Genomic DNA, 57,314 nt, shown 5'->3' on the forward strand with positions numbered 1-57,314 from the left:
GGATATTTGAAGCTAACTTAGTTAGCTTTATTATCACTCTCAAAAGGTCTCCCAGACCTTTTGAGCTAATAAACTGTGCGGAGGTGGGATAGAAATTATCCAGTGGATGATTTCTACCTGAGCCTTAAAATAGGAGAGCGAGGAAAATCGAAATCGCCATTTCATGACGATTTACCGATTTTTGTCCCACTCTCTTTAATTGCCTCTTTCAGCAATACTTCTGCTATAATGAAAGCAAGAATCCAAAGGAGGCGTTACATGTCAAAATTATTATCACCTGCTCACGTTGCAGGTCTTTCACTGAAAAACCGAGTGGTCATGCCGCCCATGTGTATGTATGCAGTCGACAAAGAAGACGGAAAAGTCACTCCCTTTCACCATGCGCATTACGGTGCCCGTGCTATCGGGCAGGTCGGCTTGATTATTTTGGAAGCAACTGCAGTAGAACCTGACGGCCGCTTAACAGACAAGGATCTGGGAATATGGAGCGATGAACATATTACAGGGCTGAAAGCCTTGGTAGATGAGCTGCATGCTTTCGGGGCCAAAGTCGGTGTACAGTTGGGGCACGGCGGGCGAAAGTCAGCTGATGCCAAGGATAAGATCGCTCCCAGTCCTATTGCCTACAATCAGGACTACGGAGTTCCGCGCGAAATGACACTCACAGATATTGAACGGACTCAAAAATCTTTTGCTGCCGCAGCCGGGCGCGCCCATAAAGCCGGCTTTGATATGATTGAGCTGCACGGGGCTCATGGCTATCTCATTAATCAATTTTTAGAACCTCTGACCAACCACCGCAAGGACCGTTACGGCGGCAGTCTGGAAAATCGTTATCGCTTTGTTCAGGAAATGCTGCCTCACATTAAAGCTAATTTTAACGGTTCTATCTGGATTCGCCTGTCCTTGACTGCTTACGATGATAGCGGTATACAAAATACTATTGAAGACTGGCAAAATATCGGACGCTGGCTTGAACGTGACGGCATCGACTGTATTGATGTTTCAACAGGCGGGCTGCTCGACGTCCGCCCAAATATTCCCGTTTACGGCGGCTACCAGGCACCCTATACCAGCCGAATAAAGGAAGCTGTCTCCATTCCTGCTACTGCTGTCGGGCTGCTGAATTCTCCGGAATTAGATGAATACCTCTTGCAAACCCAGCAAGCTGACCTGATTGAAATTGGCCGCGGCCTCATTCGCAATGTTAATTGGCTGAGTGATGCTGCCAGCGTTTTGCACGATCACCAGTTTAAGGTTTACAACAATTCTTATCAACGCGGACAGGTAAAATAAATGCAAAAAGCACCAACAGTAAAATTTAAGCTGTTGGTGCTTTTTAAATGTCTTCTTGCTTATCGGCTAAGACTTCCGAATCCTTTTGTGTCCTTGCTTCAGGCGCCTTCATTGTTTTGCTGATAACGACAGCACTAATGATTTTCGCAAGGGAAAAGACCATCAAAAAAATGAGAAAAATTTTTTCCATAATAGCTCCTTCTTCTTTTCTTAGCATGTATCAAGAAATGGTTAGCTCCGTCTCTTCAGAAAATGGGATCATACCATCTGATTTTTTAAGCTTTTATCTAATTCTTTCTCTTTTTTGGCAGTCCGGGCAAAGGCCATACATCAAAAGCTGCGTCCGTGTAATGTCATAGCCGGTTTGCTCATGCGCCTCTTCCTCAATCGAAGAAAGATCGGCATCTGCAAAATCTGTAATCTTTCCGCAGGACTCACAGACAACATGCAGATGATCATCCCCCATAAAGTCAAAATAAGCCGTATTGTCATTGCTGAGTTTGAGCTCTGCAACAAAGCCTTCATCTATCAAGACTTTGAGATTGTTATAAACGGTCGCTAAACTCATGCTGGGATACTGAGGAAGAAGGTCGCGGTAAATCTGTTCTGCGCTCGGATGATGGTGAGCATTAATCATATAAACAATAACGGCCTTCCGGGTCTCTGTAATACGGATATGCTTTCTTTTAAGATGTGTCAGCACACGATTATATGCCGCCTGTTTTGGATCATTATCATGGATATGCAGTGCCATTCTTAATCCCAGCTCCTTTCTTTTTATCCTTTTCTATTATACACTATTTTCGCTTGAAAACGAAAAGGAAGGCTTAAACAGTAAAGTAATGACTTCAATTAAGCCAGTTTTAGCGAGCATAAATCCGGCAGTTTGTGGTTTTATCTGTAAAATCACAGTGACAAACAAAAACCCTGCACAAGTGCAGGGTTTTTAGACTGGCCTATAATTATTTTACAGCGTCTTTAAGAGCTTTACCAGCTTTGAATGCTGGAACTTTAGAAGCTTTAATTTCGATTTCTTCACCTGTTTGAGGGTTGCGACCTTTGCGTGCTGCACGTTCGCGAACTTCGAAGTTACCAAAACCAATAAGTTGCACTTTTTCACCTTTTGCAAGGTATTCAGATACTGCTGAAAATACAGCATCAACTGCTGCAGCTGAATCTTTCTTAGTCAATTCAGTAGCTTCAGCAACTTTTGCAATTAAATCTTGTTTGTTAGCCATTTAACAAATCCTCCAATAATTTTATAAGCCTTATAGGCTTTAACAGATTCTATCATACCTAAAAAACCTAGATAGGTCAAGTATTTAATGCCTTTTTAACGATTTTTCTTTAAAATATCAAAGTTTATTTCGTCAGTCGCCAAATTGATAGCAGTCGATTTCAAATAAAGGCCACTGTCATTGTCAATATTTTGCAGATTGATATTAACAACAGACTTCTTAGGGAGAATTTCAACAAAGCTCGGCAGCTTGTAGCTGGATCTGATATAGCTGAGTACTTCGGCTTCCGGTAAGGGCAGATTCCCGACTGACATTGAGGTGACTTTAAGCTGAATGGCTCCGCTTTTTAGATGGTAAGGTTCAAAGTAAATGTAGAGCGGCACTTCAGATCCCAGAAGCTTGTAACTTCCCTGAAATTCAATGTTCGTTGAGGTCAGGCGGACACTGTAGCCCATATTTTTTGACTGATAATCATTTAAATAGCTGGTCAGGGCTTGATTGAGTTCTTCTTTAGTCGTTGTAATCGTGCCGACCTTAACCGGATTTGTTATGGTCCGGCTGCTCTTAGGTGCGGCCGCAGAGCCTCCCATTACTCGGATGACAATCACTCCCCAAAAGGCGATATTAACAGCTAATAAAAGCAGAAACGCCCACTTCCAGCCGTTTCTTTTAGTTCCAATTCTTTTTTGTTTCACTGATTTTCTCCATTACTGCTTTTGACATAATCTGGTAACCGATATTATTGGGATGGAAACGATCGCTTTCAGACAGGACATTGTTGGTTACCTTTCCGGAATCACTGTCACTGCTTGGCGCTTCAACGGCCGTTTGACCGCCGTCAACACCCTTATAAAGCAATTCATTAATCGAGACAAAATAAACGTTCTTATATTCTGCGGTAACCTTTTGTGTTCCCTCATTCCACTTATCAATAATTTCCTGCATCTGCGTCAAATCAGGAAAATTTAAATAGTAAGGATTGTAGATGCCGACCACATAGATAGGCAGATCCTTATTATTCTGTCTGGCCAATTCAATAATTTCCCTCAGATGCTTTTGATAAAGCTGAGCCGGTTTTGTAAAAGAAGAAGCTTTCAAATTAGCCAAATCCTTGCGGATAACAGCCATAACATCGTTACCGCCGACTGTCAGCGTCATCAGATTAGCTCTGGTAAGACTTTTTTGAATTTTTTCTTCTTGGGACATCCGTGTCAGAATCTGCCGGCTGGTATTGCCTGAAACCCCGTAATTATTGCTGGCCACATCATAATGATAGCTTGTCTGCAGTTCTTGTGACAGCAGCGGAATAAAACCGCCCTGCTCTGTTGTGTCGCCAACACCTTCTGTCAGAGAATCACCGATGGCAACATAATTAAAGGTTGTTGATTTCTTTATAGACAGCTTTTGTCCCAAATGTTTAAAGCCAGACTCTCTTGCCGGAATTAAAAAGTAAAATAGAAGACTGAAAACAAGAAGGCTTGCAAGAAAAAAAGCAAGTCCTTTAGGAAGTTTTTTATTCATAGTGCACCATCACCGCAAAAGCTCCTTCACCCGTGTGAGTCTGTATGACTGAGCCTGTTTCAAAAACAGCAATTTCTTTTTCAACGTGGGCCTGCAATTTATCTCTGAGACCGTTGGCAAGTTCTGCAGTTCCCGCATAAGAAATACCAATCTCAGCGACTTTCCGATCCTTGATGTGAGCAATGAAACTATCCAGCCATTTATTGAAGGTCTTATTGCCCCGGCCTTTAGCGACCGGATTTAAGACATGGTCTTTGAGTTCCATGACAACTCTGATATTAAGCAAAGAACTGATAAGCCCTGTTACACGGCCAATCCGTCCGCCTTTGACAAGATTTTCCAATGTTGAGACGCCAATAAACAGCTCCGTTTTCTTTTTGACCTCTTCAATCTTGGCTAAAACCTCTTCCAGACTGCTGCCGTTCTTAGCTGCTCGAGCAGCAGCAACGACTTGGAATTTCATGGCCTGATCCGTAAAAGAAGAGTCCAAAACAGTGACATCTGCCCCGGCAATATTAGCTCCCTGGCGCGATGCTTCAACCGTTCCTGATAAGGCATGGGTAATGTGGATGGCAACAATATGCTCTGCACCTTCTTTAAGAAGATGTTCGTACGTTTCAGCAAATAATCCCACAGGCGGCTGGCTTGTTTTAGGAAGTGTCTTGCTGTTTTTAGCCAGAGCACGAAATTTGCCTTCCTCCTTAAGATCATTATCGGAATAAACCACACCATCAACCATAACCGTTAGGGGAACCACAGTAATATCCAATTCCTTGATCAATTCAGGTTCGATCGTAATAGACGAATCGGTGACAATTTTAATTTCGCTCATTTTTGATCCTGCTTCATTTAAGCTTTCTATTTTTATAGTATCGCCTTTATTATACCAGATAATAGCCTTTTAGGGGAAGTTTTACGGCACAAAAAGTCGGAAAGCACTCGCTATTTTTTAGGTGGTACAATTTCCCTGCCTGAGAGCTTTTTAGAACTGCTGATTATTTCCTTAACAATTCTTTAGCCTGCTCACGGGCAGCCGGTGTGACATTGTCTCCTGCCAGCATCTTGGCAATCTCTTCAACTCTTTCATCCGTACTCAGGAGACGGACAGTCGAAACGGTAGAGTCCTCACTGCTTTGTTTTTCAATGAAATACTGATAATCACTGATGGCAATGACCTGAGGCAGATGAGAAATGGCCAAGACTTGACCGTGCCGGCCAATTTTATAAATCTTTTGCGCTATGGCCTGCGCCACACGGCCTGATACACCGGTATCAACCTCATCAAAAACAATGCTGGTCTTGTCTTCACGGCGGGAAAAAGTTGATTTAATCGCCAGCATCAGTCGAGACAATTCTCCGCCGGAAGCCACTTTAACCAAAGGTTTGAAGCCTTCTCCCGGATTTGTTGAAATATAAAACTCGATAGCCTCATTTCCTTCACGGTTGAACTTGCCCTTAGTGAAAACCACTTTGAAATCAGCCTTATCCATGTAGAGGTCTTTTAATTCCTGCTTGATTTCTTTGGATAGGTGCTCTGCAATAGCATGGCGCTTTTGGCTTAACTCTGCTGCTGATGCTAGCAAAGACTGTTCTAAGGATTTTAATTCTTTTTCAATATCGTCAAAGGACAGATCATTTCCTGTTAAGTGATCGTATTCTTTGGCAATATTGGCAAAATAATCCAAAACATCATCTACTGAACCGCCATACTTGCGGGTAATCGTGTTAATCGTATCCAGCCGCGCTTCAATCTGAGCTAAAGCGCCGGCATCAAAGTCCAGACTGTCCAGAATATCTCCCAGACGCTTGCTGACATCTTCCAAAATATAGTAAGACTCGCTGAGATTATCCGACAGCTCTTTGTAATCAGCATCGTATTCTTCCAGGCTTTGCAGATCATTCATGGCTGAGCGGACATTGGCAAGACTGGAAAAGTCGTCATTATCCAGCAGGACATAAGCGTTGGTCAGAGTGTCCACAATGAGCTTGTGGTTCATCAGCTTATCCCGCTCTTTTTGCAGTTTGAGGTCTTCACCTGATTTGAGAGCGGCTGCTTCAATTTCAGCAATCTGATACTCCAGCATCTCAATTCGGGCTTGATGCTCTTTTTCATTTTTGCGCTTATCCAGAACACGCTTACGCAGACTTTTATAGCGGTCAAACAGCTCCTGATAGGTCTGCTTGGCTGTTTGAAAAGCCTCATCGCCCAAGGCATCTAAAAGCTGGATATGCTTTTGCGGACGCATGAGTTCTTCTTGATCGTGCTGACCGTGAATATCAACCAGATACTGCCCAACGGCGCGTAAAGTCGCAAGATTCACCATCTGGCCATTAACACGGCTGATACTGCGGCCGTTTTGCAAAATTTCCCGGCGAATAATCAATTCATCAGAACACTCTATACCATTATCCTGCAGCAGCTCCTCTAAAAACGGATTAGCATCAAGGGAGAAAAAGCCCTCGATTTCTGCCTTGGAACTGCCATGGCGAATAACATCGGTGCTGGCTCTGCTTCCCAGCATCATATTCATAGCATCAATGATAATGGATTTTCCCGCACCCGTTTCACCAGTCAAAACAGTCATGCCCTGCTCAAAGCTGAGTGAAATTTCTTTAATAATGGCAAAGTTTTTTATGGCAATTTCTAAAAGCATGCTCCCTCCTTTTTAGTTTATTCTTTCATCCAAGATTTAATTTCCCGGCGGATTCTGTCACTGTCCTTAGGACTTTTAGCCAGCAAAAGCAGACTGTCATCATCGGCAATCAAGCTGAAAATAAGCCCCTCAAACTCTTCCAGCAAAAAACGTTTAAGCAGGTAGCTGGTTCCCGGCACAACATCAATATGAAGAAAATTTTCCAAACCTGAAACCTCATCTGAGACAGCCCTAACCGAACTTTCAGTCGGCTTAGGTACCGATGTTTCTTTCCGAGTGTTTCCTTTAGATAGGCCATAGATATATCGGCCGTTTGCAGTCGGTACTTTGGAAATCCCCACTTCATTAATATCACGGGAGATGGTTGCCTGTGTTGCCTGCAGGCCTTCTTTTTTTAAAAGCCCGACTAATTCGTTTTGGGTTTCAATCTCATTTTCTAAAACAATCTTTTTAATTAATTCTAAACGTTCACGTTTTTTCATTCTTTTTAAATTCCTCGTGTGCTTGATCAACAACAGTCTGAATATCGGCAGCAGCCTCATTTTCAGGATGATTTGATTTTTCTAAATGGGCTAAAAATTCAATATTGCCGTGCCCGCCTTGAATCGGTGAAAAATCCAGGCCCTTAACTGTAAATCCGCAATCTGTCGCAAAAGCGCTCACATTTTCTAAGACACTTCTATGAACCTGCCGGTCCCTAACAATCCCGTGTTTGCCAATCAGCTCCCGGCCGGCTTCAAACTGAGGTTTAATCAGTGCAACAACCTGCCCTTTATCCTCTAAAATCTTAAACAGGGCCGGCAATATCAAAGACAGGGAAATAAAACTGACGTCAATAGACGCAAAAGCCGGCTGACCTTTTGTAAAATCCTTTGGTTCTGCATAGCGAAAATTATACTGTTCCATACTCAGCACGCGCTCATCCTGACGCAGCTTCCATACTAATTGATTGGTTCCGACATCAACCGCATAGACCAGCTTGGCACCATTTTGCAGCATAACGTCCGTAAAACCGCCTGTAGAAGCGCCTATATCAAGTGTTATCAGGCCGTCTACCGAAAGCGAAAAAACAGTCAAAGCCTTTTCCAGTTTAAACCCGCCGCGGCTGACATATTTGAGCTTGTCACCTTTTAATTTCAATTCAGTTGCTGCATCAATTTTTTCGCCGGGCTTGTCATAGCGCTGACCGTTTAAAACAGCCACGACTAAACCGGCCATAACTCCGCGCTTGGCCTGCTCTCTCGTCTCAAAGAGGCCTTGTTTGTAAGCTAAAACATCTACTCTTTCCTTAGGCATGAAGACGCAACCTTTCTATCATCATCTCAATCTGACTGCTGTCAAAGGAGCTTTGTGCAGCAAATGTTTGAAAAATAGCCTGCGCCTGATCGAGAGCATCGTTTAAAATGTCATATGACTTATCTAAGCCTAAAAGGCTGGGATAGGTTGATTTTTCAGCACTCAAATCTTTTTGCGGTGTTTTGCCTAATTGAGCAAAGTCAGCTGTCACATCCAAAATATCATCACGCACCTGAAAAGCTAAACCAATCAGCTCACCCGCACGGCGCAGGGCACTCAGATCTTTTTCGGACAAACCGGCAATCAGACCGGCTGCAACGAAAGGAAAAGTTAAAAGTTTTCCTGTCTTATTGGCATGAATCTTAGCCAAATCAGCCAAATCAAGCTGAGCATGTTCACCCTTAATATCCAGCATCTGACCGCCAACCATGCCATCGGTACCCGCAGCCTCAGACAGTTCAGCCGATAAGCTGACCTTAACCTTATCCGGCAAATCTGCTCTGGCTAAAAGACCAAAGGGATCCAGAAAAAGGCTGTCACCTGCCAAAATGGCTGTTGCCTCATCAAATTTTTTATGGTTGGTCAGCTGTCCCCGTCTATAGTCGTCATTGTCCATAGCAGGCAGATCATCATGAATGAGACTGCCCGTGTGAATCATCTCCAGACAGGCTGCTACTTGATAATGCGCATCCTGCAAACTTAGGCCGAACCCCTGCAAAAGTTCCAGAAACATCAAGGGTCTGATCCGCTTGCCGCCAGCATTAATGGAATATAAAATAGCATCAACAAGCTCTTTGGAAACCGTCTTTTGAGCATAATAGTCCTGCAGGGCTTGATCAATTTTTTGAATCTTCTTATTCACCATCAGTCCATTTCCGCTTCGCTGCCATCAGCCTGCATAACCTTAACCAAGGTTTTCTCTGCTGATTCCAGAGTTTTTTGCAGATCCTTAGAAAGCACCATTCCCTTTTGAAATTCAGCAATGGCTTCTTCGAGAGGAACATCACCGTTTTCGAGTTTTCCGACAATTTCTTCTAATTCCTGCAAATTTTCTTCAAATGTTTTCTTCTTGTTCGACATTTTCTACCTCCACTTGAACGTGTCCGTCTTTCATTGCCAGACTGAGACGGTCGCCTTTTTTAATCTCCTTGGCGGACTGAATGATATGACTGTCTTTTTGGACAATAGCATAGCCCCGTGCGACAATCCGCTTGGTATCCAAAGACAAAAGCGCATCCTGCGCCTTTTCAAAGCGAGCCAGTTTACTGTCATACTGACTGGTCATATGGCTCAAAAGCAAACGCTGTGTCTGTTTTAATTGCTCTTGATAACGATTTATCGTTCCCGACAGATCAACCGACTGCAATCGCTGTCTCAGGAGCCTTTCTTCCCGATCGTAATAATCGTAGGTTTGCTGGGTCTGTGTAAACAGTCTGGTTTTTAAATGGTCTAATTTTTGCACATAGGCATCATAGAGCCTTTCCGGCTGCCTAAAGATAACTGACTGCTGAAGTTTTCTGACTTTTTCATCTTTTTGCCGAATCAGCCGCATGACCGCCTGATAGGAACGCATCTGCCTTTCCTGAAGAAAGGCCAGCAAATCAGCCTTGGTCACCGGAGTAGCCAGTTCTGCTGCTGCTGTAGGAGTAGCTGCCCTGCGATCCGCTGCAAAATCAGCTAAGGTTGTATCCGTTTCATGCCCGACACTGGAGATGATGGGCAAATGAGAATCAAAGATAGCCTGAACCACGATTTCTTCATTAAAAGCCCAGAGATCTTCAATAGATCCGCCGCCGCGGCCCACAATCAGCAAGCCCAAATCCTTATGCTCATTTGCCAGCCGGATATTAGCCGCCACTTCTTGGCTGGCGCCTTCTCCTTGCACCTTGGTTGGAAAAAGCAAGATATTAACGCCTGGAAAACGACGTGAAACAGTGGTGATGATATCTCTGATAACAGCACCGCTGGGGCTGGTGACAACACCGATTTTTTTCACAAAGCGCGGCAGAGGCTTTTTATGGCGCTCATCAAAATAACCGGCCTCTGTCAGCTTTTTCTTGAGCTGCTCAAACTGAACAGCTAAGGCTCCGATGCCGTCCGGCTCTGCTTTTTCAATGATGATGGAATAGGAACCCGATGGTTCATAAAGCTGCACACGCCCAACGACATTGATTTTCATGCCCTCTTCCAGCTCAAAACCCAGCTTTTGATAAATACCGCTCCACATGGTTGCCTGAATAACAGCCTTTTCATCTTTCAGCGAAAAATACTGATGCTTCGGCCGTTTTCTAAAATTGGAAACCTGACCTGTCAGATAAACCCGCTCCAAATAAGGATCACGGTCAAATTTCAGCTTCAAATACTTGGTCAAAGATGACACCGATAAATACTCAGCCATGGAACCCCTTTCTTAAGATAACACACCCCGGAACTGCATCTGCTATCCAAACTGCATAGTAATACAATTATAGCAAAAAATAGAGAATTTAGCAGGCTTTAGACAGGAAAAAAGAGCTGTCAGAAAAACACTGTGACAGCTCTTTTGCCAGTAAGATTAATGAGTTTATCTTCAGTGTTGCTGCATTGTTGATTTTGAGCTTGAAAACACGGAAGAAAACGTTTACAATATAAAGTGGAAATGGATGGTTATATGGAAAAAGTTATTATTTTTGATATGGACGGTGTTATTGTTGACTCCGAGTACACCTTTTTTGAAACTAAAACACAGATACTGCGCGATGAAGGGATTGACACAGATGAATCGCATCAGTATCAGTACATGGGAACAACCTTTGAATTCATGTGGCAGCAAATGAAAGATGAGTTTAATCTGCCAAAATCAGTGGCTGAATATATAGCCGATATGAATGCACGCCGCGATGCTTTGATGGCACGGGACGGCGTACGGCCAATCAAGGGCGTGCAAACCCTAATCCACTGGCTGAAAGACCATGGCTATCGCTTAGCAGTAGCATCATCGTCACCCTTGAAAGAAATCAGGCGTGCATTAACAGAGCTTCAGCTGGCAGACTGTTTTGACTATATGGTAACCAGCGAAGAGGTGCCCCATTCAAAACCCGCTCCCGATGTTTTCTTATATGCTGCTCAGCTCTTAAAAGCCCAGCCGACTGACTGCATGGTCATAGAAGATACTAAAAACGGCACCCGGGCTGCTAAAGCTGCCGGTATGTACTGTTTCGGCTTTGCCAATCCGGATTATCCCCGCCAAGATTTAAGCGCAGCTGATCAGCTGATTACAGACTACAGTGATATTTACCAGTATTTAAAAGAATAGGCTGTGCTGATTTTCTACGATGGCAGACTACCCTTACTCAGTGCTTTCATCCACTTTGGCAGTTCTTGACTGATTCTTGTGGGTAAAACAACGTAAGCGGTCTGAGCCAGTGCTTCAGCAATAGCAGAGTGAAGATAGGCTGCTGCTGCAGCTGTTTCAAAAAGATCAGATTTAAACTGGGCGGCAAAACCTGCTATCATGCCCGCTAAGGTATCTCCCATACCGCCCGTTGCTTGGTAGGGGCCTCCTACACGCAGCTCTCCCATGCGATTTCCTTGATAAACTTTTGTTTGATGTGATTTAGCGACTAGCACTGTTCCTTTTGGAAAACGGGCTAGCGCTGTTTTTGTTTTAGCCTCAGTCTGTTCGGAAATAGCAAGATTTGACAGCCTCTCCCACTCTTTCTGATGAGGGGTGAGAATGATCTTATCGGTTTGCCAGACAGTTTCTTTTTCCTGAGCCAGTAGATTAAGGGCAGAACCGTCTATAATCAGAACCTGCTGCGAACTTATTTGCTGCTGAACGAGAGCGAGGCTTTTTTGCGCCAAGTCATCTTCAGCCAAACCCGGACCGATTAAAATAACATTGGCTGCTGCTATATGCTGCTGAAGTCGGGTAAAATCAGCCATATCAAAAGCCATAGCCTCAGGCAGATGACTGTGCAGGGCTGTGATATTGTCTTTATGGGTTGCGACCGTAACCAAGCCAGCTCCGCTATTGACACAAGCGAGAGCCGCCATGATGACAGCACCGCCGTAGGGATAGTTGCCGCCAATTAAAAGAACACGGCCAAAAGTCCCCTTGTGACTTTCAAGAGGACGCGGCTGAATAATTTTTTGAGCTAGTTTTTCATCAATTATCATTTTCCCACACTTCTAAGGGCAGCTTGATAGGTTTGTTCCAAAAGCATAGTGATGGTCATAGGACCCACACCTCCCGGAACCGGTGTAATCAGACTGGCAGCTTGGGCAACTTCCGAAAATTTAACGTCACCGACTAATTTCCCGTCATCGTCACGGTTCATTCCAACATCAATCACGACTGCTCCGTCTTTGACAAAATCTTTGGTTACAAAATTTCCCTGACCGATAGCAACGATCAGCACATCGGCTTGTTTTGCTACCTGAGGAAGGTGCCGCGTCCGTGAATGCGTTAAAGTAACTGTTGCATTTTTATCCAGTAATAACTGCGCCATCGGCTTTCCGACAATATTTGAGCGGCCAATAATAACTGCATGCTTGCCTTCAAGATCCACCTGATAAGCGCTCAGCATTTCCATGATGCCCGCCGGTGTGCATGGAACCATAACCGGTCTGCCGCTCCACAAATGGCCTGTATTCATAGGATGAAAGCCATCAACATCCTTATGCGGATCAATAGCCAGAATAATCTTTTTATCATTAATATGAGCAGGAAGGGGCAGCTGAACCAAAATACCGTGAATTGACGAATCTTGATTATAATTGTCAATCACATCAATTAATTCTTCTTCGCTGATGGCATCTGACAGGCGTACTGTCTCGCTTTTGAAGCCCGCTTTCTTAGCTGCGCGTTCTTTGTTGCGGACATAAACCTGACTGGCAGGATCATCTCCCACCAAAATCACTGCCAATCCCGGAACAAGATTGTATTTTTCCTGCATGCGCGCAACTTTCTCAGCCAGCTGCGTCTGCATCTGCTGTGCTAAGGCTTTACCGTCAATAATGTCTGTCATCTTTCTCTCCTGAAATAAAACTAAATCTATTATATCAAAAAAAGAGAGCCGCAGCCTCTCTTTTCTTATATTTAATTCTTATAAGCCGTTCAAAGGGTTACTTTTCCCGGCAAAAGATTCTGCTAGTCTGATTTTGCTGATTTCTTCATTTCCTCTTTGATAGGGCAGGCACAGCTGCAGTCTCCGCAAGAGCCTTTTTGTTTAAGATAATGGCGCATACCCAAAAAGGTACCGCCTGCAATCAGCAGGGCAATAATAATTGTCGACATCTATTTCCTCCTTTATTACTCGCGAATGAGGCCTAAATTGTCCAAGGTAATGACTTCTTCCTTAATATGACGCGGTTTTCTTGCAATGAAATAAAGCATGACTGCAAACACTGCAGCAGCTACGCCGGTCCAAAGGGAGAAAGGCTTGCCATAAAGAGCCACAAGCCCCACTTGATAAATAAGGAGACTGACCAGATAAGCAAGGCCTGTTTGAAAACCAATTGCCGCTAAGGTCCACTTGAGATTCCCCATTTCCCGCTTGATTGCTCCGATAGCCGCAAAGCATGGCGCACACAGCAAGTTAAAGGTTAAAAAAGAATAGGCAGCGAGAGCTGTGTAATCCCCTTGCAGACTGGCCCAGAGCGAGTGTGTGGTTTCTGTAGCATTGGGATTATGATAGAGAATACCAAAGGTCGCTACAACCGTTTCCTTAGCAGCAAGACCGGTAATAGCTGCTACTGCTGCTTTCCAGTTGCCAAAACCGAGCGGTGTGAAAATCCACGCCAGCAGGTGGCCAAGACCAGCCAAGATACTATTTTCTGTATCAACAGCCTGAAAGGCAAAATTATAAGAACTCATAAACCAGATTAAGACAGTTAAACTGAAAATAATGGTTCCAGCGCGCTTGACAAAACTCATGGCCTTGCCAAAGGCATAGCGCAGAACGGCATCAGCTTTTGGCAGGTGATAGCTTGGCAGCTCCATGATGAAAGGACTGGTATAGCCGCCGAGAAAACTTGTTTTCTTAAGCGCAATTCCCGATAAAATAATGGCAATCATCCCCATGAAATAAGCACTGGGAGCAATCCAAGGATTATGCGGGAAAAAGGCTCCTGCAATCAAGGCGATAATGGACAGCTTGGCTGAACATGGCATAAAGGTAGCAGTCATGATGGTGATACGCCGATCACGCTCATTTTCAATCGTCCGGCTGGCCATAATTCCAGGTACGCCGCAGCCTGTTGAAATCAGCATAGGAATAAACGATTTGCCCGAAAGACCGAAACGTCTGAAAATACGATCCATGACAAAGGCAATCCGGCTCATATAGCCGATATCTTCTAAGATTCCCAGACAGACAAAAAGAACAAAAATTTGCGGCAGAAAGCCGAGCACTGTTCCAACACCGGCTACGATACCATCAATAATCAGCGACTGCAGCCAGGCTTCTACCTTTAAACTCTCCAGAATCCCGGTTGCAAAATCAGGCACGTATTGACCAAAGAGCACATCATTGACCCAATCGGTGCCAATAGTTCCGACTGTCTGGATGGAGAGGTAGTAAACCAAAAACATGACGCCTGCAAAGATCGGCAGTGCCAAGATCCGATTGGTTACGACCTTGTCAATCTTGTCAGATACAGACATCTTAAAATCACTGTCCTGACTCTGTGCCATTTGGCTGACACGCTCAATAAAGGCATAACGCTGGTTGATCACAATCGATTCTGAGTCCTCTGTGAAGATTTCCTCTGTGATTTGAATAATGTCTTGAATTTCTTTCTTTTGAAAGGCTGATAAATCAAACTCTTCTTCAACCAAGCGATCGCGCTCAAACAGCTTTATAGCATAGAAGCGCCCAGAACGCTCTGGAACTGTCTGACCGAGGACTTCTGTAATCTGAGCAATGGCCGCCTCAAATTTAGCATCATAAGTTGGGTACTGAATGCTGTCAATACTGGTTTTAGTTGTTTGGCTGGCTTTTTTAAGAGCCTTGTCAATACCAGTATTTTTCAAAGCACTGGTAGCAACAACCGGAACTCCCATCTGATAAGCTAATTTTTCGACACTGATTAGTTTTCCCTGACTTTTTAAAACATCACTCATATTAAGAGCGATCGTCACAGGAATACCCGTCTCAATCAGCTGGGTTGTCAGATACAGATTTCTTTCCAAATTGGTCGCATCAACCACATTCAAAATAGAATCTGCCTGATTGCTGAGCAGGTAATCACGCGCCACCTTTTCTTCCGGACTGTAAGGAGACATGGAATAAATCCCCGGTAAATCCTGTACAGTGACAGCTTTTAGTTTTCTGACTTGTCCGCTTTTGCGTTCAACCGTTACGCCGGGCCAGTTTCCGACATGCTGACGGGTTCCTGTCAGCAAATTAAAAAGACTGGTCTTTCCGCTGTTGGGATTGCCAATCAAAGCAATTTCTGTCATCTTTCCTCCTATTCATCTATCTTGACAACGCTGATCATCTGCGCTTCAGATTTTCTCAGGGTCAATTCATAACCGCGCAGGCTAATCTCTATCGGATCTCCCAATGGAGCCACCTTGCGAAGATAAACCTTGGTATGGCGCGTCAGCCCCATATCCATCAAACGGCGTTTGGCCTCATTGACAGCAAAAATGTTATCAATACAGGCAAACTGTCCTACCGGCAGCTCTGATAAGGGAAGGGTCTCTATCGTTTCCTTATCCTCACTGACATCTATTTGAGCTAAAATGGAGTCATCAAAAGCAAGGCGGCTTGATTTTAACATGACAATAGCACTGGATTTTGTCTTTGAAATCAGCTCAACACGGCTGCCAACCTTTAAGCCCAGATTAGAAAGATGCCTTATGCTGGCTTCCGGCAGATTGATACTGACAATGTTATAAGGAACATTGAGACGTGCATCTTGTAGAATCAAATTTCTTGACCTCCATTAATATTCTTGATAAAATCAACAATTTTACTCATTCAGTATATCATAATTTGGCAATTTCTGACACCCCAAAACAGACCCGAAGGGCTGCAGTGACAGTAAAAAGAAGGTACTTTTATATGGTTTGCATCTGCTAAAAAAGCGAAAAAGTGCTGCTGCCAATTCTCATTTATCTGCCCCTTTGCCGCCTTTAGGGAAATGAAAAAAGCTGGAAGATGTACCTTCCAGCTCCTGCTTGATTTATAAGACTTTTCCCAAAAAATCCTTAGTTCTTTCTTCCTTAGTATTTTCAAAGACAGCCTCAGGCGATCCTTCTTCAACAATGACACCGTCATCCATAAAGATAACACGGTCTGCCACTTCACGTGCAAAGCCCATTTCATGCGTAACGATTGCCATGGTCATGCCCGATTTAGCCAAATCCTGCATAACGCCCAGCACTTCACCAACCATTTCCGGATCAAGGGCTGAAGTCGGTTCATCAAATAAAAGGACATCCGGATCCATAGCTAATCCGCGCGCGATAGCAATACGCTGCTGCTGCCCTCCTGAAAGACTTGAAGGGTAGGCATCAGCCTTGTCCCGCAAGCCGACCTTATCCAAGAGCTGATAGGCTTTCTCTTCGGCTTCAGCCTTGCTGAGTCCTCTCGTTTTAATCGGAGACAATGTGATATTACCAAGAACAGTCATATTAGGAAAGAGGTTAAACTGCTGAAAGACCATTCCCATCTTCTCACGCATTTTAAAAATATCATTTGCCTTATCTGTGATATCTACACCTTCAAAGGTGATGCGTCCTTTAGTCGGTATTTCCAAGAGATTCATGGTCCGCAAAAGAGTCGATTTCCCAGAACCCGACGGACCGATGATAACCAGAACTTCTCCTTGTTTGATATCAAGGTCAATCCCTTTAAGCACCTCATTTTTACCGAAATATTTATGCAGGTTTTTAATACTGATGAGTGTTTCTGACATTAGCTGTCTCCTTTACCAAAACGGGTTTCAAGTGATTTGACCAGTGCTGACATCAGTGTCGTCACCATCAAATAATAAAAGGCTCCAAACAAAAGCGGGGTCAAAGGCAGATAGGTTGCCGTTACAACTGACTGAGCACCGTTCCACAGCTCCATAACACCGATGGTCTGTAAGAGCGAGCTATCCTTGATAATAGTAATAAATTCATTTCCCAAAGCAGGCAGAATGTTTTTAAAGGCTTGCGGCAAAATGACATAACGCATAGCATTGACCGGTTTAATCCCCAGCGAATAAGCAGCTTCCAGCTGCCCCTTAGGCACCGCTTCGATACCGGCACGGACAATTTCTGAAATATAAGCACCGCTGTTTAGCGATAAGACGATAATCCCGGGCAAAAGCCGCGAAAAATCCAAATCCAAAACACCGAATTTAACAATAGGCATATTGGCAAAGTGCAGAATAACGAAAGAAATCATAATTTGAACGACCATAGGCGTTCCGCGGAAAATCCACACATAAAAGGAAACCAGCCAATTTAAAAATTTGATATTGCTGCGTTTAATCAGGGCTACCAGAACACCGATAATGGTCCCGAAAAATACCACACATGCTGAAATCATGATGGTAACAAGCACCCCATAATTAAAATAGGCCCAATATTTAGGTAAAAATGAAAAGTCCATAACTTACTCCTCTAAAATGATATGAAATATTATATTATAATTTGAATAAAAATACAAGTCATCTTTCGGAGCTTTTAACCGACATCAGCAGCTGTCAAACAGTCTGTAAAAAATCAAAAGCCTCCAAAAACAGAACCGAGCGCCTTTGTGCAAATCCCTGCTTCCTTGATTTATCAGGGAAAAACAAGTTTAGCCGGATTCATTTTAAGCAGTTTTTGCTTTTATCTGCATAACTGTTTTTACTGCGAAAGACATAAATTAAGAGGTTAGGACTCCTCCCAACCTCTCTTCATTATTTACACTAGTAGAGTAAATCGTAGATTTCCATAGCGATGAGATCAATACTGTCAAACGTATAAGTCTCACGCGCCGCAACATCCCGCAGGGTAAATACAGGACCGTTTTCCGGATCATTATTGAATGAAACTTCAGCAACAACAACGCCGTCACGCTCAAAATGACGTTTCAAATTACTGTCATCAGTCGTCATCAATTCTAAACGATTAATAATTCTCACTAAATGTGATTCCATGATATTCTCCTATTCGTTTTTTAACTCTTCTTATTTTAACACAAATAAGGCAAAAAAACAGTAAAATAGTCGATTTTAGATATTTTTTAGGGATTGGTAGATAATCGCTTTGATAGAATGAAGACGGTTTTCTGCTTCCTGAAAAATAACCGGACTGTATTTCTGGAAAACAGCATCTGTAATTTCAAGTTCTGCATAGCCATACTGTTCATAAATAGTCTGAGCTATTTCTGTATTGGTATCATGAAAGGCAGGCAGGCAGTGCAAGACAATAGCTTCAGCATTAGCTGTCTTATCAAGCAAGGCCTGATTTAGCTGATAATCCATCAGCAGATCGATTCTTTCTTTAAAATCAACTTCTTCCCCCATTGAGACCCAAACATCGGTATAAAGAATATCAGCACCCTTTACTGCCGCAGTGTCATCTGTAATGGTAATGTCTCCTCCTGTCTGGTGCTGCTGGGCCAGAGCAACAATCTCTGCCTTCGGCTGCAGGGCTTTGGGAGCAATGATCTTTACATTAATTCCTAAGATAGCCGCAGTCACCAGCAGGGAATTGGCAACATTGTTGCGGCCGTCTCCCAAATAGGCCAGTGTCAGGCCATCTAATTGACCAAAATGCTCTTTGACTGTCATAAAATCAGCTATCATCTGGGTTGGATGCCAGGTATCTGTCAAACCATTCCACACAGGAACCCCTGAAAATTCAGCCAGCATCTCCACATGTTCCTGCTTAAAGCCGCGGTACTCGATGCCATCAAACATGGAACCCAAGACCTTAGCCGTGTCAGCAACCGACTCTTTTTTTCCTAACTGTATCTCATTGCTGCCCAAATAGGTCACATTCATTCCCAAATCCTGACCGGCAACAGTGAAGGCACTTCTGGTTCGCGTTGAGGTTTTCTCAAAAATGAGAGCAATATTTAAACCTTCCAGATAGTTATGAGGAATTCTTTGCTTTTTTAATTTTTTAAACTGTAGAGAAAGGTCAATAAGAGCTTCCAGTTCTTCTTTCGTATAATCTATCTCTTTTAAAAATGATTTTGTGGCTGTCATTTGAATCTCCTTGTATTTTTATACTATATTTTTACATTTTTATTCATAATTGTCAAGTTTCTTTTGTAAATGCTTAAACTCAGCAAATGTTGCATGACAATCCCTTATCTAAACTTTATCAAAGGTTTAACTTTCAATCTTTTTACTTGATTTATGTTTAAATGGTGCTATAATTAACATATAAAGTTTGACCATTATTGACCAAACGTTTTAATAGTCAAAACTTGTATTCTACGACGAAAGAGGTAGCCATTATGCTCTGTCAAAATTGTAATTTAAATGAAGCGACTATCCACTTGTATACGAGTGTGAACGGTCAGCAAAAGCAGGTTGATCTCTGCCAAAATTGCTATCAAATTATGAAAACAGATCCTGAAAACAGCTTTTTAAATAATCTTTCCCATCAAAATTCGTCATCTATGAATCCTTTCTTTGATGATTTCTTTGGTGATTTGAATAATTTCCGAGCTTTCAATCAGGACCTGCCAAATTCACCGCAGACTCAGTCCGGCGGCAATAGCGGCAACGGGAACAACCGACGCCCCGGAGGCCCTCGTCAGCAGGGTCCTCAGCGGCCAAACGGTCTGCTTGAAGAATTTGGTATCAATTTAACGGATATTGCCCGCAAAGGCGAAATTGATCCTGTCATCGGCCGTGACGAAGAAATCACCCGAGTCATTGAAATTCTTAACCGCCGAACCAAAAATAATCCTGTTCTCATCGGAGAACCCGGTGTCGGTAAGACTGCTGTTGTTGAGGGACTTGCTCAAAAAATTGTTGACAATGATGTTCCTCAAAAATTGCAAGGCAAAAATGTCATTCGCCTTGATGTTGTCAGCCTGGTCCAAGGTACCGGTATCAGAGGGCAGTTCGAAGAACGCATGCAAAAATTAATGGAAGAAATCCGGCAGCGCAAAGATGTCATTCTCTTCATTGATGAAATCCATGAAATTGTCGGTGCCGGTTCTGCCGGTGATGGCAATATGGATGCCGGTAATATTTTGAAGCCTGCTTTGGCTCGCGGTGATCTCCAGCTTGTCGGTGCTACGACACTCAATGAATACCGAATTATTGAAAAAGATGCGGCTCTGGAACGTCGGATGCAGCCTGTCAAGGTTGATGAGCCTAGTGTTGAAGAAACAATCACTATCCTCAAGGGTATTCAGCCTAAATATGAAGACTATCACCATGTCAAATATACTGACGAGGCTATTGAAGCAGCTGCTACTCTGTCTAACCGCTATATTCAGGACCGCTTCCTGCCGGACAAGGCTATTGACCTTCTGGATGAATCCGGTTCTAAGATGAACCTGACCCTTAACTTTGTAGATCCGCAAGAAATTGATCACCGCTTGGCTGAAGCTGAAAATCTAAAGGCTCAGGCAACCCGTGATGAAGATTATGAAAAAGCAGCCTACTTCCGCGATCAGATCGCTAAATATAAAGAAATGCAGTCTGCTAAGATCGATGAACAAAACACACCAATCATCACAGAAAAAAATATTGAAGCCATCGTTGAGCAAAAGACAAACATTCCGGTTGGTGAACTCAAAGAAAAAGAACAGTCTCAATTAATCCATCTGGCGGATGATTTAAAACAGCACGTTATCGGACAGGATGCAGCTGTTGACAAGATTGCTAAGGCTATTCGCCGCAACCGCGTAGGATTGGGTACACCTAACCGGCCAATCGGCAGCTTCCTCTTTGTAGGACCTACCGGTGTCGGTAAGACCGAACTGTCTAAACAATTAGCTATTGAACTTTTTGGATCTGCGGACAGCATGATTCGCTTTGATATGAGTGAGTACATGGAAAAACACTCTGTCGCTAAACTGGTCGGAGCTCCTCCGGGATATGTGGGTTATGAAGAAGCCGGACAGCTGACAGAAAAAGTCCGCCGCAATCCTTACTCTCTCATCTTGCTTGATGAAGTTGAAAAAGCCCATCCGGATGTCATGCACATGTTCCTGCAAGTCTTGGATGACGGCCGCTTGACAGACGGACAAGGCCGCACGGTCAGCTTCAAGGATACTATCATCATCATGACTTCTAATGCCGGTACAGGAACAGCCGAAGCCAGTGTTGGTTTTGGTGCCAGCCGAGAAGGCCGGACAAATTCTGTTCTGGGTGAATTGGGCAACTTCTTCAGTCCTGAATTTATGAACCGCTTCGACGGTATCATTGAGTTCCAAGCACTGAGCAAGGATAACCTGCTTAAGATCGTTGACCTGATGCTGGATGATGTTAATAATCGTTTGTCAGTTAATGACATTCACCTTGATGTTACGGACAAGGTCAAGGAAAAACTGGTTGATCTTGGTTACGATCCAAAAATGGGTGCAAGACCGCTTCGCAGAACTATTCAAGATTACATTGAAGATGCTATTACCGACTTCTACCTTGAAAATCCTGATCAAAAGAACTTAAAAGCTGTCCTGACCAGCAAAGGAGCTATCAGTATCAAGGCTGCTAACAATAAAGTGGAAACAGTAGCCAATACTGCTTCAGAATCGGAATAACTTTCTAAGAGGCTGGGATAAGACAAACTCCCAGCCTTCTTTTTATAGGAAATTCTAAACTTCTGAAAAAGCCAATAGACTCTTTTTCAGCTGTACACTAGGCAAGAAAATCGTTTTTTAGTATAATAATAAGCAATATTGACATGATAACTTTAGAGGGGGACCACATGAACCATCCAACTTTTGGCGAAAAAAAAGCAGACATCACTTACAAAGAGCGCTTTGGTGTTTATGCCGTTATTGCTGATTGCAGCCAAGAAAAAATTATTCTTGTTCAGGCGCCAAACGGGGCTTGGTTTTTGCCGGGCGGTGAAATCGAAAAAGGTGAAAATCAACTGCAGGCGCTAGAGCGGGAACTCCTTGAAGAACTAGGATTTACAGCCACTATTGGTCAGTATTACGGTCAGGCAGACGAGTATTTTTACTCCAGCCATAGGGACACTTATTTTTACAATCCTGCTTATATTTATGAGGTAACAAGTTTTACCAAGGTTGGCAAGCCTCTTGAAGATTTCAATCATCTGGCTTGGTTTTCTATTGCAGAAGCTAAAGAAAAATTAAAGCGCGGCAGTCACAAATGGGGCATTGACTGCTGGCAAAAAGAGCACCAGAAAAACTAAATTAAAACGGCATTTCTTCTCAAATCATGCTATAATATTATTACGACACTACCACAGGAGGAAAGTTATGAGATTGATCAACACAACCAGCAGCCACCAGCGCCTGGTAAAAAATCAGCTGCAGCATACAGATGCGACACTTGTTGAAACTTATTCAGCCGGCAATACTGATGTTATTTTTACCCAAGCCCCTAAACATTATGAACTCCTAATTTCAAATAAGCATCGCGCTATTAAAGACAGTGAAATTGAAGCTATCCGAGAATTTTTCCTCAAGCGTAAAATCGATAAAAATATTATTCTTTTAGATCAGCTAAAAACCTTGCATACAGCAAATCTGATCGAAATTTCTATTCCGATAATTAACTAATTAGTCAGGAACTTTTGTTTCTGGCTTTTTTCGTGGACGCTGCAGCAACAGTTTTAAACACAAAAAAAGACTTGGGCTCATCTTTCTTAGCTGAAGATAAGTTCCAAGTCTTTTTAATTATTTACTTTCAAATCCTTGAGCGATAGCTTCTGGGAAATGTTCTTCCAAGATGGCTGCACAATGATCGCAAATCGCAGCATTATAAGAGCGTTCTTTAACACTTTCGTCCACACGGCGGCAGCGATCGCAGACGTCACCGTGAGCATGCTCAACAGTAAATGCAACATCCTCAAAAGCAAGGGCTGACTCCGGTGCTGCTTCCTGTGTCACGGTTAATTGCGATACAATAAGCAATTGAGCCACATCACTGTCGAGAGCCGTAAGAAGAGCATAAACTTCTTCACCTGCATAGACAGTCAAATGCGCTTCAAGCGATTTACCAATAATCTTCGCATTGCGGACTTCTTCAAGAGCCTTTTGAGCTTGGTCACGAAGTGACATGAAGGCATCCCAGGTATCTAAAATTTCATCTTGATTAACAAAATGTTGTGCCTCCGGCATTTCTGCCAACTGTACAAACTCTTCCTCTTCATGATCCAGATAAGACCAGATTTCTTCGCTGGTATGCGGGAGAATCGGTGTCAGCAGTTTTGTAATCTTGACTAAAATATCATAGAAAACAGTCTGCATTTGCCGGCGAGCCAAGCTGTCTGCTGCCTCAATATAGACGACATCTTTGGCAAAATCAAGGTAGAAAGCTGACAGGTCAACCGTCACAAAATTAACAACAGCCTTATAAATAGCCATGAAATCATAATCTTTGTAAGCTTGATTGACAGCCGCTACCAATTTGTTAAACTTGATGGTCATGTATTTGTCAACAGAGCGAAGGTTTTCAAAGGCTACCGCATCTGTATGTGGGTTAAAATCAGCTGTGTTAGCCAGCAAGAAACGAAGGGTATTTCTAATTTTACGATAGGTTTCTGATACCTGTCCTAAAATTTCCATAGATACCCGGACATCGCTGTCGGTATCAACAGAAGCTACCCACAAGCGCAGAATTTCAGCACCGTATTGCTTAGCGACATCATTTGGTGAAATGATATTGCCTTTTGATTTGGACATCTTTTCGCCCTTACCATCAAGCACAAAGCCTTGAGACAGGACTGATTTATAAGGAGCATGTCCATTAACGGCAACAGAAGTAATCAAGGAAGAGTTGAACCAACCACGATACTGATCGCTTCCTTCCAAATAAAGATCAGCAGGGTAAGCAAGTTCCTGACGTGTATTTAGGACACCATTCCAAGATGAGCCTGAGTCAAACCAAACGTCCATGATATCCGTTTCTTTGGTGAACTCGCCATTAGGCGATCCCGGATGGGTAAATCCTTGAGGCAGCAAATCTTTGGCATCGCGCTGCCACCACACAATCGAACCGTATTTTTCAAACAGATCAGCAACATGATCCGTAACTTCCTTGGTCATAATAGCTGTTCCGTCCTCTGCATAAAAAATCGGAAGCGGCACACCCCAGGCACGCTGGCGGGAAATAACCCAGTCGCCGCGGTCTCGGATCATATTGTACAGACGTGTCTTACCCCAAGAAGGATAGAAATCAACCTTGTCAATTTCATCAAGAATATCCTGACGGAATTTTGAAACCGAAGCAAACCACTGCGGTACTGCCCGCCAGATAATTGGTTTTTTCGTTCTCCAGTCAAATGGATAAGAGTGAGTGATGACTTCAGACGCAAGCAGCAAGTCACCCAGTTTTTCCTTGACTGTCGGCAGAACCTTGTCATAGAATTGCCCTTGAAAATCAGGACCAGCGTTTTCCATCATGATACCGCGCTCATCAACGGTAACCACCACTTCAAGACCGTATTTAATTCCTACATTGTAGTCATCTTCACCAAAGCCGGGCGCCGTATGAACAATTCCGGTACCGGAATCAAGCGTAACATGGTCGCCATTCATAACCAATTCTTCTACATCATCATCCCATGGATGGGCTGTAACGATGCGATCAAGCTCACTTCCTTTATAAACGGCCAGAGTTTCTGGATTTTCCCAGCCAAAACGTTCTGACAATTCCACAAGCAAAGCCTGCGCAACCACGAATTTACGTTCATCATTGGCTGGTTTGACCACGGCATAATCCATATCCGGACCGACGGTCAGACCGCAGGAAGCTGTGATGGTAAAAGGTGTTGTTGTCCAGACAACGATATAGGTATCTGTGTCCAGCACTCCCTTGCCATCTTTAACACGGTTGGCATAGTAAAGCGATGTTGACTCAATATCGTGATACTCGATTTCTGCCTCTGCCAGTGCAGATTCAGACGACCAAGACCAATAAACCGGTTTGGCACCTCGATAAATGTAGCCCTTATCAGCCATGGCACCAAAGACACGAATCTGAGCCGCTTCATATTCAGGTACTAAGGTCACATAAGGGTTCTTCCAGTCACCGGCTACCCCCAAACGCTTAAAGTCTTCACGCTGTTTATCAACCTGACTTAGAGCATAATCACGGCACATTTCCAAATACTCAGCCAGATCAAGCTCCTTGCGCTTAACACCTTTTTTAGCCAGTACCTGCTCAATTGGCAGACCATGGGTATCCCATCCCGGAACATACGGTGCCCTGAAGCCGGACATTGATTTAGCACGTACGATAATATCTTTTGAAATTTTATTGAGGGCATGTCCTAAATGAATGTTGCCGTTCGCATAGGGAGGGCCGTCATGCAGGAAGAAAGACGGCTTATTGGCATTTAATTCCTGACGTTTAGCATAAATATCTGCTTCGTCCCATTGTTTTTGCCACTGCGGTTCTTTATTGGGCAGTCCCGCACGCATAGGAAAAGGTGTTTTACCGAGGTTAAGCGTTTCTTTTAATTTCATTATAACTCCTTACTTCATTGTTTAATTGTTACGAGGGATAGCTGAACGATTGCAGTAAAGGCAGCAGCTTTATCATCCGCATAGGAATAAAAAAAAGAACCTTCATCAAAGGACGAAAGTTCGTGGTACCACCTTAGTTCAGACAGACAAGTGTCTATCCCTCTTAGCTTGTAAGGTAAGCTAGACCTTCCATCTTAGTTATTCAGACAGAAACGAACAAAATGATAAGCCTTAATCAAGGGAGTGCAGGTCTTCCACCATCACCTGCTCGCTGAAACTGTTCATTAAGCTTGTGTTTTTGTTATTCGTTAATATTTAATTTAAAGGTTTGTGTCTCGTTCAAATTCAGCTCTTCCGGAGTATCCGGTGTTGTTTCATGAGTTGCTTCAATAATAATCGGCTGCTCATTGTCCGCTTGTGTTTCTTCCAATTTCTTATTGCTTTCAGCAACACGGCGGTGCAAATCTTCCAACTCTTCCGGGCTAAACTGACGCGTTACATCAATAGGTTCTGTATCCGCAGTGTCCGGTACATGTTCATCTAAAACCTGTTCAACAACTTCTTTAAAGGCTGCATCAGAATTTTGCAGATAAACTGCTGTTGGCTGCAAAAGTTCTGTCCATTCCGGAGAATTAGCAAGAGCCAGCTGACCTTCTACCACAGATAAGAGATGCTGATGGAACACACGGCTTTGGCGTTTGAGTTCTTCTGTTTCAACAGCAATGCGCTTAGCTTCATCTGTAGCATCACGCAGAATTTCGTTAGCCTTCGCTTTAGCTGCATCAACCAATTGCTGAGACTCATAAGTAGCCTTATTTAAAATGTTCGTTGACTCTGTATTTGCTGATGCCTTAACTTTCTCAGCCGTTTCCTGAGCCAAAATGACAGACTGGCTAAGTGACTCTTTCATTTCATCAAAGTAGCCCAGTTTATCTTCTAATTCCTTGATACGATTATCTTTTTCACGATTAGCGCGTACCAACTCTTCGTAGTCATCAACAACAATATCCAAGAATTCTTCTACTTCTTGGGTATTGTAGCCAAACATTTTTGTTCCAAAAGTTTTATCTTTAATTTCAAGTGCTGTAATTGCCATTTTATTCTCCTTATTTATGTGTGATTCGGTCAATGGTCAGTTTATGTTTTCCATGCTTTGAAAAACCATTATCACGTTTTACGGTAAATCTCCCGTAACCTCTGACGCTGATTAGATCGCCAACTTCAACCAGATGAGATACCTTGGGCTGAATGAGATAATCCAGCTTCACCTTTTCGCTTTCGATTAACTTACTGGCCGTTCCCCGAGAAATCTTCAGAACGGCTGCGATAATTTTATCTAATCGCATACTTGATGCTAAAATATCAACTTCTTTGGTATCGGATTGATTTTCCAGCTGTTTTTCAAAGGGTATTTCTTCAAAAACAACCGCTGCTCTTCCTATTTTACTTACCTGAGTACTTAAATAAGAAACCATGCTTTTTTCAACAAAAACCTGTGCGCGATTTTCCTGAACTAAAATATCACCTAAAATATGACGTTCAATGCCTAATTTATTAATCAGGGTTCCCATAATCTGAGCATGCGTCAAGTGATTAAATTTACTGTTGTATTTAATTTCCAGCAAACTAATACCAAAGTCTGCCAAATCCAAATTGTAGTAAGCCGGCGCTATCAAGAGCCGAGCATATTCAGAAGGAATAAAATCCGAGCTGACATAACACTTTAGATCTGTCTGCCCTGCAATACTCTTCATAACTGCAATTTGTCTGGGGTTTAAAAAATCCGTAAGGCAAAAACTGTAGGTATCTTCTGCTTGTTTAATTAAATCATAAGCCTTTTCAATTAATTCTTGCTCTTCTAACCTAAAGTGCTGATAAATCTCTTGTTTTGCCATATTAAATAAGAAGATTAAATAAAAACTGTTTCAATAAATTCAAAAGCAAAATAATGATAATAATTGTAAAATCAAGTCCTGCAAACTGCAGATTGAAACGCCTGAACGGTTTAATGACTGGTTCCACAATATCAACTAACAGTCTCCCAAGCCAAGTATCATAAGCATCAGGAAACCATGATAAGAGAGCATAAACCACCAGCAAGAAAGAGTAGATTTCAATCGCTCTTGCCAGGATAAGCACAATATACGCTAACATCATTTAACGTCTCTTCATATCGTAGTTAAAGCTGACATCCTGACCGTTGGCAGCAAGGCTCATTTCTTCAACATCAACAATAACATTGATTGGTGTCAAAAGATACATTGATGCACCGACTTTTTGCAGATTTCCTGCCAACACCTTGCTGGCTCCGTCAATAAAGTCTAAGCAGCGCCTAGCTTGTGCTTCAAGCATGTATTGGAAATCAATCAGCACACATTCATTTCGAATCAGCAAATCAACGATTTCTTCTGCATCCTCGTATTTACGAGGAAATTTAAGCGCAATTGTTGTTTTTTCCTGCGCAGACTGCTGAGCATTATTGCGGCGAGTTGGGAGCGGGTGAATATTTTCTTCACTTGACGGGCGGCGATTCTGCCCTGACTGCCCTTGATTTGGCCTAGCAGGCGCTTGTTTAGGCTGATGATTCTTTTTTGCATTTTGCTGTGTCTGCTGAGCAACAGGACGTTTAGCAGACTCCTGCTGTCGAGCCGGTACAGCAACAGGTTCTTCTACTTCGCTGACTTCATCAGTATCAAAGTAAGAAATAATTCTGTTAAAGCTATCTCTAAGTGCCATACGTATCTCCGTTTCATTTAAAGAATTCACTGCCTATTCGAACAAAGGTTGCACCATTTTGAACTGCAATCGGAAAATCACCGCTCATCCCCATGCTCAATTCATCGAAAGGCATATTCTTTAAGTTTCTTTCTTTTAGATTTTTTCTCAATTCATTGGCTTGGCTGAAAATTTTTGCCAATTCCTGCTTTGAAGCATCTATTGGCGCCATGGTCATCAAACCAACAACTTTAATCTTATCAAATTTTTGAATTTCTTCAAGTATATTATCTACTTCTGACACTTTGAAACCATGCTTGCTTTCTTCGCCAGAAATATTAACTTGCAAAAAGCATTTAATATCATGTTCAGCACGTTTTTGAATTTCAGCAGCTAACTTTACAGAATCAAGGGCATGGAAGTAATCAACCAAGTTGATAACATCCTTAACCTTACGCCGCTGCAAACTGCCAATCAGATGCCATGTCAGATCATAAGCCTGTAAAGCACGATATTTGTCGAGAAACTTGTCAACCCTGTTTTCGGCAATGTGCTTAACCCCCGTTTGAACAAGCTTTTCTGCTGTGCTGCTGTCAACGTATTTAGTAACTGCAACAACAGTGACATCATCTTTATTGCGTCCGGCTGCCTGAGCACAGGCAGCGACTTCCTGAAAAATGCGATCTTTATTTGCTTGTAAGTTCATTGTTAACGGTTTTTAAAGAAAGGAGGTGTTTCCAGTTCATCATCATCGTCTGAATCAGCTGAAAAACTGCTCATTTTTAATTGACTGTCAATTTCTCCTTCAGTAGGACGGGCAATGCTTTCACGGCGAAGATCCCAGTCACCGAAAGCAGACTGCTGAGGCTGTGCTTCTGTTTGCGTTTGTCTTGGCTCTGCCGCCGGCATTTCGTGTGATTCGTTTAAATCAAAATCAAAATTTTGACGGCGATCAAAATTTGGCTGCGAAGCGTTTGAAGCAGGGGCTTGCTGCTGAGGTCTTGGCTGGCTGTAAGGCTTTGCCTGACGGCGAATGCCGGACACCTGCTCAACACGGTCAGGGCGAACACCGGTAGCAACTACAGTTACACGAATCTCATCTTTCATAGACTCATCAATCGCTGTACCGAGCCAGATATTTACCCCGTGTCCTGCAGCCTGATTAACGATTTCTGAAGCTTCTTCAGCTTCTGTCAGCGTCATATCAAGACCACCGGTCACATTGACAATGACATCTTCTGCCCCGTCAATTGTTGTTTCAAGAAGCGGTGAATAGGTTGCTTTGCGGGCTGCTTCAATAACACGCTCTTCGCCAGTTCCGACACCGATTCCCATCAAGGCATTGCCTTTATTTGCCATGACCGTTTTGACATCAGCAAAGTCAAGGTTGATCAAACCGGGACTGGTAATTAGATCGGTAATCCCCTGAACACCTTGGCGGAGCACATTGTCAGCTTCGCTGAGCGCTTCAAGAAGCGGTGTTTTCTTGTCAACAATTTCAAGCAAATTATTATTTGAAATAATAAGAAGAGTATCGACTTCATCACGAAGCTCATCAATCCCTTCAATGGCATAGTTGCCGCGTTTACTGCCTTCAAAACCAAACGGCCGTGTAACAACAGCAACTGTCAGTGCACCGACTCCCTTAGCAATGCGGGCGATGACCGGAGCAGCTCCTGTACCGGAACCGCCGCCCATACCAGCAGTGATAAAGACCATATCAGCACCGCTAAGAGCTTCTGTCAGGGCTTCTTCACTTTCCTCTGCGGCTTTGCGGCCGATTTCAGGCTGACCGCCGGCACCCAGTCCGCGAGTCAATTTAGGACCGAGCTGAATCACCGTCTCAGCTTTAGAGCTGCTTAGAGCTTGGATATCGGTATTGGCTGCGATGAATTCAACACCGGAAACGCCCTCATCAATCATGCGGTTGATGGCGTTACCGCCGCCGCCGCCGACTCCAATTACTTTAATTACTGCACCCTGTACAGATGCTGCATCGAATGAAAATGCCATTTTAATCTTTCCTCACTTTAACTTTAATCAAACATACTGCCAAAGATACCACGTACGCGGTCACTCATCTTTTGTTTTGGCTTGGCTGCTTCTCCTGTTTGAGGAGGCAAATCTTCCAGCTGTGACTCAAGAGTGGTAGATTCTTGTGTTTGAGCGAAACTTCTAGTTTTAGGAGCAACACCTGTCGGTTTAATATCAATTGGTTTTCTTCTCAATTTTTCATCACCGGAAACAGCTCCCTGTGCCAAAATATCAACTTCGGTCAGTGTTCCTACATACTCAACAATACTGATAATGTTAGCAAACATAGGGTTTCTGATACCAACTTGGTTGGGAACATGAAGTTTGACATTGGCGCCAAAGATCTCCTGAGCGACCTCAACAACACCGGGCATGATTGCGGCACCGCCGACAATCACAATACCGCCGGGCAGATCCAGCAGCCTGCCGCGTTCCAAATCTTGCTTGATGCGATCCAGCAAGTGACGGACGCGTGCTGAAATAATTTCCGCAAGGTAACGTTCTGTGACCTCTATCGGATTTCTTTCACCGACAACTTCTACCTGCACTGTTTCTGTTGAACTGGCTTCAGAGACATTAGCTTCTCCGAAATTAAATTTAAGTGCTTCGGCAACTTGGTGCGATGTCTTAAGGACTTTAGAAATATCCTTAGTGATGTAATCGCCGCCCTCGGCATAAGTATTTGTAAACTGCAGCTCTTGGGCACGCATTGAAGCAACAGTTGTCTGACCGCCCCCCATATCAATGACGGTAGCACCAAACTCACGTTCTCCTTCGTTTAAAACTGATTTTGCAAGAGCAAGCGGTGAAATAATAATATTTTCAACCTCAATGCCTGCACGTTCCACTGTTTTGCGAAGATTATGCAAAATCGTACTTGGCCCGGTGTAAATCAAGCCGCGCATTTCCAAGCGAATACCCATCATACCGCGAGGATCGCGGATACCCTGAAAGCCATCCACAATGAACTCTTCCGGAATCAGTGAAATAACTTCACGCTCCGGTGTGATGCTCTTGGTCAGGGCTGAGCGGACTACACTGTCAACATCTTCATCTTTGATTTCTTTAGACTCGCTAGGGACAGGAATCATTCCTTGAGTAGGCTCAATCTGCAGCAGATTTGCCGGCAGACCGACATTAACCTTGCTGATTGACATTCCTGCCTTTTCTTCTGCTTCTTCAATCGCTGTTTTAATAGCTTCTGCTGCAGTGTCTATATCAATGATAATGCCGTCTTTTACACCCGAACTTTTAACATTACTGACACCGATAACATTCATACTGCCGTCAATGAATTCAGCAACCAAAACTTTAATCGAGCTTGTTCCTATATCTAATCCTGTAAAAAAGCCATCTCTAGCCATTCACTCGACCTCTCTATCTTTCCATTCTATTACTGTCAAAAACAGAATTATTCAGGAAATATTATACCATAAAAAAACGTAAAATGTTAAGCTTTTTACGTTTTTTGTTATAGAAACTTAATTTCTTGATTCTCATGAAAATCATGGAGCAGTGGTCGCTTCTGTGACCGGCTGAGTATTTTCCTCTGACCCGGCAGCCGAAGAAGCTTCTGAAGCTGAATTGTCATCTGCAGACGACTGGCTTTCCTCTCCCTCAGAAGAGGCTTCTGTTGTGGCAGATGCCTTGTGTTCGGCAAGCGCAGCTTCAATATCTGAATTAGTACTGTAGAGGCCGACTTCCATATCAACAATACTGCCGTCTGCCAGATCCTTCTTGATTTTAGGGTAGTAAGGCAGCTTACTGTCAATTTCCGACAGAGGAACACGAACAGTATTGCCGTCTGTCATTTCCAATAAAAGCAAATCCTTGGTGGAGTTCGAATTGGCTGAGGAGATCGTTTTAATCCCCTTAACTAAGGCTTGGTCTAATTTTGCCAATTTTTTAACAAGTGTCTGGACATCCTGCGCATTGTCAAGATTGATGGTCAAAAAAGAGTCAGGCAGTTCTGAAGCATTGACTGCGTCAGCCTGTGTGCCATTTTCTAAAATAGGAATATAGCCGTTGTCAGTCTGCGTATAGGCAATTATGCTGCGCTCTTTGACTCTCAGCGTAAAGCTGTTTGGAAAACGGTAAATCAGATGAGCTTCTTTAATCCATTTGTCCTTGGCTTTTAAGGTATTTTCAAAGCGGCTCTTTTCAAAAATCAAAGCTGTCAGATAATCTGACTTCTTAATGCCTGATCTTTCAATCAACTGCGCTTCAATCGCATTTTTATTGCCTGAAACCTTTATGTTTTTTTGACGGCTGAACGGGCTGATCATAAACAAGGAAACCAGCAAAACCAGCACTGAAACAGTGATTACCAAAAAGGCCTGCCAGAAATCTTTGCGAGGAATAACCCGTGTTTTTTTCTTCTTGGGCTTTTTGACTTTTGCTTGCTTTTCTTTGGTTTTTTCCTGTTCAGTTTCTTTGTCGGGAGCAGACTCTTTTTTTGCCTTTGGTTTGGCTTCTTGAGAACTTTCCTTGTCAGCCTGAAACTGAGCTCTTTTCTCAGCTATCTTTTTTTCATTTAATTTTTCTTTTTCAAGCTTTTCTTCCTGTTTTTTTCTGAGAAATTCCAGATTGCGCTGCTGCCACTCTGTTAAAGGAACTTCCTGTTTTTCTGTATCTTTTTTATCTTTTGCCATTATTTCCCTTTATTTTCAGTTTTTATATCTTTTAACAAAAGACTGTAGAAATCGTCCGGAGAGGTAATCTCATTTGATGATGCCATATTCTTTTTATAAAAATCTTGATTGACCAGCAAGTTTTCGACTTTTTCAGCTAAGTGAGCCGCATCCAGATTTTCCTCAGGCAATTGCTGAGCATAACCTTTTTTTTCAAAGTAGGCAGCATTTTCCAGCTGATCCCCGCGGCTGGCTTCTTGTCCTAAGGGAACAATCAAATGCAGTTTGTTCATTGCAAGCAGCTCAAAGATGGTATTTGATCCGCCGCGTGTAACGACAACATCTGCCAAATCCATGAGAGGCTGATAGAGATCCGTTACATAATCCACCCTGTAAAGATGTGGGCTCAGGCTGTTTAACTGCTTATCACCAGAAATATTGATAATGTTATAACTTTTCAGCAGTTCAGGCGAAGCGCTGATGAAGCGGTTAAAAACCTTGGCACCGGCTGATCCGCCGATAAAAAGCAGCGTTTTCAAATCAGAATCAAACTGTTCTTTGACAGCTTCAATCTGCTCTGCTGTCTCCAGACTCAAGCTTTTTTTGCCAATTTTAGTGATGGCTCCGACATGCTTGGTTTTAGTCAATGTATCTGCCTGTTCAAAAGTGGTGTACATGGTCGTAGCAAATTTATAAGCAATTTTATTGGCCAGCCCCATTGATAAATCTGATTCATGAACAAAAACCGGAACCCTTAAAAACTTGGCTGCAATTACAGGCGGAACCGATACGAAGCCCCCTTTGGAGAAGAGTAACTGCGGACGGATTTTAGCAATGATGGCCAACGACTGCAAAACACCCCAGCCGACCTTAAAAGCATCCAGCAGATTTTGCCAGGAAAAATAGCGCCGCAGCTTGCCGGTGGCAATCGAATGAAAGCTGACATCCAGACCCGACTGCTCAATCTGTTCGTGCTCAATCCCATGCTTGTCACCAATATAGTGGACTTCCCAGCCGTCCTTTAGAAATCGAGGGATTAAAATCAAATTGAGAGTAACATGGCCGACAGTGCCGCCGCCTGTAAAGACAATTTTCTTTTTTGCCATGTTTACTCTCCCTTGATCGCTTCAAAGGCTGCGATAAATTCATCTCCGCGCACTTCAAAATTTTTATACATATCCCAGCTGGCATTAGCCGGGCTCAAAAGGATGACATCGCCGCTCTCGGCATTTTCAAAAGCAAGCTTAGCAGCCTCAGCAACATCTCTAGCATCCAGATAAGATACTTTTGCCTTATCTGCAGCACGCTTAACCCGGGGAGCCGATTCTCCCAGAATAATCATTTTTTTCAGCCCTGCAAGATCCGGCACAAGGTCATCAAATTCATTGCCGCGGTCAAGACCGCCTGCAATCAGGATGACTTTCTTATTATCAAAGCCTGACAGAGCTTTTTGAGTTGCTAATATGTTAGTTGATTTACTGTCATTGTAAAATTTAACGTCATTGACTTCACCCAAATATTGCAGACGGTGCTTAACACCGCCAAAATGAGCCAAAGTTTCTCTGATGGCTTCATCTGACACACCGGACAATTTAGCCACAGCGATTGCTGCCAAAGCATTTTCAACATTATGGCTGCCCGGAACACCGAGCTCATCTGCTTTCATGACGGCCTGTCCCTTAAAACAAAGCATTCCGTCCTCTAAATAAGCACCATCAACTTTTTTCTCTGTTGAAAAAGGAACAACCGTAGCCTTAGTTTGTGCCGCCAGATCCTCAGCAAGTTTCTGATTGAAATTAAGAATGATAACATCATCTGCAGTCATATTCTTTTGGATATTCCACTTGGCCTCAACATAATTCTCAAAGGAACCGTGGTAGTCAATGTGCGTTGGCATCAGATTAGTAATCACAGCAAGATGCGGATGAAAATCTTCCGTTCCCATTAACTGAAAAGAGGATAATTCCATAACCAAAGTGTCTGCAGTAACTGCCGACTGTGCCACTTCACTGGCCGGATAGCCAATATTCCCTGATAAAAGCGCCGAATGACCGCCGTGATTTAAGACCTCTGCAATCATGGTTGTCGTCGTTGTCTTGCCGTTAGAACCTGTAATGCCAATAATAGGCGCTTCAGAAACCAAATAGGCCAGTTCAACCTCTGTAATGACAGGAATATTTTTCTCCAATGCCCTGACAACCATAGGATTGGTATAAGGAATTCCCGGATTTTTAACCATATAAGCAAATTCCTCATCCAGAAGTTCCAAAGGATGGCTGCCGCAAATGACCTTGATGCCTTCTTCCAAGAGTGCCTGCGCAGAAGGATTTTCATCAAAAGGTTTGCCATCATTGACGGTTACAATGGCCCCCAGTTTTGCCAAGAGGCGGGCAGCTGCTTGGCCCGATCGTGCTAAACCCAGCACCAAGACTTTTTTATTTTCAAATTTTTTAACTTGTTTCATTTTGATAATTCTGACTTTCTCATTAACTATATACTCTAATATTTTACCCTGAATAGACGACTTTTTCAAGATTTTAAAGTAAGACAAAGACTTTCTTTCTCACCACAGAAGCAAGAAGATAACGTTCGGCACACAGCAGTTCATTTAACGATTAGCTAAACATAGCTAAAAAACCGGAACAAAAGTTCCGGTTTCAGACTGAAGAAAAAGTCTATTTTCTCAAAACGTAATATTTTGTTATGATACTTTCCTTAGGTAGCACGGACGGCAAAACCAAACGCCAAGGCTATAGCTCTTGACTAGGTTTTGCATTAGATTGCCGTTAGAAATAGTATCGATTTCTAACGGCAATCGTCATAGCGACTTCCTTCGGAATTCCATACCTAGATTTTGAGCCTAGGTCTCAAAATCTCCGAGAGGCAGAAACTCAATGTTTCTGCCTCTTTTGCTACATCAGGAAGTATCAGATTAGGCTTCGCTCATTTCTATATCATCTTACAAAAACGAAAAGTGATACTATTCTATGATGAAACTTTAGAGAGAATTTAGTTTTGGGAATTTGTCTACAACCTGAGACCGGAACTTTGTTCCGGTCTCAACATTTTAGTTATGATTTTTTTTACTTTTAGGTCTGGTCGTTAGCTGCAGTACATCTTTTAAGGCACAATAGCCGACAGCAAGCATCCCTATACCGACAAAGATTTCGGGAGGTGACTGCATAATCTTGATAAAAGTCATTCCGGCCAGCACCATTAAAAAGGCCACAATAGCTACCACAGAAATCATATTCATGGTATTTTTGACCGTCTTAGGAGCGATAAAAATGTAATACATTACAAGCAGTATTGCGATGATAGCATAAAACATTTTTTCTCCCTTCTCTCTGACTGAGTATTTTAATCTTCAGCAGATTTTTTCTTTTTAGCAGCCTTGGCCCGTGCATTCTTATCCAGGATTTGCTTGCGCAGACGGATAGACTCAGGCGTCACTTCCATGTATTCATCATCATTGAGGAACTCAAGCGACTCTTCAAGTGTCAGAATGCGCGGTGTTTTAATAACAGCTGTCTGATCCTTGGTAGCCGAGCGGACATTAGTCATCTGCTTAGCCTTGGTAATGTTTACCGTCAAATCATTCTCGCGTGAATTTTCACCGATAATCATGCCTTCATACACTTCTGTCCCCGGATTAACAAAGATTGTTCCGCGTTCTTCAATGGACATGATCGAGTAAGTTGTCGCTTTTCCTGTATCAATAGAGACAAGAGCACCGCGGTGGCGGCCGCCGATTTCAGCATTGATAACCGGTAAGTACTTGTCAAAGGTATGGTTCATAATCCCGTAACCGCGTGTCATTGACAAAAACTCTGTCGGATAACCGATAAGTCCGCGTGCCGGCGCCAAAAAGATCAAGCGGGTCTGACCGTTGCCGGTTGACTGCATATCAAGCATTTCACCTTTACGTTCTGACAGTGACTGGATAACTGCACCTTGATATTCTTCCGGCGTATCAATCTGAACACGTTCAAAGGGTTCCATTTTCACACCGTCAATTTCTTTAATGATAACTTCAGGACGCGATACCTGCAGCTCATAGCCTTCACGGCGCATAGTCTCAATAAGAATTGACAAATGCAATTCGCCGCGTCCTGATACCGTCCATTTATCAGGGGAATCCGTTGCCTCAACACGAAGCGAAACATCAGTCTGCAGCTCAGCTAACAGCCGTTCTTCAACTTTGCGGGATGTGACAAATTTACCTTCACGTCCTGCAAAGGGCGAATTGTTTGCCAAGAAAGTCATCTGCAGTGTCGGCTCGTCAATATGAAGAATTGGCAGTGGCTCAACGGCATCAGTCGGTGTAATCGTTTCGCCGACAAAGATATCTTCCATACCCGAAACTGCAATCAAGTCACCAGCTTTGGCTTCGTTGATTTCACGGCGTTCAAGCCCGAAGAAACCAAAAAGTTTTGTTACACGGAAGTTCTTAGTAGTTCCGTCAAGTTTTGAAAGGGTAACCTGATCACCCACTTTTACTGTTCCGCGGAAAACACGGCCAATACCGATACGTCCGACAAAATCATTGTAATCAAGAAGGGATACTTGAAACTGTAACGGCTCGTCTGAATTGTCAATCGGCGCTGGAATATGGTCAATAATCGTATCAAAAATCGGCGCCATTGTATGCTCTTGCTCAGCCGGGTCATCTGAAAGAGATGAAGTTCCGTTAATCGCTGATGCATATACAACCGGGAATTCCAGCTGATCATCGTCTGCTCCCAGCTCAATGAAAAGCTCCAGCACCTCGTCAACAACTTCTTCAGGACGGGCAGACGGCTTATCAATCTTATTGACAACAACGATCGGTACCAAATTCTGCTCCAGGGCCTTCTTCAAAACGAAACGGGTCTGCGGCATTGTTCCTTCATAGGCATCAACAACCAAAACAACACCATCAACCATTTTCATGATACGCTCAACTTCACCGCCGAAATCCGCGTGTCCCGGTGTATCCATGATATTGATGCGTGTTCCGTTATAAGCAACAGCTGTATTTTTAGCCAGAATGGTGATTCCGCGTTCCTTTTCAAGATCGTTAGAATCCATAGCCCGCTCTTCCAGCTGCTTATGTTCATCAAGTGTATGCGATTGCTTCAAAAGCTCATCTACAAGCGTTGTTTTCCCATGGTCAACGTGGGCAATAATAGCAACATTTCTAATATCTTCTCTAAATTTTGTCATGATTCCTCTTACAATTATTTTATTTCAACTTACCAATTATAGCACAATTTTTAAAAAAAATCGCAGGAAAGATGACTGTAAACGTTTGAAATAAGAAAAAACATGCCTAAAAGCATGTTTCAACTTGAAGATAAATCTATTTTTTCTATACATATATGTTTTGAAGTTCTAAAAACGCCAATTTAAATAGCATCTATCTGCGAGCGGAGCGAGCTCTAACCGAGACTTTCCGCCGTGATAAAAGTGCCTGAAACCTGAAGTTTCTGGCACTCGGAAGATTTGAGACCTTAGGCTCAAATCTTAGGTATGGAATTCCGAAGGAAGTCGCTACCGTCCGTATCACCTAAGGAAAGTCTTAGAAAAGACTTTGTCTACACTCTGAAACATGTCTAAAAGCATGTTTGATATTGTATAAAACCGTAAAGAAATTACCCTTGTTCTTTCACTTTTCCATTCCAGTAGTCAAGACCATTTTTTAAAACATAAAGATCCTTGTAACCTGCTTTTCTGAGCGTTAAAACGGCACGGGCAACCAGCTGTCCGCGAGTATTGTCGTAGAGCAGAACCGGTTTGTCCTTGCGCAGAGCCGATACAGACTCTTTAAATTGCTCAGACGGCAGATTGCGCGCTCCTAAAATATGCTTGCGGCGAAATTCACTTGGAGAGCGCAAATCGATAACCTGAGCTCTTCTCATCATACTTTCAAACTCCGCATTGGGAATATACTTAGCCGCACGGCGAACACGGATATAGTTCCAGGCAAAGAAAGCAAGAAAGGCAAAAACAATAATCCATAAAATAATCGTTATAGCTGACATATGACTCCTTTATTCCTCAATAAACTGACGGGCAAGACTGGCTGCTCCGATGATACCGGCATCATTTCCCAGTTCTGCAATTTTAATTTTAGTGGATTTTTTGACTTGCGGAAAGACAAATTTTTGGAAATAATTTTCAATGCGTGAGCGCAAAAATTCACCGGCTGCAGACACACCGCCGCCAACAATAACAGAATCAGGATTCAAAATATTACTGATATTGGCCGTTGCAAGACCTAAATAAAATCCGACCTTTTCAACGACAGAATCGGCAAATTTATCACCGGCTGCCGCTGCAGTGAAAATATCCTTGCTTGTCACACTATCACCGTTATCAATGGCCGCTTTAATGCTTGATGTACCCTCATAACTCTCTGCCATCAGCCGTCCCAAACGGACAACTCCTGTTGCTGAAGCAACTGTTTCAAGACAGCCTTTATTTCCGCAGGTACACTCAAATCCCCCATCCGGCTCAACAATAATGTGCCCGATTTCTCCGCCGGCTCCGGCAACACCATGGATAAGATTGCCATCAGCAATGATACCGCCGCCAACACCTGTTCCTAAAGTCACAAAAACAACATCTGGATTATTGTCACCGGCACCGACCCAGCGTTCGCCCAAAGCAGCAACATTGGCGTCATTATCAATGGCAAAAGGAATGCCCAGCTCTGCTTCAATAGCTGCTCCGACTTCTTGTGTTTCAGCCCAATTCAGGTTAAAAGCTCCTGTAACAGTCTTTTGAGCACGGTCCACTGCTCCCGGCGATCCCATACCGATACCTGCAAAATCGTCTTTGGACAATCCATAAAGGTCTAAACGATGTTTGATAGATGCAATAATGTCGGGAACGATATGTTTGCCGTCTTCTAAAATATTGGTTTCAATAGCCCATTTTTCCTGCACTTGACCATCCAAGGTCAGAATCCCAAATTTGACACTTGTGCCACCGAGGTCAATACCTAAAAGCTTTTTACTCATTTTCTTTTTCCTTTTCTATTCTGTGCTCTCTGCGCAAAATTAATTCAGCTTGTAAGTAGTCATTTTTTGAAATCAGCCCGTTTTCATAGAGCCTCTCCAGCTCAATTTTCATCATTTCGATGTCGTAAAGCCGCTTGCCCAAATAAACATAAATACCAAACTGTTTTAACAGCTGCTGCACATCATATAATGTTTTCATCTCTCAAATTTTACCAAAAAAAGGCCGTTTTTTCAATATATTTTTGCAAACGTTTGCCTCTTTGCATAAGCAAAAACCTGAGACATAAATCTCAGGTTCTTTTTTGTGCGGGAATAGCTGTGCAACGCATTCAGATTATCGACTTAAAGTCCCGGTGCTTGTCCCAGTTCAGCCTGCAGCATCCAGATTGTTTTTTGTGCTTCAGTTTGAGCAGCAGTAAAAATATCGTTAGAAACAGCGTCTCCTTCTTCATCGGTCACATCAAGACCCACTTGGTAAAGATTGGACAGATAGCTGTAAACTTCTACGAGCCGGCTCAAATGATCAGCCATTGATTTATCCCAGCTTCCTACTGTTTCTTCCAGCTTAGAATTTTCATCAAATTCCTTTAAAGTTGAAAACGGACTGCCGCCAATGGTAATCAAGCGTTCGCTGATTTCATCCAGATGTCCGTTTAAGCCATCCATCAATTCGTCCATTTTAGGGTGAAGGTAAAGAAAACCAGCTCCGCGCATGTACCAGTGCACTTGATGAACAATAGAAGCTGCTTTTGACAAATCAGCTACCGCCTGATTGAGTACAGCCTTTGTTTTTTCCTTGCCTGATGGGTCTTTCTGTTCTACTTGATGTGTAATAGACGCATAGATGTTTTCCACGCGTGTGTCTGTTTTAGTCATAGTAAGTCCTCCTTGTAGCTTATTTCATTGACACCTCTATTTTAGAACGATTCTAATTAAAAAACAACTATTTTGTTTCTTTTTGACGAATAATTTAGATATGAAACTCTTTTTATTTTTTAGCTTGGGCGCTTCACTAGGTTCTTTTTTGGGGCTGGTTTTTGACCGTTTCCCAGAAAAATCAATTGTCTCTCCCCGCAGCCACTGCAACAACTGTCAGAGATACTTGGCTGTGCGGGATTTGATTCCTATCTTTTCACAAGTGTTCAACAAGAGCCGCTGCCGCTTTTGCGGCTGTGTGATTCCTTTGAGATATGCCCTGACAGAATTGCTCTACGGTCTTATCGTCCTAAGTTTTGGACTTCATCTAGTAACCTTTTCACAAGTATGTTTGCTTTTGATGGGAATTCTTCTGTCACTTTATGACCTAAAAGAGCAGACCTACCCTTTTACCTTATGGTTAGGTTTTACTGTTTTGCTGCTGCTTTTCTATCCTTTAAATCTGATCAGCATCATCCTCTTTCTTTTCGGTATTTTTGCTGCCCTAAAAAATATCAATATTGGCAGCGGTGATTTCCTTTATCTGGCAACCCTGTCCTTATCACTTAGCTTTCAGGAAGTCGTCTGGCTGATTCAGCTTGCCAGTATAACAGGAATCGCTTACTGCTTTCTTTTTAAAAAACACCAAGAAAGCCTGCCTTTTGTTCCTTTTCTTTTTCTGGCTTACAGCTCTCTTATTTTGATGCCTCACGTCGTCTAGGTTTATGCTGTTTTAAAACCGTAAAAAGCAGCGAGGCACAGGCGCCTGTGCTTTTCTGTGACGCTTGTTTCGCTGCTTTTTTTCTGTTAATTAACTTTGCAGCAGGTGCTGCGCTGCTTTTCGGCCTTGATGCACAATGCCGGAAATCGCAGTGCCTGAGCCTGGATAGTAGCCTGCAATCCAGCCGCCGGCATTCAAACCAGCTGCATACAGATGCGGGATAGCTTTATCAAACAGGTCTAAAACCTGACAGTCAACATTAATTTTGAGACCGCCGATAGAGCCAAGATTGCTGGCAGAATTCTTATAGGCATAAAATGGAGCCTGCAGGGATTTCAGACCCGTACGACGTCCAAATGCCTGATCGACACCTGTTTTCATTGCTTTATTCCATTCTTCGATCGTTTCAGCAAGACTGTCCTTAGGAACGTGAATCAGGTCTGCCAATTCTTCTGCTGAATCAGCCTTGATCACATGTCCGGCAGCAATGTCCTCTGCCAAACTTTCTGCTGTCCAGGCGCTGCCTGCTTCCTTGATTGAATTGCCATCAAAAATCATATAAGTAGGAGCCATAAACTGCTTTTCCTGCTGGAAAATAGCCCGGTATTGATAGGCATAAGTCGCATCCTCACAGACAAAACGTCTGCCCGCTCCATTGACAAAAATCAAAGGAATTGTTGGAATTTGGTTGTTGGTAGCATTGCCTGTCTTACCGCAAAAATCAATGCAGCCGCCCATACCAGTTACTGCTGCACCGGCAGAAAGTCCCATTAAAATACCATCGCCGGTATTCGTTTTCGCTGTTAAAACCGTATTAAAAGCCAAATCGTTGAACTGCTGAGGATTGTAAGCCTTAGCCAAAGCAGGGTTATGATCAACACTGGCTGTTGCCAAAAGAACTCCCTTCTTTGCAGCGATCAGCTTTTTCTTTCCGTCAACAAGAGCAACAACACCATGGATTGTCTTGGTCTTTTGATCCTGAATCAAAGAGACTACTGTCGTATTATATTCTATCTCGGCACCGGCTTTGAGAGCTTCTTTAAAGAGTGCCTGAGTTAAAACGACACCGTCTCCGCCCTGACCACCATTTTCATAGACATGGATACGGTCCGCAAAAATGTCATCCTTGACATAAGGAATGTGGCTGTGTCCGTAGACAGAAGTCCACTTAATTCCCATTTGACTGAGCCATTCGATATTTTTGGGTGCACCTTGAGCCAAATCCCTTACCAAATCAGCATCTATGACATTTTCACCCGCTTTAATCCACAATTCTGCATGCTTTTCCGGAGTGTCTTCTTGATAAGATGTGAGAGCCTTTTGATAAGGCGTCCCTGCTGCCTGAACGACACCGCCGGAATAATTCGTTGTGCCGCCGGCAATACCGGCCTTCTCACAAATCAAGACAGATAAACCGCCTCGCGCTGCTTCAACCGCTCCCGACAGACCAGCACCGCCTGAACCGACAATCACCAAATCATAGCTGGCATCGTATTCTGAAACCTGATCCAAAGGAGTGACAGGCTGAGCCGATGAGGTGTTTTTCACTTCCTGAATAACGGCCAGAGACGGACTGGTCACAGCATCAACGTCCGGCTGAACGGCATAAGGATTGTCTGATTCGGGTGTTAGAGCTTCTTCCTGACTGATTTTTCCGGCATCAGCAGCCAAGGCTTTTTGGACAGCATTTTTAAAAGCAAGGCTTGAAAAAGTTGCACCGGATACAGCATCAACATCGGCGCTTCCTTGTGCAAGCATGGCCTTCTTCATTTGAGCAATTCCCAGATCTCCAACCAAAGCCTTGCTGCTGTGTTCACTGTCTAAAGACTTAATTTTGCCATCTTCCAGACCAACAGTTACCTTTAATGGCCCATGAAATCCCAGAGCTGCGCCCTTAACTGTTTTTTCTACCATGTTTTTGACTTCCTTTCTAAATAAAGATTAAACGCTTTCATCTTTATTATACGCCTTCTAACCTTTTTTAGCTGAGAAAAAGATGACAAATTTCTTATTTTATTAAAAATCAAAGGACACAAAAAAGCGGAAATGAAGCATCATTTTGACCGCATCAATAATACTCTTTCCGCTTTTTATTCTTATTTTTGATAATGACTGCCGAAACTGATAAAATCTGCTATTTCCTGCTTTTGCCCGTCATGAAGAGCCTTAACAATTTTGGAACCTACGATAACGCCGTCTGAAACCTTGTTAAAACGCTCAATATCAGCAAAACTGGAGACACCAAAACCTGTTAAGACAGGGATAGGAGAAAGACTGCTCAGCCGTTTTAAATGCTGATCCAAATCATCACGGTAGCTGCCTGTTTTACCAGTCACACCGTTGATGGCTACAGCATAGATAAAGCCTTGAGCATCTTCAATCAACTCTTTTTGACGATCCAAACCTGTTGTCAGGCTAACGAGGGGTACTAAAGCAATGTCTGTGTTTTTAAGATAAGGTTTGATAACATCTTCCTGTTCATGCGGTAAATCAGGGACAATCAAGCCTTTAACCGAGGTCTTTTTTAGATCTTCCACAAAGCGTTCAACACCGTATTGAAAAACAGGGTTGAAGTAAGTCATAACGACAAGCGGAACCTCAGTCTTCTTTTCTTGAAGCTGGCTGATAATGGCCGATAGTGACACTCCCTTGGTTAAGCTGCGCTGACCGGCCAGCTCAATGACAGGTCCGTCAGCTACAGGGTCGGACCAAGGGATACCGATTTCAATAGCTGATACTCCTTGCTCTTCCAGAAAAGCAATTGTCTCAAAAAGGCCGCCAAGACCTTTGGGGTGGTCGCCCGCCATGATATAAGGGATAAAAAGTCCCCTGCCTTTTTCTTTGATTGCTTGTAAATGTGCTGTTAATGTCTTTGTCATGAGTTCACTTTCCTTCCTGCTCAAAACGTTCTTTGACCTGCATAACATCTTTATCTCCGCGTCCGGAAAGACAGATAATGATGGATTTATCCGGACCCAGATCTTTGGCAACTTTTTGCGCCAATGCAATAGCATGGCTGGATTCAAGCGCCGGTATGATCCCTTCCAAACGAGACAGGAGCTTAAAAGCCTCCAACGCTTCATCATCGGTAATAGAATCATAGGTTGCCCGACCAATCTCGTTGAAGTAGGAATGTTCAGGACCTACACCTGGATAGTCAAGTCCGGCTGAAATGGAGAAAGCTTCCATAATCTGACCGTGTTCGTCCTGCAGAACATTCATAAGAGCACCGTGAAGAACTCCGGGACGCCCCTTGGCAAAGGTGGCTGCATGCTTGTCTGTATCAAGTCCAAGTCCGGAGGCTTCCGCTCCATACATAGCTACAGTTTCATCATTGACAAAAGGATAAAAGAGCCCGATCGCATTAGAGCCTCCGCCGATACAGGCCAAAACAGCATCCGGCAGCTGCCCGCCAGAAATATCAGCATACTGACGTTTAGCCTCCTTGCCAATAACCGACTGGAAATCGCGAACGATTTCCGGGAAAGGAGCCGGTCCGAGAGCTGAACCCATGACATAATGAGTATCATCAATGTTTGCCACCCAAGAACGAAGCGCAGCATTGACCGCATCTTTAAGGACGCGTGAGCCGTCCGTCACGGAATGAACCTTGGCTCCAAGTAATTCCATTCGAAAAACATTGAGTGCCTGACGTTTGACATCTTCTTCTCCCATGTAGATAGTGCATTCCATATCAAAGAGCGCAGCTGCCGTTGCAGTGGCAACACCGTGCTGACCTGCACCTGTTTCGGCAATAATTTTCTTCTTGCCCATGCGTTTAGCCAGCAGCACCTGACCGAGAGCATTGTTAATTTTATGGGCGCCGGTATGATTGAGATCTTCTCGTTTCAGATAAATTTTGGCGCCTCCGATATGGTCTGTTAAACGTTGGGCAAGATACAAGGGAGTTTCCCGGCCCACGTAATCTTTAAGAAGGGCCGATAGTTCTTTTTGAAAATCAGGATCAGCTTTGGCTTCACGGTAGGCTTCGTCCAATTCAATAACCGCTGTCATCAGGGTTTCAGGAATGAACTGGCCTCCAAAATTTCCATAAAATCCTTTTTCATTTGGCTGATTATAAGTCATTTTTTCACACTTTCTATAAATTTTATAATCTTTCGGCTGTCTTTTTGACCAGCTGTTTCAACGCCGGACGATACATCAACAGCATAGGGAGAAAAACGATGGATGCACTCCTTGACATTGCCGGCATTTAAACCGCCTGCAATAAAGAAGGGCTGTTTAATGTGCTTATCCCTGAGCAGCTGCCAATCAAAAGTCTCACCGCTCCCTGCCACGGGAGCATCAAAGAGCAGATACTTGGCCTTGCTTGATAAAACAGAGCCCTCTTTGGTTACTTGAACCGCTCGAATCATAGGCACTGAAACACTGCTTATCAATTCCTCGTCAAAGTCGCCATGCACCTGTACTAAGTCCAGCGGAACTGTTTTGATGGCTTCTTCCAGCTCCTTTAAACTCGGACTGACAAAAACACCGACTTTTTTGACTGTCTCCGGAATATCTCCCGCTAATTTGTTAGCTGTCTCAAAGCTGATCTGACGCTTGCTGGGAGCAAAGACAAAGCCGATGTAATCCGCACCGCTGCTGACTGCTGCAAGCACAGCGTCCCGACTGGATAAGCCGCAAATTTTAACTTTTGTCACTAGCCAGCTCCTCCATCTTATCCGCAATACTGTCTGTCTGCATCAAGGCCGTCCCGACAAGAATGGCATTGAAATAGGGCGCAAGCAGCTCACTGTCTTGCCGGCTGAAGATACCAGACTCTGAAACATAGACTCGGTCATCCCGAAAATGAGCTGACAATTCCAGACTTGTGTTGATATCAACCTCAAAGGTGACCAAATTACGGTTATTCACTCCGATAATCTGAGCACCGATTTTGTGGGCAATTTCTAATTCGGGCAGGTTATGCGTTTCAACCAACACTTCCAAACCTAAACCGGCCGCAAAATCATAGAGTTCCTTGAGGCGCTTCTCCGGCAAAGCCGCAACAATCAGCAAAATCACTGTCGCACCGGCATTGCGGCTGCGGACGATTTGTTTTTCATCAATGATAAAATCCTTGGCCAGCGTAGGAATAGATACCTTTTGCGAAATATCTCTTAAATAGTCAATATTACCTTTGAAAAAGACCTGATCTGTCAGGACAGAAATCATTGCGGCCCCAGCCGCTTCATAGGCTGCTGCCTGCTTGATAATATCCACATCAAGATTGATATCCCCCATGCTGGGGCTGGCCTTTTTGACTTCAGCAATAATCTGCAGCTGATGAGCGTGTTCCTTTAAAAAATCAAACAGCCGAGAAGTTTTACGAAGAGGCTTTAGCTCAGGCATCGTCAGTTTTGCCACTTCCTCCTTTTTTTGTTTTAAAATGGTTGGTAGAAATTCTTTAGTCAACTTGCGCCTCCTGTAATGCCTGCAGCTTAGCATAGGCTCGGCCTGATGCGATCACTTCCCGCGCCAGATTTATTCCTTCTGCCAGAGAATCTGCTTTGCCATTGGCAAAGAAACCAAGACCGGCATTAAGGATAGCTGTTTCGAGGTAGGGACTGGGTTCATTTTTTAAAACACTGATAAGGATTCGAGCATTTTCCTGAGCATTACCGCCCCTAATGTCATTCAGACGGACCTCAGGCAAGCCCAATTCCTTAAAACTAAAGCTCCCCTGCGAAATTTCTCCCTTATCCAACAAGGTATAGTGGTTCACTCCGTACAGCGCAGCTTCATCCATATTGTCAGGCCCCGTGATAATAACAGCGCGTCTGCGGCCGAGAAGTTTTAAAACCTGTGCAAGATCCTGCTGCAAATCAGCCTGATAGAGCCCCATGAGCTGCGTCTCCAGATTCATAGGATGGGTCAAAGGACCGATAAGATTCATAATGGTCGGAATCCCCAAGGCCTGTCTGGCAGGAGAGATATAGCGCATAGCCGGATGCATCTTCTGTGCGAAGAGAAAAGCGATGCCTGTCTCATCCAAAACCTGAGCCAGCTTTTCAGGCGGCAGATCAACACTGATTCCTAAGGCCTCCAGCACATCAGCAGAGCCTGATTTTGAAGAAATAGAGCGGTTGCCGTGTTTAGCAAGACGGATACCGCCCCCCGCAAGAATAAAGCTGCAGGTCGTTGAAATATTAAAACTAAAAGATCTGTCACCGCCCGTGCCGCAGTTATCCATGACATGCCTTGTCTGGCTGGGAATAAAAACAGCATTTTCCTTGATCGCCTTGACCAAGCCCAAAATTTCCTCGGGTGTTTCACCCTTGATTTTTAAAGCCATCAAAAATGCTGCAATCTGTGCTTCTGTCAGCTGGCCGTTTAAAATTTTTTCGGCAACGGCTGTCATCTGACTTTCTGATAAGTCAGTCTGAACAGCCAGTTTTTCAAAGATTTCTTTCATTGTATATCCCTTCTAAATGGTTTCTGCTATCTTGACAAAATTCTCAATCATCTTCAGACCTTGGGGTGTTCCGATAGATTCCGGATGATACTGCAAACCGTAGATGGGCAGTGTTTTGTGCTGAATAGCCATAATTTCAGCATCGTCAGCAGTTCTGGCAACAATCTCAAAATCACCGGGCAGCTCTTCTACCACGATCGAATGGTAGCGCATAATGTCAAGCCGACTTGGCAATCCATCAAAAATCGGACAAGGAGCTGTAAGAACCATCTGACTTTGCTTGCCGTGCATAACCTGATGAGCCAAGCCCAATCGGCCGCCAAAACTTTCAGCAATAGCCTGATGCCCTAAACAAATGCCTAAAATCGGTTTCTTTCCCGCAAAATCTTTAATCACATTTTCCATTTTACCGGCAGCGGCCGGCCAGCCGGGGCCCGGAGACAGGACTAGGGCATGCGCTTCATCAGCCATTTGATAAAGCTCTGCCGCATCATTTCTCAGGACTTTAACATAGGCAAACTGTCCTAAGTACTGGGCTAAGTTATAGGTGAAAGAGTCGTAATTATCAACCAGTAAAATCATAGAACTTCTCCTATTCTAGTCATGGCTTTAGCTTTGTTAATGGTCTCGTAGTATTCATTTTCAGGAATGCTGTCATATACAATTCCGGCACCGGCCTGAACATAGGCCTTATGATTTTTAACAATCATTGTCCGAATGGCAATGGCAAAATCCATATCGCCGGTTGCTGACAGATAGCCGATCGCACCGGCGTAAATACCGCGTTTTTCCTTTTCCAGCTCATAAATACGGTTCATAGCACGGATTTTTGGAGCGCCGGAAACGGTCCCTGCCGGAAGTGTTGATTTGAGAGCGTCCATGGCGCTTAATTCCGGCAGCAGCCGACCCTTAACCACACTGGTTAAATGCATGACATAGCGGAACAATTCAACATCCATATACTTGGTAACTGCAACCGTTCCAATTTCAGCGATTTTTCCAATATCATTGCGGCCAAGATCCACCAGCATCCGGTGTTCGGCAGTCTCTTTGACATCTGACTGCAAATCCTCTGCCAGCTCTTTGTCTTCCTCTTCATCTGCTCCCCGAGGACGTGTGCCTGCGATAGGATTGGTCGTGACCACCTTGTTTTTGACAGACACTAAACTCTCAGGGCTGGCACCGATAATCTGATAATCACCAAAATCATAGAAATAGAGGTAGTTGGAAGGGTTGGTCACGCGCAGATTGCGATAAAAATCAAAGGGCTTGCCCTTAAGATCGGCTGAAAAACGCTGGCTGAGCACACACTGGAACATATCCCCCTGGCGGATAAGCTGCTTGGCCTTAATCACCATATCCTTAAATGCACTTTCTTCCAAATGATTTTTAAAGGTCAGCGGGTGCAAATCACGTTCTGAAAACTCATTGTCAGACTGTGTTTGTAAATCAGCTAAAACCTTCTCAAGTGCTGACTGCTGAGCTTCCTCGCTTCTGCTGCTGTAAATATTATCTTCAACAATAACAACTTTTTCTTTTTTATGATCGAAAATCAAATAAGATTCATAAACAAAAAAGTGCATATCCGGCGTGCCTATACTGTCCTTGGGAATCTGACCGATATTCTCATAAAGACTGATCATATCATAGCCGACAAAGCCAATAGCTCCGCCATTAAAAGGCAAATCCTGAGATTCCTGTGACTTGACTGTCAGCCGGCTAAGGTAATCTAAAGGATCACCTTCAACAGCTCGGCCGTTTTCTGTCAGGCTGCCATTTTCAAACTTAACTTCAAACACAGGATTGTAAGCTACGATTGAAAAACGGGCATTCTCTTTTTCTCTGGGTATGGACTCAAGAATCGTCTTATGTTCTCCCCTAACCCTCATATAAGCCAAAATAGGGGTCAGAATATCCGCAGGAATAACTTTTTGCATAAAGAACCTCTTTCTAATCCTCTTTAAAAATCAAAACGATGGACTGCTGCTTCAACTTGCCGTGCTGAAGTGCTGTCTGATGCTGAACTGCCTGATTAATCGTATTGCCGTATGGCTGTGCTTGCAGCAATTATTTTCAGAACATCAAAAAACCTCACACAGAAAAATCTGTGCGAGGGCGTTAAATCTAGCTAACACGGTGCCACCTCAATTAACGGGACAGATAGTCTTTCCCCGTCATCTCAACCTCCTCCAACAAGGAGCTGCACGATAAGGAGTGCCAACCTGAAGACTATGTTTTATCTCCACCCATTAGAATTGTAATAAAAAAACCTCACACAGAAAAAACATCTGTGTGAGGGCATTATACCAATAACGCGGTGCCACCTCAGTTGACAGAAAATCTACAACCTTTCTGCCATCTCTGTCTCCTCTAACAAGGAGTTGCACGATAAGGAGTGCTCACCTGAAAACTATTGCTTATTTCCAATTCTAAACAATCAGCCCACTTCCCAAAACTCTGCTGCTTGTTCACAACCGCCACAAGCTCCCTGAAAACATAAAATTCTGGTACTTTTCTGATTTGTTTACGATTATACACTTTCTAAAAAGCAAATGCAAGCCCTATTATAAGCTTTTTTGCCAAATTTCCAAAAAAATCAGAATTTTTATATTTAAGCTTTTTTAAAATCCTAATGCTTTGATAGATGAAATTGTATTTCCCTTCAAAATATGCTATAGTAAAGCTACTTTCATTTAAATTGTTAAGGAGATTTTCCACTATGTCTAAAACCAGAGCTGAATTAAAAACGGAGGCTAAACAGCGCCTCCAAGGTAATTGGGCCTATGCTATCGGCCTGTACGCCCTGCCAAGTCTCACTGTCTCAGCCATTGTCTGGGTTTGTGCACTGATAGTTGTCGTGCTTGCTGGGTCACTAGCGGTAGCTATCAGTGAAGAAGCTGCCATCTTAACAGCAACCCCCTTGTTGATACTTATCGGCCTTGCCCTCTTTGTTTGTACACTGATCGTTACGGTTGGCATTACTTTGGGATTTTTAGACTTTTTCAGAGGAAAAAAACCAACCTATACCCAAGCCAGTACTTATCTTTTAAGAGAAGGACGCTTTGGAAAATTTTTCTGGACCGATCTGGTCATGGTGGCTTTTATCTATTTATGGTCATTTCTCTTTATCATTCCGGGAATCATTAAAAGCTTAAGCTATGTGATGACCAATTACATTATTAAAGATAAACTGGAAAAAGGCGAATCATTGACTCTCACTCAGGCTATCACTGAAAGTCGGCAGTTGATGAACGGTCATAAATGGGAATACTTTGTCCTTCAGTTAAGTTTTCTTGGCTGGGCCATCTTGGCCAATTTAACACTTGGTATTGGTTATCTGTGGTTAATTCCTTATATAGAGACAACAACTGCTGCTTATTACCAAAATTTAAAAGAAAATTCCGCTTCAGCACCGCTCGCCAATAATACAAGTCAAACTGCTGCTGTATCGGCTTAGCCTTTCAAAAACAGTATATATTCACCACAAGGAAGTCCGGCGGCTTCCTTGTTTTTGTTTGCAAAGGCAACCCTTTTAAAAAGCCTGCAGTCTTTAAAAATGGTATAATGTAAGCGACAACAATAGTCCCTTAAGAAAGGAGTTCACCAATGAAAATCATCAATGCTGTATTTTTTATCAAAGCTGACAAAAGAGAAGACTTTTTAGCAGACATCGCTCCTTTGATCGAATCGTCGCGTGCAGAAGCCGGAAACCACGGCTACCAGCTTTATGAGGCTGTGGACCTGCCCAACCAATTTGTCATGGTTGAAGAATGGGAAGACCAAGCTGCCATTGACCAGCACAATACCAATCCGCACTTTCTTCATTTAATGGATCATTTAAAAGATTACAGTACAGCCGACCCTATTATTAAGGTGGCAGACCAGTAAGAATATCAAAAAAGAGAAGATCTCAATCGTCAGTTTAGAAAAACGATTTTGTCCTTCTCTTTTTTAAATGAATCTTTACGATTGATCTTCCACATAAGTGTGAAGCGGATAAGTCGGATATGCAAGTAAACGCGCTTTTTCCGATGTGACATAGCCGGCAGGAGCATCAAGGACGCTTGGGATACGGTTGACGATGGTTGCGCAGGTTAAAACAACAGTGTCAGGCTTAGCAACTGAAAACGTAAGATTAGGGTCTCCGCTTATTTCCCAGTCACACATATCGCCATCATCTGGACCATAGACCTTGCCAATGCATTCGACTTCCAATTCAATGCCTTGGTGGGTCCTTATTTTAGTTACAGCTGACATGCCTGTCACCTGTCCAGCCGGAATGGTGCGCCCCAAGGTTTCAGAATAAACGTCTTCCTTCAAAACATAAGGAACACTCTTTTGCCCAATAGACTGAATGGTCCAATTCATCTTAGAACAGATAGCTTCTGCAGCATTCCACATATAAGAAGGTAAACTTTCTGCGGAAGCAATTTCTCGCTCAAAACGCTCTACATCATAACCGGCACCATGAGCTTCAGCAAGAGCTAGACCATAATCTTCGACATTATAGCTGACAGCTCCTTTTACCTTTTTAATTTGGTTCATTCCCGCCATGGCTAAACAAGGCATATTAATCCAATAAATATCCTGCATGCCTGATCCCATAATGGTCACACCGTATTCTTTGGCTAGCTTATCCAAACGGTTGGTTTCAGACGGAGAAGTCGTCCAGGGATAGATGGCTTCTTCACAGGTAGAGATGACATTGACGCCATTTTTAATAGCTTTTTCATAAAATGCGTACATTTCCGGCATGTAAGAAAAGATGGTGACAATGGCAATATCAGCATCACAATCTTGGAAAACCTGATTGGCATTATCAGAAATAACGACACCTGTCTTGCAACCCAAATTAGCAAAATCACCAATGTCCTGTCCTACTGCTGCCGGATTTGTGTCAATGGCTCCAACAATTTCAACACCGTGATCCAAGAGATTTTTGAGAATAACCTTGGACATCTTACCACAGCCGTATTGGATTGCCCGAATTTTTGTATTTCGCATGTGTCCGTCCTCCTTTTATTGTTATTTTTTTCACAACTATATTATAATATCTATAGTAACTATAGAGTCAAGGAGAAAAGTCATGAATCTCATTTTAAAAATTGGAGATTTCTCCCGTATCAATAATATCTCAATTCAGACCCTGCGCTATTACGATAAAATCGGACTTCTAAGCCCTTATTATACTGACAGCGAGACCGGCTACCGCTACTATCACATCAATCAGTCACAGATGGTAGATGAGATTCAGTATCTGCGCCAGCTTGATTTTTCCTTAGAAGAAATAAGAGCTATCCTGTCCACTCAGGAAAATCTGACGGAAATCAATCATTTTATTGATGAGCACCGGCAGCATCTTCTCTCCGAAAAGCACCGCTTGGAAGAACGTCTAAAAGAGATGGATACCTACCAAACCGGTGCACAGATTTACGATTATAAACGGCATTGCCACGATCTAGAAATTCTCACCCTGCCGGCCAGACGAATGATTGTCTACCAAACACAGCAGAATATTTATCAGATGACTGATGAAGATTATGAATTTCATCTGCGGGAATTTAAATTAGCTTTGAAAAAAAGTAAACTGTCCTATTCAATCTTTTCCCGTGTTGGCTCAATCATCACTCAGGAAAACTTCAAACACAGAAACTGGCTTTCCCATCAAATGTTCATGTTCTCAAATGATGAAGCCGCTAACTTTTCAGTAAAGACCTATCCTTCTAGTCTTTATGCCTTGACCTACTGTACTTCTTTTCAAGAAGAAATTGAAAAACTGGATCTCTTTTACCAAATGATTAGCAACAGAGGATATGATATTACAGGCGATTATATCTGCGAGGTTATCCACGAACATCCACGTCTCAATCAAAATAAGAGAGACATGTTTATCAGAATGCAAGTCGCCATCAGGCGGGCAGAAAGGACAAGCAGCCTCTGATCTTAGTTTTTTGTCACTTATATAAAAACCAAAAAAGCGCACGGAGACCGCAATAATATTACTTCCGTACGCTTTTTTTACTATACTGCCTGCCAAGCAAGTCTGCCCTAGTCCATCATACCTGCCTGCAGCTGATACATTTTATGATAAGTGCCTTCTTTAGCCAATAGCTCATCATGAGTTCCGGACTCAATAATCCTGCCCTTATCAAGAACATAAATACAATCGGCATCCTGAATCGTTGACAGCCGATGGGCAATGGCAATCGTGGTACGCCCTTGGCGCATTTTGGCTAATGAATTCTGAACAATTTGTTCCGTTTCTGAATCAATATTAGCGGTTGCTTCATCAAGAATCAAAATCTTGGGCGCACTGGCAACTGTTCTGGCAAAAGCCAGAAGCTGCCGCTGTCCGGTTGAAAAGCTGGAGCCGCGTTCACTGACAGGCTCGTCATATTTCTGAGGCAGTTTTTGGATAAACTGATCTGCATCAACAAACTGAGCAGCCTCTTTAATGGCTTCATCACTCAAATCCTGATACATCTTAATATTGGATTTTATAGTCCCATGGTAAAGAAAGGGTTCCTGCAAGACTAGACCGACATTTTTTCGCAGTTCTTCCTGACTGTATTTTCTGATATCCGTTCCGTCAATAGTGACCTGACCCTTTTGAAATTCGTAGAAACGCATGAAAACGTTGATGATAGATGATTTTCCCGAACCGGTCGAGCCGACAAAGGCAATCGTTTGACCTTGACCAACCTTAAATGAAATGCGGTCTAAAATTTGATTTTCTCCGTCATAAGAAAAAGAAACATCTTTAAATTCAATATTTCCGGCAGTAATTTCAGCATCACTGTCATCTTGATCGGGTTCATAGCCTTGTTCATCAATCAGATCAAAAACACGGCCTGCCGAAATCATAGAGGTTTGTAAGGTTGAAAAATTCTGCGTGACCTCAATCAAGGGATCAAAAAGGCGGTTAATGTACTGGATAAAAGCATACATCATTCCGGCTGAAATGCCGATTGCCTGCCAATTAAAGCCGAAATAAGCCATCAGTAAGGCATAGGCCAGCAATTTCAAAAGAGACATGGCCGGACGCAGAAACAGGCTGTCCAAAGCCATTGAGCGATTGGCATAATGAAAATGCTCTTCGTTGATGGCTTCGAATTCCGCTTTTAAGCGCTCTTCCTGACCGAAAGCTTGGATAATACTAATCCCTTCAATGCTTTCAGACAGATTGGTATTGATATCACTCAGCAAACTGCGGGTCTTAGCAATGACGCTGACGGATTTTTTGCGATAGAGATTGACCAAAATAAAAATAAAAGGAAGAAAGAACATGACAAGAAAGGTCAGACGATAATTGAGCATCAGCATAGTGTAGAGGGTCACACTAAAAATAAAGATGGCAGAAATAAAGCTGGATAAAATGCCTGAAAACATTTCACTGATACTTTCTGTATCATTGGTCAGCCGCGATACAATGGAGCCTGCCGGCGTCTTGTCAAAATAAGACATACCAAGCTTTTCCATGTTGGCAAAGGCATCTTTACGAATATCGCGCACAACACTGAAAGAAACACGGGCAAAAAGCAAATTTCCCAAATACTGTAAAATAGTCTGCAAGACATAAAGCAGGTAGTAGCCCACTAACAAAAAAGCGGCAGCCTGATTGAAGTTTGTCAGAAAATGGTCAATAAAATAAGAGGCAACCAAGGGCACAAGACTTTTAATCACCGTCGTTGAAAGAAGAAAGAATAAGGCAAAAAAAGTCAGCCATTTATAGGGTTTCAAATAAGACATCAAGCGCAGAAAAACGCGGCCTTGGTGTTCGTTATTCCTCATCACTGTCTCCTTTCATTTCTAATTGCTGGGCTTCATAAGTTCTTGCATACCAGCCGCCTGACTGGATAAGGTCGTCATGGCGACCGCGCTCAATTATGCGGCCGTCCTGCATTACTAGGATAAGATCCGCATGCACGACCGCACTCAGCCGGTGGGCTGTTATGAGGGTTGTTTTATCCCGGCGGGTCTCTTTGAGGTTATCAATAATCGCATGTTCAGTCTTAGCATCAACCGCCGACAAAGAATCATCCAAAATAAGAATATCCGGATTTAAAATCATGGCACGGCTCATAGCAATACGCTGTTTTTGACCGCCTGATAAGGAAACCCCCTTTTCACCGATAAGGGTGTCAAAGCCTTGAGGCATGGCTGCAATATCATCATAAACCTGAGACAGCTTAGTGGCTTCTTCAACCGCTGCCATACTCAGCTGAGGATTGCCAAAGCGAATATTTTCTAAAATAGACATGGCAAAGAGAACCTGATCCTGCGGCACATAACCGATGAGACTGCGCAAGTCTGCCAGACGGTAGTCCCGAATATCGTGACCATTGAGATAGATAGCGCCTTGATTGACATCATATTCACGCAAAAGGAGCTTAAGCAGGCTGGTTTTGCCGGAACCGGTCTGCCCGACAATTCCCAAAGTCTGTCCTTTTTCCAAGGTGAAATGGATGTTGCTGAGCGTCTCTTCATTATCGTAGGTGAAGTGCTCAATGGCATATTCCAAGCGGCCATTTTCAATACCAGGCAGAGGATTTTCAGGGTCTTTAATATCAGATGTCTGCGATAAAAGGCTCATGATACGCTCATAAGAAACAGCTCCGCGCTGCACAATATTAAAGAGAAAACCTATTGCCATTAAAGGCCAGACCAGCATATCCAAATAAGTCACAAAAGTCACCAGACTGCCGACCGTTACTTGGTTGTTTTTAACAAAAAAGGCACCGACCAAAAGCGTTAGCGTATAAGAAGCCCCTACAAACAAGAGCACCAAAGGATCAAACATGCTGTCATATTTCATGGTTGTCATGTTTTTAGCAAAGGTCATCTCGTTTGTTTCCTGAAAAGCAGCTAATTCATCTGCCTGATAGCCGAATGACTTGGTGACCTTGATGCCTGAGACACTTTCCTGAACCTTATTATTAAGCTCTGAGAAGGCTGCCTGCGAATGCTTGAAGCTCTCGTGCGTCCTGCGTCCCAGACGGCTGGTTGCAAAAGCCATCAAAGGCAGAGGAATTACCGCAATCAAGGTCATCTGCCAGGAAATACTGAAAAACATGGTCATCAAGGTAACCAGAGCTGTGATGGAGGCATCAACAGCCGACATGACACCGCCCCCTGCTAAACGTGTCAGGGAGTTGATATCATTGGTCGCATGAGCCATCAAATCACCTGTCCGGTATTTTTGATAAAAAGAAGGAGACATTTTCGTGAAATGCTCAAAGAGACGGGAACGCATGATCTGTCCCAAACGATAAGAA

Annotated in this window: 58 protein-coding genes and 1 other annotated feature (1 of these 59 running past the window's edge); of the genes, 9 read left to right on the forward strand and 49 right to left on the reverse strand. The window is 43.2% G+C overall.

Translation table 11 applies throughout. The annotated features are described in order from the left end of the window. The first annotated feature begins 258 nt into the window (after positions 1-258). Positions 259-1,296 (forward strand): oxidoreductase, encoded by a 1,038-nt coding sequence (locus G573_RS0105225; protein ID WP_027975722.1) that lies wholly within the window; start codon positions 259-261, stop codon positions 1,294-1,296. 43 nt (positions 1,297-1,339) lie between these two features. Here G573_RS0105225 and G573_RS11420 read toward each other — a convergent pair whose 3' ends face one another. From G573_RS11420 to xseA, 12 genes are all read right to left on the reverse strand, one after another. Then, the gene (locus G573_RS11420; RefSeq protein ID WP_156888798.1) at positions 1,340-1,486 is read right to left on the reverse strand and encodes a hypothetical protein; all 147 of its coding nucleotides are present in this window, start codon (positions 1,484-1,486) and stop codon (positions 1,340-1,342) included. Positions 1,487-1,579: 93 nt separating this feature from the next. After that, positions 1,580-2,050, reverse strand: coding sequence for a Fur family transcriptional regulator (locus G573_RS0105235; protein ID WP_027975723.1), 471 nt, complete (start codon positions 2,048-2,050; stop codon positions 1,580-1,582). A gap of 208 nt (positions 2,051-2,258) precedes the next feature. Then, complete coding sequence (locus G573_RS0105240) at positions 2,259-2,534, reverse strand: HU family DNA-binding protein (protein ID WP_027975724.1); 276 nt, start codon at positions 2,532-2,534, stop codon at positions 2,259-2,261. A gap of 95 nt (positions 2,535-2,629) precedes the next feature. Next, positions 2,630-3,229 (reverse strand): YpmS family protein, encoded by a 600-nt coding sequence (locus G573_RS0105245; protein WP_027975725.1) that lies wholly within the window; start codon positions 3,227-3,229, stop codon positions 2,630-2,632. Further along, positions 3,204-4,055, reverse strand: coding sequence for an SGNH/GDSL hydrolase family protein (locus G573_RS0105250; protein WP_027975726.1), 852 nt, complete (start codon positions 4,053-4,055; stop codon positions 3,204-3,206). Before G573_RS0105250 ends, G573_RS0105245 begins: the two co-directional genes overlap by 26 nt. Beyond that, a complete protein-coding gene (locus tag G573_RS0105255; RefSeq protein WP_027975727.1) occupies positions 4,048-4,887 on the reverse strand; it encodes a DegV family protein in 840 nt (279 codons plus the stop codon). The genes G573_RS0105250 and G573_RS0105255 overlap by 8 nt, the downstream gene beginning before the upstream one ends. A 163-nt stretch (positions 4,888-5,050) precedes the next feature. Continuing rightward, positions 5,051-6,709, reverse strand: coding sequence for a DNA repair protein RecN (recN, locus tag G573_RS0105260; RefSeq protein WP_027975728.1), 1,659 nt, complete (start codon positions 6,707-6,709; stop codon positions 5,051-5,053). Positions 6,710-6,726: 17 nt separating this feature from the next. Next, positions 6,727-7,191 (reverse strand): arginine repressor, encoded by a 465-nt coding sequence (locus G573_RS0105265; protein ID WP_027975729.1) that lies wholly within the window; start codon positions 7,189-7,191, stop codon positions 6,727-6,729. Beyond that, positions 7,178-8,005, reverse strand: a complete 828-nt coding sequence (locus G573_RS0105270; protein ID WP_027975730.1) for a TlyA family RNA methyltransferase — start codon at positions 8,003-8,005, stop codon at positions 7,178-7,180. Before G573_RS0105270 ends, G573_RS0105265 begins: the two co-directional genes overlap by 14 nt. After that, a complete protein-coding gene (locus tag G573_RS0105275) occupies positions 7,998-8,870 on the reverse strand; it encodes a polyprenyl synthetase family protein (RefSeq protein WP_037586784.1) in 873 nt (290 codons plus the stop codon). The genes G573_RS0105270 and G573_RS0105275 overlap by 8 nt, the downstream gene beginning before the upstream one ends. Next, entirely contained in the window at positions 8,870-9,085 is a 216-nt protein-coding gene (locus G573_RS0105280) for an exodeoxyribonuclease VII small subunit (protein ID WP_027975732.1), read from the reverse strand. Before G573_RS0105280 ends, G573_RS0105275 begins: the two co-directional genes overlap by 1 nt. Further along, positions 9,060-10,403 carry an exodeoxyribonuclease VII large subunit gene (gene xseA / locus G573_RS0105285; protein WP_027975733.1) on the reverse strand — a complete coding sequence of 448 codons (1,344 nt, stop codon included), beginning with the start codon at positions 10,401-10,403 and terminating at the stop codon, positions 9,060-9,062. The genes G573_RS0105280 and xseA overlap by 26 nt, the downstream gene beginning before the upstream one ends. Before the next feature lie 252 nt (positions 10,404-10,655). Here xseA and G573_RS0105290 point away from each other — a divergent pair, with 252 nt between their 5' ends. After that, positions 10,656-11,300: an HAD family hydrolase gene (locus tag G573_RS0105290; protein WP_027975734.1), complete on the forward strand. Its 645-nt coding sequence runs from the start codon at positions 10,656-10,658 to the stop codon at positions 11,298-11,300. A gap of 14 nt (positions 11,301-11,314) precedes the next feature. Here the strand turns inward: G573_RS0105290 and G573_RS0105295 are convergent, their stop codons facing one another. From G573_RS0105295 to argF, 9 genes are all read right to left on the reverse strand, one after another. Further along, entirely contained in the window at positions 11,315-12,163 is an 849-nt protein-coding gene (locus G573_RS0105295; RefSeq protein WP_027975735.1) for an NAD(P)H-hydrate dehydratase, read from the reverse strand. Then, the gene (locus G573_RS0105300) at positions 12,160-13,014 is read right to left on the reverse strand and encodes a bifunctional methylenetetrahydrofolate dehydrogenase/methenyltetrahydrofolate cyclohydrolase (protein WP_027975736.1); all 855 of its coding nucleotides are present in this window, start codon (positions 13,012-13,014) and stop codon (positions 12,160-12,162) included. Before G573_RS0105300 ends, G573_RS0105295 begins: the two co-directional genes overlap by 4 nt. Before the next feature lie 122 nt (positions 13,015-13,136). Further along, entirely contained in the window at positions 13,137-13,283 is a 147-nt protein-coding gene (locus tag G573_RS11425; RefSeq protein WP_027975737.1) for a hypothetical protein, read from the reverse strand. A 15-nt stretch (positions 13,284-13,298) separates the two neighbouring features. Next, positions 13,299-15,449, reverse strand: a complete 2,151-nt coding sequence (feoB, locus tag G573_RS0105310; RefSeq protein ID WP_027975738.1) for a ferrous iron transport protein B — start codon at positions 15,447-15,449, stop codon at positions 13,299-13,301. A gap of 8 nt (positions 15,450-15,457) precedes the next feature. Continuing rightward, a complete protein-coding gene (locus G573_RS0105315) occupies positions 15,458-15,922 on the reverse strand; it encodes a ferrous iron transport protein A (protein WP_027975739.1) in 465 nt (154 codons plus the stop codon). Positions 15,923-16,177: 255 nt separating this feature from the next. Next, on the reverse strand, positions 16,178-16,912 hold the full coding sequence (locus tag G573_RS0105320) for an amino acid ABC transporter ATP-binding protein (RefSeq protein WP_027975740.1): 735 nt from the start codon (positions 16,910-16,912) through the stop codon (positions 16,178-16,180). Then, complete coding sequence (locus G573_RS0105325) at positions 16,912-17,595, reverse strand: amino acid ABC transporter permease (protein ID WP_027975741.1); 684 nt, start codon at positions 17,593-17,595, stop codon at positions 16,912-16,914. Before G573_RS0105325 ends, G573_RS0105320 begins: the two co-directional genes overlap by 1 nt. A 301-nt stretch (positions 17,596-17,896) precedes the next feature. Then, positions 17,897-18,127 (reverse strand): DUF1797 family protein, encoded by a 231-nt coding sequence (locus tag G573_RS0105330; protein WP_027975742.1) that lies wholly within the window; start codon positions 18,125-18,127, stop codon positions 17,897-17,899. A 75-nt stretch (positions 18,128-18,202) separates the two neighbouring features. Continuing rightward, positions 18,203-19,183 carry an ornithine carbamoyltransferase gene (argF, locus tag G573_RS0105335; protein WP_027975743.1) on the reverse strand — a complete coding sequence of 327 codons (981 nt, stop codon included), beginning with the start codon at positions 19,181-19,183 and terminating at the stop codon, positions 18,203-18,205. A 254-nt stretch (positions 19,184-19,437) separates the two neighbouring features. Here argF and G573_RS0105340 point away from each other — a divergent pair, with 254 nt between their 5' ends. From G573_RS0105340 to G573_RS0105350, 3 genes are all read left to right on the forward strand, one after another. Then, positions 19,438-21,702, forward strand: coding sequence for an ATP-dependent Clp protease ATP-binding subunit (locus tag G573_RS0105340; RefSeq protein WP_027975744.1), 2,265 nt, complete (start codon positions 19,438-19,440; stop codon positions 21,700-21,702). Positions 21,703-21,869: 167 nt separating this feature from the next. Further along, on the forward strand, positions 21,870-22,322 hold the full coding sequence (locus tag G573_RS0105345) for an NUDIX domain-containing protein (RefSeq protein WP_037586785.1): 453 nt from the start codon (positions 21,870-21,872) through the stop codon (positions 22,320-22,322). A 67-nt stretch (positions 22,323-22,389) separates the two neighbouring features. Beyond that, the gene (locus tag G573_RS0105350; protein WP_003089340.1) at positions 22,390-22,692 is read left to right on the forward strand and encodes a DUF1827 family protein; all 303 of its coding nucleotides are present in this window, start codon (positions 22,390-22,392) and stop codon (positions 22,690-22,692) included. 117 nt (positions 22,693-22,809) lie between these two features. On the opposite strand, the gene ileS is transcribed toward G573_RS0105350, so the two are convergent. The 17 genes from ileS to dpr form a co-directional block, all read right to left on the reverse strand. Further along, entirely contained in the window at positions 22,810-25,602 is a 2,793-nt protein-coding gene (gene ileS, locus G573_RS0105355; RefSeq protein ID WP_027975746.1) for an isoleucine--tRNA ligase, read from the reverse strand. Positions 25,603-25,903: 301 nt separating this feature from the next. Continuing rightward, positions 25,904-26,698 (reverse strand): DivIVA domain-containing protein, encoded by a 795-nt coding sequence (locus G573_RS0105360; RefSeq protein WP_027975747.1) that lies wholly within the window; start codon positions 26,696-26,698, stop codon positions 25,904-25,906. A 10-nt stretch (positions 26,699-26,708) separates the two neighbouring features. Next, positions 26,709-27,497 (reverse strand): YlmH family RNA-binding protein, encoded by a 789-nt coding sequence (locus G573_RS0105365; protein ID WP_027975748.1) that lies wholly within the window; start codon positions 27,495-27,497, stop codon positions 26,709-26,711. Between the two features lies 1 nt (position 27,498). Continuing rightward, positions 27,499-27,759 carry a YggT family protein gene (locus G573_RS0105370; RefSeq protein WP_027975749.1) on the reverse strand — a complete coding sequence of 87 codons (261 nt, stop codon included), beginning with the start codon at positions 27,757-27,759 and terminating at the stop codon, positions 27,499-27,501. After that, positions 27,760-28,338, reverse strand: coding sequence for a cell division protein SepF (locus G573_RS0105375; RefSeq protein ID WP_027975750.1), 579 nt, complete (start codon positions 28,336-28,338; stop codon positions 27,760-27,762). 13 nt (positions 28,339-28,351) lie between these two features. Next, complete coding sequence (locus G573_RS0105380; protein ID WP_027975751.1) at positions 28,352-29,023, reverse strand: YggS family pyridoxal phosphate-dependent enzyme; 672 nt, start codon at positions 29,021-29,023, stop codon at positions 28,352-28,354. Between the two features lie 2 nt (positions 29,024-29,025). Continuing rightward, a complete protein-coding gene (gene ftsZ, locus G573_RS0105385) occupies positions 29,026-30,330 on the reverse strand; it encodes a cell division protein FtsZ (RefSeq protein ID WP_027975752.1) in 1,305 nt (434 codons plus the stop codon). Between the two features lie 23 nt (positions 30,331-30,353). Further along, positions 30,354-31,715, reverse strand: a complete 1,362-nt coding sequence (gene ftsA / locus G573_RS0105390; RefSeq protein WP_027975753.1) for a cell division protein FtsA — start codon at positions 31,713-31,715, stop codon at positions 30,354-30,356. 141 nt (positions 31,716-31,856) lie between these two features. Then, the gene (locus tag G573_RS0105395) at positions 31,857-33,002 is read right to left on the reverse strand and encodes a cell division protein FtsQ/DivIB (protein WP_027975754.1); all 1,146 of its coding nucleotides are present in this window, start codon (positions 33,000-33,002) and stop codon (positions 31,857-31,859) included. Next, positions 33,002-34,087: a UDP-N-acetylglucosamine--N-acetylmuramyl-(pentapeptide) pyrophosphoryl-undecaprenol N-acetylglucosamine transferase gene (locus tag G573_RS0105400; RefSeq protein ID WP_027975755.1), complete on the reverse strand. Its 1,086-nt coding sequence runs from the start codon at positions 34,085-34,087 to the stop codon at positions 33,002-33,004. The genes G573_RS0105395 and G573_RS0105400 overlap by 1 nt, the downstream gene beginning before the upstream one ends. A 2-nt stretch (positions 34,088-34,089) precedes the next feature. Then, entirely contained in the window at positions 34,090-35,445 is a 1,356-nt protein-coding gene (gene murD / locus G573_RS0105405) for a UDP-N-acetylmuramoyl-L-alanine--D-glutamate ligase (protein ID WP_027975756.1), read from the reverse strand. Between the two features lie 603 nt (positions 35,446-36,048). After that, positions 36,049-36,312 carry a DUF3165 family protein gene (locus G573_RS0105410; protein ID WP_027975757.1) on the reverse strand — a complete coding sequence of 88 codons (264 nt, stop codon included), beginning with the start codon at positions 36,310-36,312 and terminating at the stop codon, positions 36,049-36,051. 29 nt (positions 36,313-36,341) lie between these two features. Then, the gene (gene typA / locus G573_RS0105415; protein WP_027975758.1) at positions 36,342-38,186 is read right to left on the reverse strand and encodes a translational GTPase TypA; all 1,845 of its coding nucleotides are present in this window, start codon (positions 38,184-38,186) and stop codon (positions 36,342-36,344) included. Between the two features lie 428 nt (positions 38,187-38,614). Beyond that, entirely contained in the window at positions 38,615-39,004 is a 390-nt protein-coding gene (locus G573_RS0105420; protein WP_027975759.1) for a rhodanese-like domain-containing protein, read from the reverse strand. Positions 39,005-39,013: 9 nt separating this feature from the next. Next, entirely contained in the window at positions 39,014-39,985 is a 972-nt protein-coding gene (locus G573_RS0105425; protein WP_027975760.1) for an ROK family glucokinase, read from the reverse strand. Continuing rightward, positions 39,978-40,184: a YqgQ family protein gene (locus G573_RS0105430; RefSeq protein ID WP_027975761.1), complete on the reverse strand. Its 207-nt coding sequence runs from the start codon at positions 40,182-40,184 to the stop codon at positions 39,978-39,980. The genes G573_RS0105425 and G573_RS0105430 overlap by 8 nt, the downstream gene beginning before the upstream one ends. A gap of 143 nt (positions 40,185-40,327) precedes the next feature. Continuing rightward, on the reverse strand, positions 40,328-40,861 hold the full coding sequence (gene dpr, locus G573_RS0105435) for a DNA starvation/stationary phase protection protein (protein WP_027975762.1): 534 nt from the start codon (positions 40,859-40,861) through the stop codon (positions 40,328-40,330). Between the two features lie 100 nt (positions 40,862-40,961). Here dpr and G573_RS0105440 point away from each other — a divergent pair, with 100 nt between their 5' ends. After that, positions 40,962-41,621, forward strand: a complete 660-nt coding sequence (locus G573_RS0105440) for a prepilin peptidase (RefSeq protein WP_027975763.1) — start codon at positions 40,962-40,964, stop codon at positions 41,619-41,621. Positions 41,622-41,711: 90 nt separating this feature from the next. Here the strand turns inward: G573_RS0105440 and G573_RS0105445 are convergent, their stop codons facing one another. The 8 genes from G573_RS0105445 to trpE form a co-directional block, all read right to left on the reverse strand. Further along, positions 41,712-43,535 (reverse strand): FAD-dependent oxidoreductase, encoded by a 1,824-nt coding sequence (locus G573_RS0105445; protein WP_027975764.1) that lies wholly within the window; start codon positions 43,533-43,535, stop codon positions 41,712-41,714. A 182-nt stretch (positions 43,536-43,717) separates the two neighbouring features. Further along, on the reverse strand, positions 43,718-44,500 hold the full coding sequence (gene trpA, locus G573_RS0105450; RefSeq protein ID WP_027975765.1) for a tryptophan synthase subunit alpha: 783 nt from the start codon (positions 44,498-44,500) through the stop codon (positions 43,718-43,720). 4 nt (positions 44,501-44,504) lie between these two features. Next, on the reverse strand, positions 44,505-45,707 hold the full coding sequence (gene trpB, locus G573_RS0105455) for a tryptophan synthase subunit beta (RefSeq protein WP_027975766.1): 1,203 nt from the start codon (positions 45,705-45,707) through the stop codon (positions 44,505-44,507). Further along, positions 45,704-46,285, reverse strand: coding sequence for a phosphoribosylanthranilate isomerase (locus G573_RS0105460; RefSeq protein WP_027975767.1), 582 nt, complete (start codon positions 46,283-46,285; stop codon positions 45,704-45,706). The genes trpB and G573_RS0105460 overlap by 4 nt, the downstream gene beginning before the upstream one ends. Further along, a complete protein-coding gene (gene trpC / locus G573_RS0105465; protein WP_027975768.1) occupies positions 46,272-47,039 on the reverse strand; it encodes an indole-3-glycerol phosphate synthase TrpC in 768 nt (255 codons plus the stop codon). Before trpC ends, G573_RS0105460 begins: the two co-directional genes overlap by 14 nt. Continuing rightward, positions 47,032-48,039, reverse strand: coding sequence for an anthranilate phosphoribosyltransferase (trpD, locus tag G573_RS0105470; protein WP_027975769.1), 1,008 nt, complete (start codon positions 48,037-48,039; stop codon positions 47,032-47,034). The genes trpC and trpD overlap by 8 nt, the downstream gene beginning before the upstream one ends. A gap of 12 nt (positions 48,040-48,051) precedes the next feature. Further along, on the reverse strand, positions 48,052-48,621 hold the full coding sequence (locus G573_RS0105475; RefSeq protein WP_027975770.1) for an aminodeoxychorismate/anthranilate synthase component II: 570 nt from the start codon (positions 48,619-48,621) through the stop codon (positions 48,052-48,054). Then, positions 48,618-49,976, reverse strand: a complete 1,359-nt coding sequence (gene trpE, locus G573_RS0105480; RefSeq protein WP_027975771.1) for an anthranilate synthase component I — start codon at positions 49,974-49,976, stop codon at positions 48,618-48,620. The genes G573_RS0105475 and trpE overlap by 4 nt, the downstream gene beginning before the upstream one ends. A 354-nt stretch (positions 49,977-50,330) precedes the next feature. Then, positions 50,331-50,566, reverse strand: a binding site (T-box leader). A 192-nt stretch (positions 50,567-50,758) separates the two neighbouring features. On the opposite strand from trpE, the gene G573_RS0105485 reads away from it, so the two are divergent. Together G573_RS0105485 and G573_RS0105490 are read left to right on the forward strand one after the other, a co-directional pair. Next, complete coding sequence (locus tag G573_RS0105485; protein ID WP_027975772.1) at positions 50,759-51,496, forward strand: DUF975 family protein; 738 nt, start codon at positions 50,759-50,761, stop codon at positions 51,494-51,496. 149 nt (positions 51,497-51,645) lie between these two features. Beyond that, positions 51,646-51,927, forward strand: coding sequence for a putative quinol monooxygenase (locus tag G573_RS0105490; RefSeq protein ID WP_027975773.1), 282 nt, complete (start codon positions 51,646-51,648; stop codon positions 51,925-51,927). A 75-nt stretch (positions 51,928-52,002) separates the two neighbouring features. On the opposite strand, the gene G573_RS0105495 is transcribed toward G573_RS0105490, so the two are convergent. Then, positions 52,003-53,043 (reverse strand): NAD(P)H-dependent amine dehydrogenase family protein, encoded by a 1,041-nt coding sequence (locus G573_RS0105495; protein ID WP_027975774.1) that lies wholly within the window; start codon positions 53,041-53,043, stop codon positions 52,003-52,005. An 82-nt stretch (positions 53,044-53,125) separates the two neighbouring features. Here G573_RS0105495 and G573_RS0105500 point away from each other — a divergent pair, with 82 nt between their 5' ends. After that, positions 53,126-53,980 (forward strand): MerR family transcriptional regulator, encoded by an 855-nt coding sequence (locus G573_RS0105500; RefSeq protein WP_027975775.1) that lies wholly within the window; start codon positions 53,126-53,128, stop codon positions 53,978-53,980. Positions 53,981-54,087: 107 nt separating this feature from the next. On the opposite strand, the gene G573_RS0105505 is transcribed toward G573_RS0105500, so the two are convergent. After that, complete coding sequence (locus G573_RS0105505) at positions 54,088-55,830, reverse strand: ABC transporter ATP-binding protein (protein ID WP_027975776.1); 1,743 nt, start codon at positions 55,828-55,830, stop codon at positions 54,088-54,090. Continuing rightward, on the reverse strand, positions 55,820-57,314 hold the 3' portion of the coding sequence (locus G573_RS0105510; RefSeq protein WP_037586789.1) for an ABC transporter ATP-binding protein. Its footprint extends 251 nt past the window's final position; only the last 1,495 of its 1,746 coding nucleotides appear in the window; its start codon lies beyond the right edge, outside the window — the gene reads right to left on this strand; the stop codon is at positions 55,820-55,822. The genes G573_RS0105505 and G573_RS0105510 overlap by 11 nt, the downstream gene beginning before the upstream one ends.

The sequence above is a fragment of the Streptococcus devriesei DSM 19639 genome (assembly GCF_000423725.1).
Classification (GTDB): Bacteria; Bacillota; Bacilli; order Lactobacillales; family Streptococcaceae; genus Streptococcus; species Streptococcus devriesei.

Excerpts from the sequence above, each read along its gene's own strand:
- G573_RS0105420 (WP_027975759.1), bottom strand. The coding sequence starts at position 39,004 with ATGTCAGCTATAACGATTATTTTATGGATTATTGTTTTTGCCTTTCTT.
- G573_RS0105505 (WP_027975776.1), bottom strand. The coding sequence starts at position 55,830 with ATGAGGAATAACGAACACCAAGGCCGCGTTTTTCTGCGCTTGATGTCT.
- G573_RS0105410 (WP_027975757.1), bottom strand. The coding sequence starts at position 36,312 with ATGTTTTATGCTATCATCGCAATACTGCTTGTAATGTATTACATTTTT.
- G573_RS11425 (WP_027975737.1), bottom strand. The coding sequence starts at position 13,283 with ATGTCGACAATTATTATTGCCCTGCTGATTGCAGGCGGTACCTTTTTG.
- G573_RS0105370 (WP_027975749.1), bottom strand. The coding sequence starts at position 27,759 with ATGATGTTAGCGTATATTGTGCTTATCCTGGCAAGAGCGATTGAAATC.
- G573_RS0105280 (WP_027975732.1), bottom strand. The coding sequence starts at position 9,085 with ATGTCGAACAAGAAGAAAACATTTGAAGAAAATTTGCAGGAATTAGAA.
- G573_RS0105270 (WP_027975730.1), bottom strand. The coding sequence starts at position 8,005 with ATGCCTAAGGAAAGAGTAGATGTTTTAGCTTACAAACAAGGCCTCTTT.
- G573_RS0105290 (WP_027975734.1), top strand. The coding sequence starts at position 10,656 with ATGGAAAAAGTTATTATTTTTGATATGGACGGTGTTATTGTTGACTCC.
- G573_RS0105495 (WP_027975774.1), bottom strand. The coding sequence starts at position 53,043 with ATGCGAAATACAAAAATTCGGGCAATCCAATACGGCTGTGGTAAGATG.
- trpA (WP_027975765.1), bottom strand. The coding sequence starts at position 44,500 with ATGACAAAGACATTAACAGCACATTTACAAGCAATCAAAGAAAAAGGC.
- G573_RS0105225 (WP_027975722.1), top strand. The coding sequence starts at position 259 with ATGTCAAAATTATTATCACCTGCTCACGTTGCAGGTCTTTCACTGAAA.
- recN (WP_027975728.1), bottom strand. The coding sequence starts at position 6,709 with ATGCTTTTAGAAATTGCCATAAAAAACTTTGCCATTATTAAAGAAATT.
- G573_RS0105430 (WP_027975761.1), bottom strand. The coding sequence starts at position 40,184 with ATGAAAACATTATATGATGTGCAGCAGCTGTTAAAACAGTTTGGTATT.
- typA (WP_027975758.1), bottom strand. The coding sequence starts at position 38,186 with ATGACAAAATTTAGAGAAGATATTAGAAATGTTGCTATTATTGCCCAC.
- G573_RS0105425 (WP_027975760.1), bottom strand. The coding sequence starts at position 39,985 with ATGAGTAAAAAGCTTTTAGGTATTGACCTCGGTGGCACAAGTGTCAAA.
- G573_RS0105275 (WP_037586784.1), bottom strand. The coding sequence starts at position 8,870 with ATGGTGAATAAGAAGATTCAAAAAATTGATCAAGCCCTGCAGGACTAT.
- xseA (WP_027975733.1), bottom strand. The coding sequence starts at position 10,403 with ATGGCTGAGTATTTATCGGTGTCATCTTTGACCAAGTATTTGAAGCTG.
- G573_RS0105380 (WP_027975751.1), bottom strand. The coding sequence starts at position 29,023 with ATGAACTTACAAGCAAATAAAGATCGCATTTTTCAGGAAGTCGCTGCC.
- G573_RS0105345 (WP_037586785.1), top strand. The coding sequence starts at position 21,870 with ATGAACCATCCAACTTTTGGCGAAAAAAAAGCAGACATCACTTACAAA.
- G573_RS0105440 (WP_027975763.1), top strand. The coding sequence starts at position 40,962 with ATGAAACTCTTTTTATTTTTTAGCTTGGGCGCTTCACTAGGTTCTTTT.
- G573_RS0105445 (WP_027975764.1), bottom strand. The coding sequence starts at position 43,535 with ATGGTAGAAAAAACAGTTAAGGGCGCAGCTCTGGGATTTCATGGGCCA.
- G573_RS0105325 (WP_027975741.1), bottom strand. The coding sequence starts at position 17,595 with ATGGACTTTTCATTTTTACCTAAATATTGGGCCTATTTTAATTATGGG.
- G573_RS0105400 (WP_027975755.1), bottom strand. The coding sequence starts at position 34,087 with ATGGCAAAAAAGAAAATTGTCTTTACAGGCGGCGGCACTGTCGGCCAT.
- argF (WP_027975743.1), bottom strand. The coding sequence starts at position 19,183 with ATGACAGCCACAAAATCATTTTTAAAAGAGATAGATTATACGAAAGAA.
- G573_RS0105255 (WP_027975727.1), bottom strand. The coding sequence starts at position 4,887 with ATGAGCGAAATTAAAATTGTCACCGATTCGTCTATTACGATCGAACCT.
- G573_RS0105475 (WP_027975770.1), bottom strand. The coding sequence starts at position 48,621 with ATGATTTTACTGGTTGATAATTACGACTCTTTCACCTATAACTTAGCC.
- trpE (WP_027975771.1), bottom strand. The coding sequence starts at position 49,976 with ATGCAAAAAGTTATTCCTGCGGATATTCTGACCCCTATTTTGGCTTAT.
- G573_RS0105250 (WP_027975726.1), bottom strand. The coding sequence starts at position 4,055 with ATGAATAAAAAACTTCCTAAAGGACTTGCTTTTTTTCTTGCAAGCCTT.
- G573_RS0105265 (WP_027975729.1), bottom strand. The coding sequence starts at position 7,191 with ATGAAAAAACGTGAACGTTTAGAATTAATTAAAAAGATTGTTTTAGAA.
- G573_RS0105360 (WP_027975747.1), bottom strand. The coding sequence starts at position 26,698 with ATGGCAATTACAGCACTTGAAATTAAAGATAAAACTTTTGGAACAAAA.
- ileS (WP_027975746.1), bottom strand. The coding sequence starts at position 25,602 with ATGAAATTAAAAGAAACGCTTAACCTCGGTAAAACACCTTTTCCTATG.
- trpD (WP_027975769.1), bottom strand. The coding sequence starts at position 48,039 with ATGAAAGAAATCTTTGAAAAACTGGCTGTTCAGACTGACTTATCAGAA.
- G573_RS0105375 (WP_027975750.1), bottom strand. The coding sequence starts at position 28,338 with ATGGCACTTAGAGATAGCTTTAACAGAATTATTTCTTACTTTGATACT.
- trpB (WP_027975766.1), bottom strand. The coding sequence starts at position 45,707 with ATGACTTATAATCAGCCAAATGAAAAAGGATTTTATGGAAATTTTGGA.
- G573_RS0105490 (WP_027975773.1), top strand. The coding sequence starts at position 51,646 with ATGAAAATCATCAATGCTGTATTTTTTATCAAAGCTGACAAAAGAGAA.
- murD (WP_027975756.1), bottom strand. The coding sequence starts at position 35,445 with ATGAAACAAGTTAAAAAATTTGAAAATAAAAAAGTCTTGGTGCTGGGT.
- G573_RS0105340 (WP_027975744.1), top strand. The coding sequence starts at position 19,438 with ATGCTCTGTCAAAATTGTAATTTAAATGAAGCGACTATCCACTTGTAT.
- dpr (WP_027975762.1), bottom strand. The coding sequence starts at position 40,861 with ATGACTAAAACAGACACACGCGTGGAAAACATCTATGCGTCTATTACA.
- feoB (WP_027975738.1), bottom strand. The coding sequence starts at position 15,449 with ATGACAGAAATTGCTTTGATTGGCAATCCCAACAGCGGAAAGACCAGT.
- G573_RS0105295 (WP_027975735.1), bottom strand. The coding sequence starts at position 12,163 with ATGATAATTGATGAAAAACTAGCTCAAAAAATTATTCAGCCGCGTCCT.
- G573_RS0105330 (WP_027975742.1), bottom strand. The coding sequence starts at position 18,127 with ATGGAATCACATTTAGTGAGAATTATTAATCGTTTAGAATTGATGACG.
- G573_RS0105320 (WP_027975740.1), bottom strand. The coding sequence starts at position 16,912 with ATGTCAGAAACACTCATCAGTATTAAAAACCTGCATAAATATTTCGGT.
- G573_RS0105240 (WP_027975724.1), bottom strand. The coding sequence starts at position 2,534 with ATGGCTAACAAACAAGATTTAATTGCAAAAGTTGCTGAAGCTACTGAA.
- G573_RS11420 (WP_156888798.1), bottom strand. The coding sequence starts at position 1,486 with ATGGAAAAAATTTTTCTCATTTTTTTGATGGTCTTTTCCCTTGCGAAA.
- G573_RS0105500 (WP_027975775.1), top strand. The coding sequence starts at position 53,126 with ATGAATCTCATTTTAAAAATTGGAGATTTCTCCCGTATCAATAATATC.
- G573_RS0105485 (WP_027975772.1), top strand. The coding sequence starts at position 50,759 with ATGTCTAAAACCAGAGCTGAATTAAAAACGGAGGCTAAACAGCGCCTC.
- G573_RS0105300 (WP_027975736.1), bottom strand. The coding sequence starts at position 13,014 with ATGACAGACATTATTGACGGTAAAGCCTTAGCACAGCAGATGCAGACG.
- ftsZ (WP_027975752.1), bottom strand. The coding sequence starts at position 30,330 with ATGGCATTTTCATTCGATGCAGCATCTGTACAGGGTGCAGTAATTAAA.
- ftsA (WP_027975753.1), bottom strand. The coding sequence starts at position 31,715 with ATGGCTAGAGATGGCTTTTTTACAGGATTAGATATAGGAACAAGCTCG.
- G573_RS0105395 (WP_027975754.1), bottom strand. The coding sequence starts at position 33,002 with ATGGCAAAAGATAAAAAAGATACAGAAAAACAGGAAGTTCCTTTAACA.
- G573_RS0105365 (WP_027975748.1), bottom strand. The coding sequence starts at position 27,497 with ATGGCAAAACAAGAGATTTATCAGCACTTTAGGTTAGAAGAGCAAGAA.
- G573_RS0105235 (WP_027975723.1), bottom strand. The coding sequence starts at position 2,050 with ATGGCACTGCATATCCATGATAATGATCCAAAACAGGCGGCATATAAT.
- G573_RS0105350 (WP_003089340.1), top strand. The coding sequence starts at position 22,390 with ATGAGATTGATCAACACAACCAGCAGCCACCAGCGCCTGGTAAAAAAT.